Source organism: Pseudomonas sp. C321 (assembly GCF_055407105.1).
Map to the genome: position 1 here is coordinate 115344 of NZ_JBUZRB010000004.1, position 57182 is coordinate 172525.

Consider the following 57182-nt stretch of genomic DNA (forward strand, 5'->3'; position numbering starts at 1 on the left):
GGCGCTTCCATATCGTTCTCCATGGGCGAAGTCATCGGTATGCATGGGAGGTTTTGCGCGCTGGAGAGTTCGATCTGATTATTGCGCCCGGCCAGTTACGAGGTCAGCGCCCCTGAGTCGACAGCGTTTTTAAGTGCCTGGGCGGCATCCTTGGCGGCCGCTGCGGCAGAGTCTACGGTTTTGAACCAGCGATCCTTTTCCACCTGGTGAGCAGTGATCGTGGTCAGTGGTGCCTTTGCCCGCATGACAATCACGGCTTGAAATTCGCCGTCTACTTCCCTGGCTTCGCCATGGATGAAAAATTCGCCTATATCAAATTCCGTCACGTATAGCCTTCCCTTGGAGGTAATTGCGCTGATGAACCCATGCGGCATGGGGCAAACTTCATTGGACGGGCCAGTATGGCAGTTGTTGTTGGCTGGTGGCGCAGTAAAGTCATTGATGTGACGAAACGACAACCCTGGGCACTTCCAGGATGTGGAAAAAGTTTCTTCCTGCGGGCACTACCCGATACATGGCTGAATGCAGGCACCCGCCATCGGCGTACAGGCTGTAGAATGCACCGTCATCGATAAACGCTGAGCCCGCGTGCGAAAGGGCAGAGCGGTGTTGAAGCAGTTGCATGGTCAGCTCCTGTCGATCGGTGCTGTTGACCCGCTGGCAGTTCTTTCAGGTGGTTTTGACCCGTGTTGCTGTTTTAGTATTGCCGTCAGCATCCGACGCCTGGTTCCAGACCAAGGTATTTTCTTTCGTTTTGGCTGTCGGAAAACTACATTTTCAAATGGGTTATTCTCTGAAGTTGATCGTCCAGTATTCTCTGGAGGTTGAACTTATGATTTCCTGCAACGCCTGACGACTTTCGCTTAAGGTCCGTCGGGCACGTCTGACGGGTCTTACGGCGCCGTGGTGGGAGTTTTCTTCAGCTTTTTCTGTGTTACATATTTCATGACCGTGCCGTATTGGCCGCTTTTTCGTGCTGCCCGCTTGGGCAGGTAGCACCTTTTTTGATGTGGGGGCGTTTCCTTGGCAGTCAGTAATCTGGATATGCACGCATTGTTCGTGTTGGGTGATTTGCGCGCAAAGTTGGTCAAACAGTTTCAATCCCGTTTTGTCTACATCACTGAACAAACGCCTGAAGGCATTTACATCGCTGAAGTCGATACAGAGGCCGCGATGGTGGTAGACGACAAACAACGACTGGAACTCAAGGTGGGTGATCATTTTCGTGCAGCTGTATTGCCGAGCCGTGAAGGTGGCAAGTTCGAACTCAAGTTCCGCGATATCAAGTTGACTGTGTATGGGTTGGGCGACTATGCCTTTGTTTCCTCGGCTGAAGGCCAGGGCATTGTGTTCAAGGAAGGCCACAGCGTGATGCTGGTCTTCGCTGCCAACGAACAGCTGCAGGAAGGCTTGACCAAAACCCTGAAAGCCGTGACCGGCAAGGCCGCCAAATGGCGCAAGGGTGAGCTCGTGACCTTCAAGGCCAGCGAGTAATGAGCCTGGACCGGGCGCAATTTCACCAGCAGCACTTGTCGGACGCCCAGGCCAAGGCGGCCGAGTTGTTTGCCCGCAAGGGTGATTTGCAGGGAGCCTGGTTGAACTGGGTGGCCAGCCAGTTGTACGAACTACGTCCCGCCGAGTACGCCAGCATGGTGCGCCGAGAGTTGCAGCATTTGCATAATCTGCCGTAAAAGCAGGCGACCTGCCTTGTTCATTGAAACCTCTACTACAGTTGTGTTGACTTAAGTATTCAGAGGCTTCGCGGTGTTACAGCAAAGCCATCCGCTATTGCTGTGTAAAACACGAGGTGCAAAGGCATGAAAGCAATTCGAGCGCTGTTGGCGGCTTCCCTGACGACTCTTAGCCTGTCGGTGGCGTCGCTGCCGGTGTCGGCCGCCCAGGCGCCGATCCATTTTGCTGACCTGAACTGGGAAAGTGGCAGCTTGATCACTGAGGTGCTGCGATTTATCGTCGAAAAGGGCTATGACTTGCCCACCGATACTTTGCCTGGCACCACGATTACCCTGGAAACCGCCCTGGCGAAAAACGATATCCAGGTGATCGGTGAAGAGTGGGCAGGACGCAGCCCTGTGTGGGTCAAGGCCGAGGCTGAAGGCAAGGTGGCCGGCCTGGGCGACACCGTCAAAGGTGCCACCGAAGGCTGGTGGGTGCCGGAATACGTGATCAAGGGTGACCCGGCCAAGGGCATCAAACCCCTGGCGCCGCAGTTGCGCAGCGTAACGGACCTGGCGCGCTACAAGGACGTGTTCAAGGACCCGGAAGCACCGACCAAGGGCCGTTTTCTCAATAGCCCCATCGGCTGGACCTCGGAAGTGGTCAACAAACAGAAACTCAAGGCCTATGGGCTGGACGATAGTTATGTGAACTTTCGCAGTGGTTCGGGCGCGGCGCTGGATGCCGAGATTGCCTCGTCGATCCGTCGCGGCAAGCCGATCCTGTTTTACTACTGGTCACCCACGCCGCTGATTGGGCGCTTCAAGCTGGTCCAACTGGAAGAGCCACCGTTTGACGCCGAGGCCTGGAAGACCCTGACCGATGCCGATAACCCCAATCCGAAACCGACTCGCTCTCTGGCATCCAAGTTGAGCATTGGTGTGTCGACGCCGTTCCAACAGCAGTATCCGCAGATCTGCGAGTTTTTCGCCAAGGTCGACTTTCCGATTGAACCACTGAACAAGGCGCTGGCCGAGATGAGCGAGAGGCACACGCCGCCCCGTGAAGTGGCGCAGGCGTTCCTCAAGTCGCACCCAGAGGTCTGGAAAGCCTGGTTGACCGAGGATGTGGCGCAGAGGGTCGAGGCCAGTCTGAAGTGACATCTAATGATCGTCCCCACAGCGTGGGAACGATCTCTATTTTTTAAAATCGCGTTTGCACCGCCACCTCAAATGTCCTCGGTGACCCCAAGTAATACACCGGCGACACATGGGCAAACTGGGCATACACCTCATTGGTCAGGTTACGTACCCGGCCAGTCACAGAGGTGTGCTGGTCCACTTTGTAAGTCAAAAACGTCCCGAACAAGGTATACGCCGGCACCGTCATCGTATTGGCATTGTCGGCATACACCGACGCCACATACCGCGCATCCACCCCCCCTTGCCAATTCGGCGCAAAGTCATAGGTCAGCCACACATTGCCCACCCGCTTCGGCACGTTGGTTGGCGTATTGCCCTTGCGCGACACTACTGCGCCGCTGGCGATTTTTTCATTGAAGTCGTCGTACTCGGCATCGACCCAGGCGAAGTTGCCCTCGGCCAACAGCTTGGGAGTAATCCGCAAGGAACTGGCCAATTCGATACCCTTGGACGACTGCGCGCCGACCGGAATGCTGTTGGTCGAGTCCTGCGGATCAGTCACGGCGAAGTCCTTGCGCTCGATCTTGTAGGCGGCAACAGTGGCGGAGCCCCGGCCGTCGAGGTAGTCGAACTTGCTGCCCACTTCCCATTGCTTGCCGGTGGACACGTCGAACACCTGGGTGGTGGTCGACGGCTGTTCGGCGGCGGTGCTGTATTGCACGTAGACATTGGCCGATGGAATGAACTGGTAGGTCAGGCCGATGCGGCCGGTCACGGGTTCCCAGCTGCGCTTGAAGTGCCGCGGGTTGATCGTCGTCGCCACCCGGTGATTGGTGACATCCAGGTCAATGGCGTCGTAGCGCAGGCCAGTCAGCAGTGACAACTTGTCAGTCAGCCCCAGGCGGTTTTCCACGAACAGCGCCTTGGTGGTCACTTCGGTGGTCTTGTCCTTGATAAAGCCGGGCCGGGTGCCGGGAATGTCGTAGAAGTGCCCTGGATCGTAGTTGTTCGGGTCCACGCTGCTCTTGCCCGACACGTTCAGCGGGCTGTTGGTGGTGCTGTTGACCTTGTACTCGAAACCGCTGGACCAGGTGGTCGCCAGGCCGAAGAACGTATCTTCATGGCGCAGCTCGAACTGGTTGCCGTCCTGTTTGCCCTGATGGCGCACCTGATATGCCGTGGAGCGGTTTACCGCGCTGTTATCGGCGTTGTACTGGTACGTCTCCAGGTTGCGGTAATCGCGCTGGCTATCCAGGTGATAAAGGGTGTTACGCAGGCTGGTGCTGTCGTTGATCCGGTAGTCGATGATCGACCGCGCCCAGATTGTCCGTTGCTCGTAGCGACCGTCCGCCACGTTGTAGTTGTTGAAGCGGTTGTGTTTGTCGATCTTCAACTCGCCGGCCTTGGGATTGAGTACCGGCGTGCCCCAGTAGGGGCTGTCTTCGTGTTCGTCCTGGTATTCCAGGGCCAGGGTGTGGGACAGGTTGGGCGTCAGGTCGCTGAGCAGGGAAAACGCCACGCTCCAGGCGTCGCGCTGCTGGCGGTCGATGTAGGTGTGGCTGGTGTTGCGACTTACATCCAGGCGCGCGTAGTGCTGCACTTCGGCGCCGGGTTCGGTGAGGGCGTGATTGAGGCCCAGGGCCAGGCCAGTGGTGTCATAGCTGCCATAGCTGATCCGGCCCTCGGCGACCTGTTCTTCGCGGGTGGCCAGTTTGGTCACGTAGTTCAGCGACCCGCCCACGGAGCCGGCACCGTTGATCAGCGAGGAGGGGCCCCCCACCAGTTCCACCCGGTCGTAAATCCACACGTCCACCGGTCGCGCCAGGCCGCTGGCGACGTTGATGCCATTGAACATCTGGGTGATCTGGCTGCTGGTGAAGCCCCGATAGGAGATAAACCCGCCAAACCCCGGGGGTGCGCTGGCATTGACCCCTGGCAGGGAATTGGCGGCGTCCTGGAAGGTCTTGGCGCCTCGGCGCTCGATATCGTTGCGGTTGGCAATGCTGATGGAGGCCGGGGTTTCCCGCACGCTCAATCCCAGGCGCGAAGCCATGCCGCTGGATTGATCCAGGGCCAGGCCCGGTTCGGCGGCTTGTTCGCCATCAATGGTGGTGGACGCCAGTTCAATGGCCCAGGCGCTGACAGGCAGGCAGCCGAACAGGCTCGCCAACAGAGGTAAATGTTTCATCGGTAAATCCTGAAAAGCTTGGCTTGAAAGCAACGCACAAGGACACGCTCTCCGGTGGGAGGTCATGTTCTGTGCAGATCAAAAAGCGAAGAATCAGACGAAGGCGGGCGGGGCGCGCGGATTAGCCGCAGGCCAGGTAAAGCGGGAAGGGCTGTCTACGCTGGCAACAACCCCGGCCGGTGGGGCCTGAGGCTGCGGCATGACTGCGACATTGAGGCTTGAATTGAGCGCCGGGCCCATGCCGCCGCTGGAGCACACCGGGCAGCCAAAAGCCTTGGATAGGGTCGGCAGGGATTCATCGGTGGAGCTTGCAGGCGCAGGCGCCTGGGTGCGCGGGTCTACCGTACAGAACTGGCCGCCAATGCCATTTAGCTGCATGCCGACCATTTGCCCGTGGCCGATGCTGCAGGCGAACACATTGAACAGGACGCAGCAATAGAGCATCCAGGCAATGAGTGAACGGTCGGTACGGGCGAGTTTCATGGGGCGGCACTTTATCACCAGCTGCCGACGAAATACCCACAAAAAATCTCAGGAGGACTATCCTGTTTCGAACTTTTTAGGGGATATCCAGCCATGAGCTTTTTCGTTGCGCGGTGGGTTGTCGGGATTTTTACCTTTATCAGTATGGTGCATGTGTACTGGGCGGCCGGTGGCAAGCTGGGGAGTGCGGCGGTTATACCGCAGCTGCCCGCAGAGTTCTCCAGCGGACCGCGTCCGGCCTTCAAACTCACTGCACTGGGGGCGTTGTTGGTGGCCGCTGGTCTGGTGTTGATTGCGGTGTTGGTGTGTTTACGGGCGGGGCTGTATTTTGATCCGATCAGCCATAAGGCCTTGCAATGGGGGATCAGTGGCGTTGCCGTGATCATGTTTGCCCGGGCGATTGGCGATTCGGAGTTAGTAGGTTTTTTCAAGACGGTGGGCGGGTCGCGGTTTGCTCGCCTGGATACGTTTTTTTATTCGCCGCTGTGTTTGGTGTTGGGGGTGGGGCTGTTGGTTGTAGCTTGGAATTAGGGGGCTGACAGCCAGGAAGCCCGCGTTATCGTTAACGACCATCGCGAGCAAGCTAGCTCCTACAGTAGATCCGCTCTTGCTTTTCACCACTGAGGTCGGCTACCAGGCCGCCGTGCTTTTGATTTTGATCTAAGGCGCCCCGTTAACCACGATGGCCCTTCGCGGCGGCCCACGGAGCAATGCCGGAGAGAAGGCATGCCGAGCCTAAGCGAGGCACCAAGTGGTGGGGCAAGAGCGCTTTTCGAAAGTGACACGCCGTAAGGGCGTAACCCTAATCCGCCCTGACCAAAATAACGGATATATACCCAGTAAAACCAAAAAAAACGCCCATTACCCCCCATTCTCAGAACTGCGACTACTCACCTCGGCCGGCACATCATCGCCCGCCATCCGCTTGCGAAACAACGCTGTACGCGCCAGCAACAGCGTCGTCACCGGCACCGTGATCGATAGTAAAACCGGAATCAACCAGCCATGAAGCACCGGCTCGGACTTGAGCGCCGAAAAGTAAATGATCGAGGCCAGCGCCACACACCAGGCCCCCAGCGTTGAAGCCAGCGCCGGCGGGTGCATGCGCTGGAAAAAATCTTTCATTCGCACCAGCCCAATCGCACCAATTAGCGCAAACAGACTACTGAGTACCAATAAGATCGCCACCAGGACCTCGACCCACAGCGGCAGCGCGCCCACATTGATCATTCAATCACCTCGCCACGCAGCAGGAATTTCGCCAGGGCAAACGAACCCACAAAGCCAAACAGTGCAATCAGCAGCGCCGCCTCGAAGTAAGTGTCACTGGCATAGCGAATGCCCAGCACCAGCATCATCAGCATCGCCAGGATGTACAGATAATCCAGCGCCAACACTCGGTCCTGGGCCGAAGGGCCCTTGAACAGGCGCACCAGGGTCAGGACCATCGCCAGGGAAAACAGGAACAGGCTGAGCAGGATCGCATTGGAGAGCAGGGCACTCATTCGAAGATCTCCATCAAGGGCCGCTCGTAGGCGTGCTTGAAGTGCTCGATAAACTGCGCTTCGTCATCCAGATCAAACACGTGCAGCAGCAGAATGCTGCGGTCCAGGGCCAGTTCCGACCAGATGGTGCCGGGGACCACCGTGGTGATCATCGATAGCGCCGCCAGGCCGTTGGCGTCCCGCAGGTCGAGGGGGATTTTGATGAAGCTCGACCGGGGAGGGCGCGAACCGCAGGTCAATACGCCCCAGGCCACCAGCAGGTTGGACACCACGACATCGCGACCCACCAGGAAGAACAAGCGGATGATCACCCCAGGGCGGCGAATGCGGATCGGCAGCGGCCGCAACGGCGCCATCATCAGTGGTGCGCAAAAGCCCAGGATCGCCCCCAGCAGGAGGTTGCCGGGGCTGATGGACAGGTTCAGCACTAACCATAATAACCACAGCGACAAGGACAGCCACGGGGCAGGAAACAGACGCTTCATGGCTGCACCTCCAGCGCGGCGGCACGGGCTTCTGGGCTCGGAACCGGGCGGGTGGCCATGACGGCCATGACGTAATGCTCTGGGTTGTTCAGGCTGGCGGCAGTGTCCTGGGTATAACGCATCAGCGTTTCGGCCTTGAAGGTCAGCCCGATGGACAGGGCCAGCAGGACGAAGATTGGCACGCACTCGAAGCGCCGCAGCAGCGGTGACGGTCGTTCTTCCGGGGTCCAGAAGCGCTGGATGCCGAGCCGGGCGAAGGCGATCAGCGAGGCCAGCCCCGAGAAGATCAACAGCGTGACCAAGCCCCAGGCGGCCGGGCGGATCGGCTCTTCCAGGGCATTGCCCAGGCCCAGTGGGTTTATCAGTGCGCTAAGCAGGCTGAGTTTGCCGATGAACCCCGACAGCGGCGGCATGCCGATGATCAGCAGGGCGCAGGCAATAAAGCTCAGACCGAGGAAAGCCACAGTCCAGGGGATCACCTGGCCGACCACAGCTTTTTGTTCATCGTCCAGGTTGGTGCCTCGTGGCGGATGCAGGGACTCGACTGCCCGAGGCAACGCTTCGATCTCATCGTCCAGGGGCAGGTCGTTGGCGGAGCGAGAACGTTCGATCAGCTCCGCCAACAGGAATAGCGCGCTCAATGCCAGCGTCGAGCTGACCAGATAGAACAGTGCGCCCGCGGTCAGCGCCGGTTGGGCAAAACCTATCGCCGACAACAGGATGCCCGCCGAGACCAGGATGCTCAGGCTGGCCATGCGTTCCAGGCGTTGCGCGGCGATCATTGCCAGGGCTGCGCAGATGATGGTTGCCATGCCGCCGTAGATCAGCCAGTCGCCGCCAAAGTACGCCGAAGCGCCGGCCTGGCCCGAGAACAGCAGGGTCCACAGGCGCAGCACGGTGTACACGCCGACCTTGGTCATGATTGCAAACATTGCCGCCACCGGCGCGCTGGCCGCGGAGTAGGCCGGTGCCAGCCAGAAGTTCAGCGGCCACATTCCGGCCTTGGCCAGGAACGCCGTGGCCAGGATCGCCGCGCCGGCATGCAGCAGGCCGCGATCGGCTTCGGGCACCAGAGGGATTTTCAGCGCCAGGTCAGCCATGTTCAGGGTGCCGGTGACGCCATAGATCATCGCCGCACCGATGAGGAACAGCGACGACGCCAACAGGTTGATCGCGATGTAATGCAGCCCCGACGATACCCGCGCCCGGCCGGAGCCGTGGAGCATCAGGCCGTAGGACGCCGCCAGCAGTACCTCGAAGAACACGAACAGGTTGAACAGGTCGGCGGTGAGAAACGCACCGTACAGGCCCATCAACTGGATCTGGAACAACGCGTGAAAGCTGGTGCCTGCACGATCCCAGCGGGCCATGGCGAACAGCAGGGCGCTAACGCCGATGATCCCGGTGAGCACCAGCATCAGCGCCGACAGCCGATCCACCACCAGCGCGATGCCGAACGGCACCTGCCAGTTGCCCGGCAGGTACACACCGATAGAGCTAGTGCCGTCCTGCTGGGTCCAGTACAGCAACAGCACCGAGACGCCGAGGCCGATCATGCTGGAGAACAGATTGATTCGTGCCTTGAGGGGGCGGTGTTTCTCGCCGAGCATCAGCATCAGCGCTGCCGTCAGCAACGGCAGCAGGATCGGCGCGATGATCAATTGGTTCATCCAGCTCATTCCTTAGGCTCCCGACCGTCCACATGGTCAGTGCCAGTCAGGCCCCTGGATGCCAGCAAGACCACCAGGAACAGCGCGGTCATGGCGAAGCTGATCACAATCGCCGTCAGCACCAGTGCCTGGGGCAGGGGGTCGGTGTAGTTGAGCAGGTCTTGGGGTACGCCGTCCTTGATGGTCGGCTCCTTGCCGATAAACAGGCTGCCCATGCTGAAAATGAACAGGTTGACCCCGTAGGACAACAGGCAAAGGCCCATCACTACCTGGAAGGTCCGTGGCCGCAGGATCAGCCAGACGCCTGAGGCCGCCAAGACCCCAATGGCAATTGCGATGACTTCTTCCATCAGGCGGCTCCTCCTGGCGTCGCAGTGGCTTTCGCCTGGCTGCTGGGTTTATGGGCACGTACCGATTGGTGACCCAGGGCGGTGAGCATCAACAGCGTCGAGCCGACCACTACCGCGTACACGCCAACGTCGAAGAACAGCGCGCTGGCGATATGGATATCGCCCAGCACCGGCAGGCTCAAGTGCAGGGTGTGGGTGGTCAGGAACGGATAGCCGAACGCCAGCGCGCCAAGCCCGGTCAGGGTCGCCGACAGCAGGCCAACGCCCATCCAGCGCAACGGCCGCAGGCTCATCTGCGCCTCGACCCACTGGGTACCGGCCACCATGTATTGCAGGATAAATGCCACCGACATCACCAGGCCGGCGACAAACCCGCCGCCCGGCTGGTTGTGGCCACGCATGAACAGGTAGAACGACACCACCACCGCAATCGGCAGCAGCAGGCGCACCAGCACCGCCGGCACCATCATAAAGCCCAGGGCGGTGTCGCTGGCCTGGCGCGGGTTGACCAGATCGGTCGCCACGTCCGGAGCCAGCTGGCGCTGTTGCGCGGGCAATTGCATGCTTTCTTTCGGTGGGCGGAAGCGGCGCAGCAGGGCGTATACCGTCAGCGCCACGGCCGCCAGCACAGTGATTTCCCCGAGGGTGTCGAAGCTTCGGAAGTCCACCAGCATCACATTCACCACATTGGTGCCGCCGCCTTCTGGCAGGGCGCGACTGAGGTAGAACGAGGAAATATCGTTAGGGGTCTGGCGCGTCAGCATCGCGTAGGACAACAGAGCCATGCCACCGCCGACCACGGTGGACAGCAGCAAGTCCCGCAGGCGGCGGATGCGCGCCTTGCGTAGGGAACTGGGCAGCGGCGAGACCTCTTCGATCCGCCGGGGCAGCCAGCGCAGGCCCAGCAAAATCAGCACGGTGGTCACCACTTCCACTACCAGTTGGGTCAGTGCCAGGTCCGGTGCCGAGAACCAGACGAAGGTAACGCAGGTCATCAGGCCGCAGACGCTGACCATGGTCAGGGCTGCCAGCCGGTGGTACTTGGCTTGCCAGGCGGCGCCCAGAGCGCAGGCGATCGCCAGCAACCACAGGGTGACGAAGACGATGGAACCAGGGATCTTCGGCCGGTCGCCCCAACTGATGCCGCTGTTGAGCATTGGGATCAATCCGGCGATCACCGCGGCCAGCACCAGCAGGAACAATTGGGGCTGCAAACGCTTGGTGCTTAGGCGTTTTTCGATCTTGCGCGCGCCGCGCATCATCACCACCAGGCTGCGCTCGAACATGCGCTTGCCGTTGAAATAGCTGATGATCGGCGGGTACTTGAAGCGCCCTTGCTTGAGCTGTTTGCGCAGCAGCAGGTAGAGCACAATGCCGCCGGACATGGCCACCAGGCTCATGATCATTGGCGCGTTCCAGCCGTGCCAGATGGCCAGGCTGTATTCAGGCAGCACGCCGCCGACCACGGGAAGTGCTGCCGCTGCGAGGATCGAACCGACCACCTGGGCCGGGAAAATCCCCACCAGTAGGCAGGTGAATACCAGCAGTTCCACAGGTGCGCGCATCCAACGGGGCGGTTCGTGCGGGGTGTGGGGCAAGTTGGTGGCGGTTGGCCCGAAGAACACATCCACCGTGAAACGCAGGGCATAGGCAACGCTGAAGGTGCCGGCGATGGTGGCGATCACCGGCAGGGCGATCTCTACCCAGGCGGTGGAAGAGATGAACACGGTTTCGGCGAAGAACATTTCCTTGGACAGGAAACCATTGAGCAGCGGCACGCCGGCCATGGAGGCGCTGGCGACCATGGCCAGCGTGGCGGTAAACGGGATCAGGCGGATCAGGCCGCTGAGTTTGCGGATATCACGGGTGCCGCTTTCGTGGTCAATGATGCCCGCAGCCATGAACAGCGACGCCTTGAAGGTGGCGTGGTTGAGAATATGGAACACTGCTGCGACGGCTGCCAGCGGGCTGTTGAGACCCAGCAAGAGCGTGATCAGGCCAAGGTGGCTGATGGTGGAGTAGGCCAGCAGGCCTTTGAGGTCGTTCTGGAACATTGCGCAATAGGCGCCTAGCAAGAGGGTAATGGCGCCAGCGCCGCCGACGATCCAGAACCATTCTTCGCTGCCGGACAACGAAGGCCACAGGCGGGCCAGCAGGAACACACCGGCCTTCACCATCGTCGCCGAGTGCAGGTAGGCCGAGACCGGTGTCGGCGCGGCCATGGCGTGGGGCAGCCAGAAGTGGAAGGGGAATTGCGCGCTTTTACTCAGGGCGCCGATCAGGATCAGAGCCAGCAGGATCGGGTACAGGGCATGGGCTCGAATCTGGTCACCGGCAGCCAGCACCAGGTCCAGGTCGTAGCTGCCGACGACATGGCCGAGCAGCATTACCCCCGCCAGCAGGCACAAACCACCCGCACCGGTCACCATCAGCGCCATATAGGCACCACGGCGCGCATCAGAACGGTGATGCCAATAGCCGATCAACAGGAACGAGAACAGGCTGGTCAGTTCCCAGAAAAACACGATCTGAATCAGGTTGCCCGAAATCACCAGGCCCAACATGGCGCCCATAAACGCCAGGAAGAAGGCGAAGAAACGCGGCACCGGGTCGTCCGGCGACATGTAATAGCGGGCGTACAGCGAAACCAGGGCGCCGATGCCCAGCACCAGCATCGAGAATAACCAGGCAAAGCCGTCCATGCGCAGCACGAAGTTCAGTCCCAGGCTGGGCAGCCAGAAGAACTCTTCGCGAATCACGCCTCCGTCGGCGATCTGGGGGTAGAGCAGGGCGACTTGTACGGTTGCGGCCAGGGCAACAAGGCCGGCCAGCAGGGACTCAGTGTTACGTGCGTTGTGCGGCAGCAAGGCCGCTAGACAGCTGCCGATAAAAGGCAGAAGCAGTAGAACTATCAGGGACATAGGCTTCTAATCTGCGGGAGTTTGGGATGCATCATACGTGCCGGATTCGGGATCACCAAACGGCAACCTGTGGCAGGATCCTACAAGAGGGCAGAAGGCAGCTACAAGCCGCAAGCGTAGAGCCGTATGCGTATTTCTTGGAGCTTGCAGCTTGCAACTCAAGACATCAACCCTGGCGTTCCTGCTCCAACTCTTTTTCCGAAGCGGCGTTTTTCTGGCTGCCCCTCTTCATTTCACTGACAATCACCGCCGCCACAATCAACACCGCCCCCAGCATGGCAATCGGCGGGAACCGCTCGCCGGCAATCCGCCCCACCACGCCAGCCCACACCGGCTCACCGGCATAGATCAACGTCGCCCGGGTCGGCGAAACGCTTTTTTGCGCCCAGTTCATTGCCAGTTGAATCACTGCGCTGGTCAGCCCCAGGCCCACAGCGCTAAACAGCAACAACCAGGAAAACCCCGGCAGCGCTTCGCCCATGGGCACCACCATCAGGAACGACAACACCGACGCGGTGGCCAGTTGCACCACCGTGACCCGGCGCACATCCACCTGGCCTGCATAGGCGCTGATCAGGATGATCTCGGCAGCAATCGCAATGGCCCCGATCAAGGTGGCGATTTCACCAGGGCTGAAATTCAGCGACGCGCCCGCAGGGCCGGTCAACAGCATCAGCCCGGCGAACGCCAGCATAATGCCAATACTCGGCATCAACCCCGGACGGCGACCCAATACCAGCCATTGCAACAGTGGCACGAAAGGCACATACAGCGCGGTGATAAACGCCGACTGACTGCTCAGAATCGTCTGCAGGCCAATGGTCTGCAAACCATAGCCAAACATGATCGCCACACCGATAAAGGCCCCGGCCTTCAGTTCAAATAGGGTCAAGCCCCGCAGGCTGCGCAGCGAGAACAGGCCCACCGCCACAGTAGCCGCCGCAAAGCGCAGGCCGACAAAAAACATCGGGCCGCTCACCGTCATGGCATGTTGCACTAGGATAAAGGTGCCGCCCCAAAACATGGTGATCAGCACCAGCACGCATTCGGCTTTGCTGAAACGGGAAACGCGCGGGGAGGAGGTCGAGGAGGTCATGGCGGCTCTGGTCTTGCACAGGAAGGGCGCGGAACGCACAATGCGCCGCAGCTGGGCAGTATACTGCGCAACCCCACCGAGTGAGCAATATAGTGCACAAAGAAAATCCGCAACGAGCCTCGGTCCTGCAGCACGTCAGCCAGAACGTTCGTCGCCTGCGGCATGCCGCCGAGTTGAGTCAGACGGCGCTGTCCGAAAAGTCCGGCGTCAGTCGCCGGATGCTGGTGGCCATCGAGGCCGGCGAAAAGAACGTCAGTCTGTCCACTCTGGACCGCGTCGCCGAAGCCTTGGACGTGGCCTTCAGCGACCTGATCCAGGCCCCAGACGCCCGTGATCATAGCCGCATCAATGAACTGGCGTGGGCGGGGGAAATCGACGGCAGCAAAGCCGTGTTGCTGGCCAAGGCCACCGCCCGGCGTGAAGTCGAACTGTGGGAGTGGCGCCTGGAACCCGGTGATCTCTATTGCCCCGATCCCGACCTGGAAGGCTGGAGCGAGCAACTGTTTGTCTTCGAGGGGTGTCTGACCCTGATGTTGGGTGAGGAAGCACATCAGATCAGCGCCGGAGAGTTCTACATGTTCGCCAGCCACCAGCCCCACAGCTATCGCAATGACGGTGAAGTGGCGGCGCGGTTTGTGCGCAATGTGGTGATCTAACTGTTCATGAGGCAACAGTGGTTGGACACTTTGCTGGTTTGAGGCTACGTAAATTTCTATTTTTGTTATGTAGCATACTGATTTTATTGATAATTAAATTCAGGCACGACTCCTGCAATTGCTCTGGTATCTCCCTGGAGCCTGGAGCCTGGAGTCGGCCCAGCTTCCACACCCTGCTCAGATGAGTTTTTTGATCGCCGAGCAGAATATCAACGTCGCGCTGAACTATGCCTCTCAAGGCTACGTGCTCGATACCGGGCGGGTGGTTCTCAGCGGCAGCGCCAGTGAGCTGCTGGCGCGGGGCGATTTGCATGACATCTACCTGGGCAGACAGTAAGGGCGCATTTGATGACTGAAACCGAACTCGGACAGGCGACGAGCGCCATCCGCAACGCCGATGTGCTGGTGATTGGCGGTGGCCTGAGCGGCACCTTGCTGGCCGCGCAACTGCTGCGCCTGCCGGGCAGACGGCAGATACTGATCATCGAGCCGCGCAGTGAGCTGGGACGCGGCGAGGCCTACAGCGCCGTGGAGCTGGGGCATACCTTGAACGGCAACGCGGCGCGCATGAGCGTCGACCCGGACAACGCCGATGATTTGACCCAATGGCTGACCGAGTACATCGCGGCGGGCGGTTGGCCGGAGTCGGACCAGCAACATGTGCCCGTCAGCGAGCTGTTCCCGCCTCGGGGGATTTTTGGGTTGTATGCTCAGCAACGATTGGCTGAAGCCCAGGCGCTTTCGCAATCAACCGTGGAACATATTCGCGCCGAGGTAATTGACCTTCAGGTGGATGAAAATTCAACGCTGCTGACTTTGAGCGATGGCCAGCAACTGCGCGGCGCCTTTGCTGTTTTGGCCACCGGCATGTTCCCTGCTGCCCGTACGCCGCAGACCTCCTCCTGCGGCTTGAATGCGGCAGCCGTCGACCCGTGGGACGTGCAGGCCATGACCCAACTGGACCCACAATCGACGGTGCTTATTATCGGCTCCGGCCTGACGATGGTCGACGCCGTGGTGTCTTTGGAACAGGCCGGGCATCGAGGGCCGATCGAGGTGTTTTCTCGCCATGGTTTGCTGCCCCATGTGCGCCGGCAACCGCCGAGCTGGGTGGACTTCCTTGGCGAAGACCATCGCCTTCGCAGCCCTCGGCAACTCCTGCGTGAAGTGCGCCGCCAGTGCCAAGCGGCGCTGGAGCAAGGCATCGATTGGCAAGCGCCGCTGGATACCGTGCGTGCCCATATCGGCCGCCTGTGGAGCCAGGCCAGCGAGCGCCAGAAGCGCCAGTTCGTGCGTCATGTACGGCCCTGGTGGGAAAGCCATCACCACCGCTCGCCACCCTTGAGCGCCGAACTGGTGGCGCGCCTGCATGGGGAAGGGCGGTTGCGCATCCAGGCAGCCTCGTTCAAGGGGCTGGAACCGTCCCAGGCGGGTGAAGTGACCATCCGCCTGCGCCGTCGCGGTGAGCAGGAAACGATGCAGGTCAGCGGTGCTGCGCTGATCAACTCCAGCGGTATCGAATACGACTGGCGCCGCGTGGCTCGGCCGTTGCCTCGGCAACTGCTGGCGCGTGGGTTGATTCAACCGGGGCCATTGGCGCTGGGGATTACCGCGGATACGTCAGGCGCCGTGCTTGATGCCCTCGGTCAGGTTAGCCAACGCCTGTTTGCCATGGGGCCGCCGCTTAGGGGCATGTGGTGGGAGAGCACGGCGGTGACCGATGTGGCGAGCCAGGCCAAGGCGTTGGCGACCCGGCTGGCTCAAGGCGCTCCGGCTAACCTCGCGTAGGGGCGGCGGGGATGGGGGCGCCCACTTTTACAACCCCCGGTTTGAGCCAAACACTTCAATTCCCTTGGAAGTGGATTGTCCTGTGGTCACCGTCACCTTGATCTACTCGCTTCGCTAGCCGTAGAGATAGAGCGGTTTAACCTGTCGAAAATGGGAGCATGAGGCGCCGCCGGGTGTTGTGAAACACCTCGGATCACCCGCAAGACGGTGGCTGATAGGGCCTTTGGGTAATAGGGTGCAGTGTCACTACTTGCTTTCAATCAGCGGCCCCGGTATAAAAAATCAAATTTTGTTTTAAAACATCCCTTCCCATGTGGAACCCCTATGGTCGCGAAGAAACTCAGCGCTCCAAACGTTACCAAGACTCGATTGCTGGATGCGACAGAGGCTCTTTTCATCAAATACGGCTATGACGCCGTTTTGTTGCGGCAGATTACCGAGAAGGCCCAGGTCAATCTCGCTGCGGTGAATTACCACTTCGGGGACAAAGACTCCCTCATGAAGACGCTGCTGATGCAGCGCCTAGAACCGCTCAACGAACAACGTTTGCAATTGCTCGACAAGTGCGAAGCCGAATCTGATGGCCCGCTCGATTGCGACACCCTGCTCGGCGTGCTGTTCGCCCCGGCCATGGGCCTGGAGCGCAGCGATCCGGCCAGCGGTGAAGGGCGCTCCTTTATTCGTTTCCTGGGCCGGGTCTACAGCGACACTTCGCCGTTTATCCAGGAATACCTCAAGGTGCACTATCAGCCGGTGTTCCAGCGCTTCTTTGAAGCATTCGCCCTGGCACTGCCGGAACTGCCGCGTAACGAATTGGGGGTGCGCCTGCAATTTGCCCTCAAGGCGATCTCCGGGGTGATGGCCGGGACCGAACTGCGCTTGCTGATGAACTCCATGAGCCTGGGCCGTCCGGCCACCGATGCTGAAGTCATGGCCAAGCTGATCACTCTGGTCTCGGCGGCCATTCGCGTGCCGCAGCAAAGCCCCGAGGCCGAAATGGCCCTGGCGCGGGTGCTTGATACCCAGCGGGCGATCCGCGAGCAGGGGGCGGCTCCCGACGTCAGCAAAGCCGCTCGCTGATGGACCGCCGGCTCCGCCCGGAGCCGGCCAAGCGGTAACCAGTCGTGCACTTCATCAAACCCCGCTACCACTCCCCACTCTATCCAAGTAAAACCCAGGCAAAAAAAAGCCCGCTGGGGCGGCGGGCTTGATGTGAAGCATTTGTAACGGATGAGGCTTCACAGTACGGCCGTGGATGTGAATAAAGCGTGAAAATTATGTAAGAGAAAGCGTGAGTGTGTGGCGTTTATGTTGAAAGCAACTTTCTCTGGTTACGTCATCGTGGTCTACCATTCGTCGCGACTGTCAATTCTGACAGGTAGACGTGCCCATGGGGCGGGTGTTTGATTTCTCTTGGCGCGTGTTCTGTCTACACGCTGTTTAATTTGGAGAGCAATCATGCCGATAAAGCCCGCCGCTCTAAGACCGACTCCCACAACAAAGAAACCTGCCACGGTGAAGAAATCGGATACTCGTGCAGGCTTTACCATGATTGAAGATTTGGACTCCCCCTACACATCGCCCCAACAGGTCACACCTGTAGATGGCGCGGCATACGGCGTGGGCATTCGCCATCTCGAAGAAGGGCTGGATTACGTCTTCGAGCGTTGGGAAAGTATCAATGTTGAGGACACGTATCGGATATGGATGAACGGCATTGTCATGGCCGAGGATACGGTGAAGCCTGGAGACGTTGCCAACCAGCGATTTTTCTTGAATATCCCTCGAACCACGGTGCCGTTGGGCTTTATACCGGATGTATACGGTGAGGTTGAAAGGGTCGGCAGTACTCAACTCAGCACTTCGCCACTTCAAGTCGTGTTTATCAAGGATACGCGGCCAGGCGGTGCTGACGAACGGCCCCATGAAAATTGGCACTCCAACCTGGTTTTGACTCTATCGGATACCTTCATTGACGCTGTCGTCGCTGCAAGGGGTGTCAAGGCAACGATCAAGAAATGGGAGAACATGCGAGTTAACGACCTGGTGATGTTCTATTGGGGAGAACATCGTTATGACGTCCCGCCGATTACCCCCGACCAGGTGGACCTTGACCTGGAGTTCGTGATTGATCCCGATTTTATCGCACTGGCGGGCAGCGGCCATTTTGTCGTGCAGTTCTACCTGTATGACGAGGTGCGTAATCGCTCGGGTGAACTGCAGCCCTGGTGCAAGCCAGTACCTGTAGAAGTGGACCTGGATCTGGAGCTGCTTGAAGAGCCGTATGTCGTCGAGGCTGACGAGGACACAATGGTACTGGACGCCGATGCACTTGGCAGAGAGCCTGCGCATGCCGAGGTGAACGTTGCGCGCAACAGTCCTCACTTCAGGGTGGGGGACTTCATTTTGCTCACGGTGCACGGCACGACCGTTGATGGAGCGTTCGTCAGTGAATCCATGTTGCAGCGGGTCGATAGAATTCCTCAGTATTACGAATTCCCGATCAGGAACGAGCTGGTCAGGTCCCTCATTCAGAGCACCATGACGGTCTCTTATGTTCGGCAAAGGGTCGGCGAGGATGACCTGCCCTCAAGAAATACCACGATTACGATCGCCGGTATTCGTTATGCATTGCCTCGGCCCTCGGTCAGAGAGGCCCATGGTCCATTCATTGAGCCGGACCTTGTGCGCATTACTGCGCAGATGCCTGATTACCAGCCGCCAGGCAGTCCTGGCGATAACCTGGAGGTCACCATCCAGGGGTATCGCCAGGACAACTCCATAGAGCGGGTTTCGTCTTCGCGGCTCGCAGGTAAACATATACGAACCCGAGATTTTCCGAATGCCGATTACATGCGTTTCGAGGGCTTGCGTGACACCAATGTGCATTATGTCGTCACGGGTGCCATCGGTGCACGAGAGTCAGAACGATTGTGGGTGCAAATCGGCCGTCCACCTCGGGACTTGCCGGCGCCGATTATCCTTGATGCGATTAACGGCAATGTTGATCCCGCCACCATTGGCAGTGTGGGCACCCTTGAGTTGCGTACGGATTTCAAAGGGGGGGATCGGGTCATCGTCAAATACACAGGCTCGCTCAGTGGCGAGCAGCAGTTTGAATACATCTTGTCCCTGAACCAAAATCCGCTGGTTTTGGATATCCCGAGGCAACTGTTTCTTGACAACCTGGACGGCACGCTCACGGTCAGTTACCTGATTGATCGCTTCGGAGTTACTCAATACTCCGATGAGCTGCGTGTGACCGTCGGGACCGCATTGGGCGAGCTGTTTTTGCCTGAGGTACTGCAAGCCACCACCGAACCTGATGAGCTTGACCCCGCGCTCACTTGGCCGGGCGGTGCGACGGTGCGGGTCAAGTACGAACACATCAAGGCTGGCGACCAAGTCCAGGTTTGCTGGAAAGGACTTCCTGGTATAGGCACTCATTATGAGGTCAAGGAGAACCAGGTCGGCGGCCATATCGACTTCACGATCCCGACCGAGGCAATTGGCTTTAACATCCACCCCGATGGCCGTGATATCCATGTTTCCTTTCAGGTGATCCGCAACGGTTATCCGACCCCGTCGCCCGTGCTGACCCTACGCTTGCTGACATTGCACAACCTTCCTGGCCCATTGATCGACAGTATTGGCGACAACGCGGTGCTGGAAATTCCATTGCTCGAAGACTTCGATGAAACCCGCGTGTCGGCCTGGATGTACGCGCACCTGGGCCAGCGCATGTGGTTGCGTTATCAAGGTACTCGCAACACCGGGCTTGCATACGACAACTACGTGTATCGGGGCCGCGACGTTGACGATAGCGAGGTGATCAACGGTATCACCAGCGAGACTCCAGTGCTGGCGTTGCGCAACCTGGAGGAATGGTCTGAATTGACCATCAGTTTCTGGGTCACATTCGACCACAGCGGCGACCTCAATAATGCGGTGTTGTTTGACGTTCGGCATCACATGATTCAAATGGAGAAAAACACCTACCCGCATCCCCAAATCAAGGACTCCACGCCTGCCACCGGGCCGCAGGTGTCGATTAACCCGCTCGTGGTCGAGAACAAATGCCAGGTTCTGGTGAGTTACCCGAACATGAACGTGGGAGGAACCGACAGAATAACCTTGCACTGGATCTATGCCGACGGCTCCATGCCTGTCATCAGTACCCAGGACGGGCTTGATGGGGGGACTGTGACCTTTAATATTGGTAATGACATTCTTGGCACCAGCGTAAATAGCACTATCCGCCTGCAGTACACGGTGGAGTTGGGCAGAGGAGGAACTGCGCCTTCCGGAGAGCAGACGGTCATCGTGGGTACCATCGCGTCAGGCAGCTTGTCCATGGCGCTGATCAATAACACGTCCAATGGTGGTTTGCTCAACCCGCCTGCCCTGACCAGAGATGCCATTGTTTCCGCGCAAAAGTGGCGCTTGAGCGTAACAGGGCAACGTGTCTGGTTGAGAGTGACCAGCCCAGGCCTTGTGACCCAGGTTTTGCTGGAGGGGCACCCTATAACTGCCATTCAGCAAGCCAACGGTTTGGCGAACATCCCCTTGCTCCGCTCCTGGTTATTGGGTGTGTCTAACAATGGTAGCGTCACCGTCTCGCTGAAAGTGACATATGACGGGAGTGAGGACGAGTCCCGTGCGATCATTTTCCCCAGTACGGTCTACACCGTGCGGCTCACCAGCCCCTTGGTCTTTGACTCGAGTGCGGTGTCCCTCAATGGGCGTACTTATCTGATACCGGGGAACCAGGCTAACTTGCCAGCGTTTAACTCCGGCAACTCGATTCGACGTACGGCATCGGGCGGCACTCCGGGTTACAACTACTCCTCGAACAACTCCAGCGTGGCATTCGTGGACTCCACGGGGTATGTCACGGTAAGAGGCAACGGATCGGCGACGATTACCGTGCGTGACTCTTCTGTACCGGCGCAAACGAGGAGCTATGTCGTTTATGTCGGCGGCGTCGTGCTGTGTTATGGCTTGGGAGGGGGCACCAAGACCGACATCGACAACAGGGCCAGAAGCCAAGGCGTGCGGCTGGCCTCTCTTAATGAACTGCGTGAGATAAGCGCCGCTTATGGCAATCGTTGGCCAATGGGCAATGGGCTTTATTGGTCCAGCACGTGGTCCCATAATTTTCTGTTTTTCGATTACTGGTACGGGCGGAACATCAATACGGGGGCAGAAGGGACCTTCAAACAGTGGGTGGGTAACCGACTCCTGGGGGTAGGGCTCAGATAACAGCCTTTGCAGGCTATTCACGGGACACCCTATTTAACCGTAGGCTGTCCCGTTTTTTTACAGCGCCTGTGCCCTCAAATCTTCCACTGCCTAGAACTCTTCGCCAATAGCCCCCGCATCCCATCCACATTCGCAGCCAACTGCACCGTCAATAACCGATACCCATCCAGCGCACTGTGTATGGGTGTCTCCAATGCTGTGTCGGGATCGGGAACCGAACTGGCCCGCTCCAACCGCTCCGTCGCTCCGGATTGCAAGGCCCGCGCCATGCCGATCAATTGCACCCTAATCTGCCGATGCTCAGCCTTGAGGGCTATTTGCATCCGGGCCATGGCCTGTTCATCCCGAGGGTCCGGCCGGGTGTTGCCGAGGATCTCCAGGGTGCTGATGCACATCCGTAGATGGCGTTGAATAGCGTCCAGCTTCGTCATGGAGATCCGCACTTCCTTGGACACCGACGGCATCAGTGAGCGCAGTTTCACCATCGCCGCATTCAAGCGGTTAAGCAGCTTGAGATGATCATCGTCAGTAACCGACTGGCCGCTGATGATCCGGCTGTAGATCGCTGCGCAATCGCGCAAGGCACTGGCCAGGTTGTAGCGCCACGAATAAACGGCATACAGCGGCAGGGCGAAGGAAAACGCCAGGGCCAGGGAGATGCCGATCAGAATGTCGACCGTGCGCCATAGCCCATCAGCCAGCGGATTATCACCATGGCCGGCGACGATGAACACGGTGATCCCGGACAGCAGAGCGGTGTAGCCGCCCTTGCCGATGGCGTGATAAGAGAAGAAACCGCAGACCACTGACATCAGCAGATAGGTCAGCAGCGGCTGGCCCAGATACGCCTGTTGCGCTACCAGCAACAAACCGACGCTGGCGCCGATCAGCGTGCCATAGGCTCGCTCGACGGCTTTCTTGCCGATGTTGCCGTGGTGCTGCAAGCCGCCGATTACCACCAGCATGGTCACCGAGGCCCATTCGCCATGGGGCAGGTTGAGGCCGGTGGTTAACAGGATCGAAGCCAAAAGCCCCAGTGACACCCGTACCGAATGGATCAGCCTGGCGTGGCGGTAGCGGCGGTAGGGATCCAGCAGGGGACGCAGCAGGCGGCGGACGAAGTTGGGTAGACGGACGGAGGAAAAGAGCTTCATCGGTTTTGTGGGCGTCTCGAAATCACTGTAGGAGCAAGCTTGCTCGCGAGGATCTTCAACGATAACGCGTGTTGTCTGGATACGCGCGATGTCCTTGAGTCCTTCGCGAGCAAGCTCGCTCCTACAATAGTGGTGTGGTTTCAGAAAATATAATCAGTAGTCAAAAAGCTCGACGCGCGATTATGCAGGATGTCGCTGACCAATTCCTTGTTGCTGTCCTGGAACTTGGTCGCAACCAGGGTACGGATCGAAAACACCCGCAACGCATCATGCACCGATAGCGTGCCTTCGGCTGAGTTCTTGCGGCCGTTGAACGGGAAGGTGTCCGGCCCGCGCTGACACTGGGCGTTGATATTGATCCGGCCCACCTGGTTGGCGAAGGTGTCCACCAGTCGGCCCACCTCAGTCGGGTCGGTGCCGAAGATACTCAGTTGCTGACCGAAGTCCGATTCCAGCACGTAGTCGATCACCGTATCCAGATCACGGTAGGGCACGATGGGCACCACCGGGCCGAACTGTTCTTCGTGGTAGACACGCATCGCGGTGTTCACCGGGTACAGCACCGCCGGGTAGAAAAATGAACCGCGACTGGCGCCACCATTGGCATTGACCACATGGGCGCCTTTGGCCTGGGCATCGGCTACCAGCGCATGCAGGTAATCGACCTTGCCCGGCTCTGGTAATGGGGTCAGCGACACGCCGTCTTCCCAAGGCATGCCGGGCTTGAGGCTCAGCAGCTTCTGATTGAATTTCGCGATAAAACTCTCAACCACGTCCTCATGCACAAAGAGGATTTTCAGTGCCGTGCAGCGCTGGCCGTTGAAGGACAGCGAGCCGGTGAGCGTTTCGCTAACGGCGTTATCCAGGTCGACCTGGGGCAAGACGATGCCGGGATTCTTCGCATCCAGGCCCAGCGCCGCGCGCAGGCGGTGAGGGCGCGGGTGCAGCTTCTTCAAGTCGCTGGCGGCCTTGTTGGTACCGATAAAGGCGAAGATGTCGATCTTGCCGCTGGCCATCAGCGCGCTGACGGTTTCTCGGCCGCTGCCGTAGATCACGTTGATCACCCCGGCCGGGAAGCTGTCGCGAAACGCCTCCAGCAACGGCCGGATCAGTAGCACGCCGAGCTTGGCCGGCTTGAACACTACGGTGTTGCCCATGATCAGCGCCGGGATCAGCGTGGTGAAGGTTTCGTTCAACGGGTAGTTGTAAGGCCCCATGCACAGCGCCACGCCCATCGGCACCCGGCGAATCTGCCCGAGGGTGTCCTGCTCCAGCTCGAAACGGCTGGAGCGGCGATCGAGTTCCTTGAGGGCGTTGATGGTGTCGGTGATGTAGTCGCAGGTGCGGTCGAACTCTTTCTGCGAGTCCTTGAGGTTTTTGCCGATTTCCCACATCAGTAATTTCACCACCGCATCGCGCTGTTCACGCATACGGTGCAAAAAGGCTTCGACGTGCTGGATGCGTTCTACCACGCGCATGGTCGGCCAACTGCCCTGGCCGCGATCATAGGCGCGCACGGCGGCGTCGAGTGCGGTCAGCGCCGTTTCGGCGTCCAGCATCGGGGTGCTGCCGATGATCACCGGCGTGTCGCCATCGGGTCCATGCAACTGCACCGGGCTGCGTACCTGGGCCAGGGGGCCGTCCCATACCCGCAACTGGCCGTCCACCAGGTAATCACGCTGTTCAATGGGTGCCTGAAGCCTGAATTGCTCGGGAATGTCGGCGGCGGTGGGAAACAGATTGGCGAGCAGGTTATCGGTGGACATATCGCTACCCCAGGAGTGGTTGCACAGCGTGGTTAGAGATTCACCCATCAAAGGGCTGAGTTGCAAGGTTTTGAGGCTTTGTCCTGCGCATAGTTGCGCCGCGAGGGGTAAACTGCGCGGCTTTCTTGAAGGAGTTCATATGAGTCACTACCAGCCGGGCATTCTTGCCGCACCGGTGCCTTTGCAGGCACGCCATCTGTTTTTTGCCGTGGAGTCCATTGACGCCGTGCCCGCTGCGCTCGATGCGCTGGTGCAATTGGCTGACGCGACGGTAGTGGTGGGTTTCGGTGAGCCGCTGGTAAAAGCCCTCGGTGCCCAGGTTGAAGGGCTACGAGCGTTCCCTCATGTCAGCGGCCCAGGCGCTGAAAACCCGTCGACCCAACAGGCCCTGTGGTGCTGGCTGCATGGCGTTGATCGCGGCGAATTGCTGATGCGCAGTCGGGCCTTTGAAAAAGCCCTGGCGCCGGCGTTTCGCCTGGTGCAGATGACTGAAGGCTTTCGCTACAAGACCGGTTTTGACCTGACCGATTACGAAGACGGCACCGAGAACCCCCATGATGACGCCGCCGTCGAAGCGGCTGTGGCCAATGGCGGCGGCAGCTTTGCTGCGATTCAGCAATGGCAGCACGACCTGGATGGCTTCGCCGCGTTGCCGGCCCAGGAGCGCGATCACATCATTGGCCGGCGCCATGGCGACAACGAAGAATTGGAAGACGCGCCCGAGACTGCCCACGTCAAACGCACCGCGCAGGAAAGCTTTACCCCCGAAGCCTTTGTGGTACGCCGCTCCATGCCTTGGGCAGAGAACGGCCAGGCCGGCTTGATGTTTTTGGCATTCGGTCATTCCTTCGATGCCTTTGAAGCGCAGTTACGCCGCATGAGCGGCCTGGAAGACGGCATCGTCGATGGCTTGTACCGCATCAGCAAACCGTTGACCGGCGGTTACTACTGGTGCCCGCCGCTCAAGGATGGGCATTTGGACCTGAACGCAGTATTCCCGTAGAGGCTCTGTGCATGGTCAAGCTTTAGCGAGGCTGCGTTGGGGCGACTTGGTGCTGGGGGTTGATCCGAGGGCGGCGGTGATGCGGTGTCCTGCTGGCGCTCACAGGCTGGTTCAAATCTGATGGTCTGAATGCAAACCTTAAGCGCTTTTTACCGCTGCCAGCCACGCCGGGTCCAGGCGTGTTTGCTCGGTCTCGATCCCCAGCGCCTGCATCTTCGCCTTGTGCGCGTCCATTTCCCCCACCAACTGCGCCTGGGCGCTGGAGTTGGCGTCCAGTGCATGCATCTGTGTCAGCCCCAAATGGTAGAAGCGCAGTAGCTTGATCGCCGCCGGGTCATTGGCCTGCACCTGTTCGGTGACCTTGTGCATGACGTTGGTCACGCGCATCAGGCTGCGCTTGAGCTGCCAGCCATATAATGCCGGCGCCAGCCAGGCCTGTGACCAGAACGGGCCGCGCACCAGCGCCACTGTCAGCAACACCCCGGCCACGACCCCGCCGATATTGAAGCGAAAGTTGTCGCCACCGGGTTCGCCAAACAGCATCACGGCCAGGGTCGACAGCAGCATCGCCAGGAAGACGAACATCACGGCGACGATCAGCGTGCTGCGGCGGGTCTGCTGGCGATAGGTTTGCGGATCGCAGGGTTTGATCTCAAACATCCGGGGTGCAGTCTCCATAAGGGAAGTAGGGGTATGCCACAGCGCGGCATCTTCTCACGCTTCAACGGGCAGGAGGGAAATCAGGTTGAACGATGGCGTGCAGCGGTTTCTCTAAAGTCTGTGTGCAACGGACTTCAAGCGAGGTGGACCATGACCCGGTATCAGCAGCAACCCGGTACGCAAAATCCCGACGAGCCGATTCTTCCTGGAGAAGTGGAGCGTGATAACGACGCCTACCGGCCCAATGACCCGGCCAGGCGTGAGAAGGATGAGGAACGGGTCGACGAGGACCTGGATAACCTGCATGACAAGGCGCGCCCGCTGTAACCCGGCGCGTGGAGGAGGTGATTATGACCCGTAATTCGAAAACCCCCGATGGCCCGCACTCATCGGAACATTCCAGCGGCGCTGACGAGTTGGGTTTCGACCCCGATTCGCCGGATCTGGCCGACCCTCAGGTTGACCCGGTGGGCCCAGCGATTGCGCCGTTGGACGAAAAAGAAAAGCCCGCCAAGACGCCGGGCTACGACCCTCTTGGCGATCTGAAAACCTGAACACGGCCCCGCCACAGAGCGGGGCTTTACCTAGCGGGTGTTGATACCGATCACAATTGGCAAGCGGCCCGGTTCAGGGTATTAGTGATGCCTTCGCCTCGCGCTCAAGGATTGCGCCATGTCCCAGGATTCGCCTCGCCTGACTCACAGTCGTCTGTACCTGCAACGCCTGGGTTATGACACGCCGCCGGCACCGACCCTGCAAACCCTGGCGCAGTTGCAGTTGCGCCATGTCAGCACCTTCGCCTTTGAAACCCTGTCGACCCTGTTGCGTGTGCCAGTGCCCATTGATTTAGCCCGCGTCGAGCAGAAAGTCCTGTTGGATGGGCGCGGTGGCTATTGCTACGAACTGAACCAAATGTTTCTGACGTTGTTGCAGGAGCTGGGGTTTGACGCCCGTGGCATTACCGGGAGGGTGGTGATAGGTGGCCCACCCGATGCGCTCACCGCCCGGACTCACCGCTTGAGCCTGGTGACTGTGGACGGCGTGCGTTATATCAGTGACGTCGGTTTTGGTGGCATGGTGCCTACCAGCCCGTTGCAATTGGACAGCGAAGCGCCCCAGGCCACCGCACATGAACCCTACCGCCTGACCTTGGAACAGGACAGCTACACCCTGTGGGCCCAGGTCGCCGGGGAGTGGCGCGGGCTCTATGTATTCGACCTGCAGCAGCAGTCGCACATCGACTATGAGGTCGGCAACTGGTACGTCTGCACCCACCCCGACTCACCGTTTATAGGCCAGTTGAAAGTGGCGTTGATTGCTCCGGGTCTGCGCCGTACGTTGAACAATGGCACCTACGCGATTCATTACCTGGACCGCGACAGCGAAAAACGCTCGATCCAGGACGCGGACGAACTGCTGACGCTGCTCCAGGACAGCTTCGGCATTCGCCTGCCCGAGCACCCGCAACTTCACACAACCCTTACGCGGTTGCTGACGGCAACTTGAGCTGCTGGGCACCAGCCAAGCCTGGCCGCTAAAGTCCCCCTTTATGTCCCCCAATACCCTCAACGCGGTGCTGCCCCTGCCTTAGTGTGGATCTGACTTTCCACACCATAAGAGAGAGGGCGGACATGCGGGTAATAAACCCCTGTCGTATCAGTCTACTGCTGGCCTTTATCGGCCTGCTGACGGCCTGCGGCGACGAATCGAAACATCCTCCTGAACGCGCCACGGCGGCCAGTGCCATGCCGACCGAATCAGCCCTGGCCCGGGTCTACGACACCAGTTGCAAGCTGTGCCACGCCAACCCGGCATCCGGCGCACCGCTGACCGGCGACGACCTTGCCTGGCGCCCGCGCATCGCCCAGGGGGCCGACACGCTGCTGGACCACACGATCAACGGCTACAACGGTATGCCGCCCATGGGCCTGTGCATGCAGTGTTCCGAGGAGCAGTTCCTGGCGCTGATCAGTTTCATGTCCGGCCAACAACAATAACAACAACGAGGTAAGCGGCATGGTGATGGACCTATCACGGCGTCAACTGTTGCAGCGCGCGGCGCTGACGGGCGCTTTCATGGCGTTGAGCAGCAACCCGGCGCTAGCGCAACTGGCCCGTGCACCGCGGCTGATTCCCTGGCGTAACTGGTCTGGCGCGCAAAGTTGCCTGCCGCTGGCGCGCCTGGCGCCCAAGGACCTGGACGAGTTGGTGCAGGTGATTCGCCAAGCGCCGGGCAAGGTGCGGCCGGTGGGCTCGGGCCACTCGTTCAGCGCCCTGGTGCCCACCGACGGCACGCTGCTGTCCCTGAGCTTTTTCAACGGTTTGCTTGATCACGATGCCGGCAGCCTGCAAGCCATCTTCGGCGCCGGCACGCCGATGTCGCGCATGGGCCCGGCGCTGAAAGAAATCGGCCAGGCCTTGCCGAACATGGCGGATATCGACTACCAGACGCTGGCTGGCGCCATCGCCACCTCGACCCACGGTACAGGCATCGGTTTTACCTCCTATAGCGGCCATATCACCGGCCTGCAACTGGTGACCGCCCAAGGCGAGGTGCTGGACTGCGATGCCAATCGACATGCCGAGGTGTTCAATGCCGCCAGGGTGTCCCTTGGCGCTCTCGGCGTGGCAACCAAAGTGCGCCTGCAAAACCGCGCACCGTATCGTCTGCGAGAGCGGCAATGGATCGCCAAAACCTGCGATCTGCTGGAGGATGTGGAGAAAAACACCCGGGAAAACCAGCATTGGGAAATGCTGGTGGTGACCCACTCCGATTACGCCTTGTCCATCGCCCTCAACGAAACCACCGACCCCGAAACCCCGCCGATTGATCCGGCCGAGGCGGGCGGCAACGCGTTTGTGTCAATCATCGAAAAGCTCGACAAATACGGCAGCGACTTCCCCGACGCCCGACGCACCCTGCTCAACAGCCTGCGCTATTTCGCCAGTTTCCAGGACCGGGTGGCCGAGTCGTATGAGGTCTATGCCAACGTGCGCAATGTGCGTTTCAACGAGATGGAATATTCGGTGCCTGCTGAACATGGCCCTGCCTGCCTGCGGGAAATCCTCAAACTGATCAGCGACAAGGACCTGCGCACCTGGTTTCCCATCGAGTACCGCTACGTCAAGGCCGACGATATTCCCTTGAGCATGTTTGAAGGGCGCGACAGTTGTTCGATCTCCGTGCACCAGCACTACACCATGGACCATCACAACTTTTTTGCGGCGGTGGAACCGATCTTCTGGAAGTACGCCGGCAGGCCTCACTGGGGCAAGTTGCACACCCTTAACGCTCGCAACCTGCAGGCTCTGTACCCACGCTGGGAGGAGTTCACCCGTGTACGACAGGCACTGGACCCTGGCGGAAAATTCCTCAATGCGCACCTGTCATCTATTCTGGGAGTGGCCTGATGAACCGTAGAAACTTCATGCTCGGTAGCGTCGGCGCAGGCGCCTTGCTGGTGGGTGGTGCAGCGTTGTTGCGCCCGACTGATCGCGGCGGCCCGTACAGCGAGTATTTCCGCACGCTGAACCAGGAACTCAAGGCCCATGGGCCGATGCGCCCGGTGATGCTGATTGACCTGGACAGCCTGGATCACAATATCGATGTGGTCATGCAGTCGGTTCAGCGGGGTGGCAAACACTTGCGCCTGGTGGAGAAATCCCTGCCGTCGCCGGGTTTGCTGGCCTACATTGCCAAGCGTGTCGGCACCCAGCGGTTGATGTCGTTTCATCAGCCGTTTCTCAATCACGATGCCCTGGTATTTCCTGATGCCGATATCCTGATGGGCAAGCCGTTGCCGGTGCGCTCGGCGCAGTTATTTTATCAAACTCACAAAGGCCCGTTCGAGCCGTCCCGGCAATTGCAGTGGTTGCTGGACACCCCTGAGCGGTTGCAGCAATACCTGGCGCTGGCCCAGGGGTTGGGTACGAGGCTGCGGGTCAATATCGAACTGGATGTTGGCCTGCATCGTGGCGGGATCAGTGATGATGCCGTGCTGGGGCAGATGTTGGGACTGATCAGCGCCCATCCGCAGCAGTTGGAGTTTGCCGGTTTCATGGGCTACGACCCATTTGTCGGCATGGGTGTGCCGGGGATTCTCGGCTCGCCCCAGGCGCTGTTCGACAAGGTCATGCAACGTTACAACGGCTATGTCGACTACACCCGCCAGCACTTTGCGCCCTTGTGGCGTGACTGCCTGACCCTTAATACCGCCGGCAGCCCGAGTTATCGCATCCACGAACAGGAACGCCTGAGCAGCGAAGTCTCGGTGGGCACCGCGTTGCTCAAGCCGACTCATTACGACTTGTCGTCCTTGAGCGAGCACGTCCCTGCGGCCTACATCGCCACGCCCGTGCTGAAAAGTACCGGCGCGGTGAACATCCCGGCGCTGGATGACAAGTCGAGGCTGTTCTCCTGGTGGGACAGCAACCAGCGCGGCACGTTCTTTATCTATGGCGGCAACTGGATGGCCGAGTTCGAGTCTCCCTCGGGGCTGCAAAGTAACGAGCTGTATGGCCGCAGCTCCAATCAGGAAATGGTCAACGGCTCGCCAGCGGTGGGGTTGGCGGTGGAGGACCACGTGTTTCTGCGGCCGACCCAGACTGAGTGTGTGTTGCTGCAGTTTGGCGATTTGCTGGCGGTGAGGGGCGGAAAGATCATCGAAAGCTGGCCGGTCTACACCTGAGCGCCTCGGTCAACGGTGGGGTTGGCTTGTCGGATCACCGTACTGCTGCAATGGCATCACCTTGGTGTAACTGACAGGCCGAGTTGCCTGCATCGCAGGCAAGCCCACATTGACCGTACCCAGTCAAAGCGCAAATGGAATCGTCAGCTTGGCCCACAACATGTCACCTTCCGGCCGGTTCTCCACATCAAACTCCTTGGCCCAGCGCACCTCGGCACTGGCGTACTTGAGAAAGGTGAAATACACCGCTGGGCCAATGGCAAACACCTGGCCCCGAACGCCGTCATCGACGTCCTCGCCAAAGATATTGGTCACCGTGCGCCCGTACTGCTTATCGTCGGTGGTCTGCTTCAGGTAGTAGCCGTTGATGCCCAGGCTCAGGTTGTCGGTCACTTTATAGCTGGCCGAATAATCAAAGTGGAAAATCTGCCCCGAGCGGTAATCGGTGTCGTGGTTTTCCTTGTTGAAGCTGTAGGTGGTCTTGATCGACAGTTCGGTGCGCTCGTTGGGCAGCCAGGTCGCGGAAAACAGCGGTTTGTAGGTGTAGAAGTTGTTGCTGGTGTTGGCCAGGCGCGTGGCGTCGTATTCGCCGGTGGGTAGGGTGATCTCCACGGCGGCGGCGAGGGTCAGGTTTTTGCCCATGTCCCACAGAATGATCGGCGCCAGTGTGGTGTCACCCATGCTTTCGCGCTGGTCGGACATGCCGAACAGCGCCACTTGTTGCTTTAGGTAAGGCTGCGCGATGTAGACACCGAGCCGGCCGCCGAATACCCGCAGCGGGCTGAGGTAGTCCAGGCGCGGGATGATTGCGTCGGACTTGATCTTGACGTCAGGCACCTTGCCGCCGAGGGAGCTGATATTGAGTTTTTTGGCTTCGTAGTGGTTGTAGTAGAGGTTGAAGGCGAACATGTGGTCTGGCAGGTTGTTGACGTCCAGCGGCAGGATGTAAAAGCCATCGGTGCCGGTACCGATGTTGTCCACGCCGCCTTCCGTGGCCAGGGCCGGGAAGCTGATAAGTGCCATCAGGGCAAGGTGCAGAGGGTGAAACGCACGGGTCGGGTTCATGTCTGGGCTCGTTATTATTGTTGGGGGAGCAGACCTTCATGGGCCTTGCCCATAGAAATAAGCCCTTGGCGCCCGGCGGGGCAGGGTATTGGCGGCCAGATAGGGGGACTTTGGCGGACAGCTTTCACGCAGAGTGCGGCGATCCTGGCAAGCGCCTATGATTGTCAGGATGTTTCTAAAACAAGAACCGAGTACTCAGTCGGGAATCGAAGATTCATGCAAAGGAAAGCTGTTGATCCGCACTATGAACTGGCCCTGGTCTCGCCGTTCCTCCTGCAAACCCTGGGGCACGTCGTCGCGCAAAAGGGTGCCAGTGCCGAGCACCTGTGCCGTGGCCTGGGCTTTACCCTGGGCGACCTGGATGACCCGGCCCAGCGCATTTCCTATCGCCAGGCGGCGGCGATGATCCAGCGGGCGTTGAAGGCGTTGCCGGATCAGGGCCTGGGGCTGTGTGTCGGCAATCAGAATGTGTTGGGCACCCTGGGCCTGTTGGGGCATGTGATTTCCCTGTGCAAGACCCTGCGCGATGCCTTTGCCGTCGGCGAGCGGCACCAGCACACCTCCGGCGGCATCGCCACCTCGCGCATCGATGAAGGGGTGAATGAGGTGTTTATCGACGTTGAATGCCTGTTGCCCTACGCCGAGGTACAGGTGTTTGCCGCTGAAGAGTTCTTTGCCAGCATCATGGTCTATGGCAGGGCGCTGGTGGGGGCTGAGTTTATGCCGCTACGGGTGGAGTTCATGCACGCGGTGCCACTGTATGCCGCCGAGTACCCGCGGCTGTTTGGTGCGGATGTACGCTTTGGCCGTCTGCACAACCGTATGGTCCTGGCCAGCCATTGGCTGGACGTGCGCCTGCCCAATCATCATGCTCTGGCGTTACGCCAGGCCCTGGAGCTGCTGGAGCTGGAAAGCGCCCAGCTGCATCAAAAGATGGATTTGATCCAGGCGGTGGAACGGGCGATTTCTCGTGACCTGCAGGGCAGCCAGCTGGAAAAGGTCGCCAGTGACTTGAACATGAGTGGCCGCACCCTGCGTCGGCGCTTGACCGAACATGGGCTGACCTTTGAGGCGTTGCTGGAGCAGGTGCGTCGCGCGCGCACCATGGGCCTGCTGGGCAATCCGGGGTTGTCCATCGAGCGTATTACCGAAGAGGTGGGCTACAGCGACGTACGCAGTTTTCGACGAGCGTTCAAGCGGTGGACGGGGCTGAGTCCCAGCGCGTTTCGGGGGGAGGGAGGAGGGTTGGCGTAGTGCCGGCCCTGTTTGGGCAAGCATAGGATAAAAGTGGTCAGTACGAACGACAGTACCAGGCAGGTGCGGCTCAAAACGTCGGTGGCGTGATCACCCAGATCACTACTGCATCTACCTTGCCAGGGTTACCGTAGCGATGGGGTTCGCTGCTTGGAAAGCTGAAACTGTCGCCCTCGTCGAGCTGAAAATGGCGCTCGCCTACCCACAACTCAAACCTCCCGTTCAATACGTAACCTGCCTCTTCACCTTCATGGCTGTAGCTTTGCTGGCTGTAGGTACCGGGCGGGAAGCGCGAGTGCAGCATCTCCAACTGGCGGTTGGGCTGGGGCGTCAGCAGTTGGTCAACAATGCCGTCTTCATAGTGAATGCTCTGCCGCGTGCCTTTACGCACCACGTAGCCCTGGTCTTGCGGGGCTGTGGCGGTTTCGCTGGCGAAGAACCACTGGATGGTTACCCCCAGGCTGCGAGCGATGTTGAACAGCGCCGGGATCGAGGGGTAGGCGAGGTTGCGTTCCAGTTGGCTGATGTAGCCGGCGGTCAGTTTGCTCATCTGCGCCAATACCGTGAGGGTCAGGCCGCGAGCCTTTCGCAGTCCACGGATACGCGTGCCCAGGAACAGTTGCTGAGGTTCGTCCTTACGCATTCAAATTTCCCACGCCACCTTCAACCCTTCAAAAATGGCCTCTTCGGCGGTACGCGGCGCAAGGCAGTCGCCAATGCGCTTGAAGTCCACCAGGCCTTCCAATTGTGCGCCAAGAGTGTCCACTGGCTGATGCCCCTGGCACAACACCAGCGAGTCGATGTTTTCCAGCAACATCGGCTCGGCGCTGGCGGTGTGTTGCAGGTACACGGTGGTGTCATCGCAGCCGTACAGACGGGCGTAGGGGATGATCGGGATGCCCAGCCGATGCAGCTCGCCGGCCAACTGATCGCGCACGTACAGCGGCAGGTTTTCCCCGCAATGGGTACCGTTGACCGCCAGTTGCACCTGATGACCGGCGCGCACCAGGCGCTCGGCAATGCCAGGGCCGATCCAGTCGCAACGCCAGTCGACCACCACCACCGAACGACCGAGCTGGACTTCATCACGCAACACTTGCCAGGCATCCACCACCTGCAACTCACCGCCGCGTTCGAAGGCCGGCCAGTAAGGTTCGGCGCCAGTGGCGATGATCACGATGTCTGGCTGCTCGCGCTCCACCAGCGCCCGATCGACCCGAGTGTTGCGCACCACGCGCACCCCGGCCAATGCCATCTCCCGCTGAAGATTGGTGCTGGCGCCGCCGAACTCGCTGCGCCGTGGCAGCAATTGCGCCAGCAGTACTTGCCCGCCCAGTTGCCCACTGGCTTCATACAACGTGACCTCATGACCGCGCTGCGCCGCCACGGCGGCCGCCTTCATCCCCGCCGGGCCGCCACCGGCCACGAGGATGCGTCTGCGCGCCGTGGCCGCCCGAATCTGGCCAAACTGCAATTCACGCCCACTCTCCGGATGCTGGATGCAGGAAATGGGCAACCCCTTGTGAAAGCGCCCGATACACGCCTGATTACAGGCGATGCAGGCCCGTACATCCTCGGCACGGCCCGCGTCGGTCTTGTTGGGCATTTGCGGGTCGCAGATCAATGCGCGAGTCATGCCACACACATCGGCTTGCCCCCGCGCCAATATCAGCTCGGCTTCCTGGGGCTGATTGATCCGCCCGGTGACAAACAGCGGAATCGACAGGCTGGCCTTGAACGTCGCCGCTTCCTTGGCCAGATACGCCGCGGCAATCGCCATGGGCGGTACGATATGGATGGCACCGCCGAGAGAGGCCGAGGTGCCGGCGACGATGTGTACGTAATCCAACTGTGATTGCAGTAACTGCACGGCTGCCAGGGATTCGTCTTCCCTCAGGCCTTCGGGGTCACGTTCGTCGGCTGAAATACGCAGGCCTATGATGAACTGCTCGTCAGTCGCCGCGCGAACAGCCGCGATGATTTCCCGCAAGAAACGCAGGCGCTGGTCGAGGTCGCCATTGTAGCCATCGGAGCGCCGGTTGACCCGTGGGTTGATAAATTGCGCCGGCAAATAACCATGGCTGGCAACCACCTCGACCCCGTCTATTCCAGCCTGGTGCAGACGTCTGGCCGCAGCGCCATAACCGGCGACAATGTCGTCAATCATCCGTTGATCAAGGGCCCTGGGCATCACTCGAAAGCGTTCATTGGGCACACTGGACGCCGAGTACGCCACCGCCAGCAACCCATCGGCCGACTCCATGATTTCCCTACCCGGATGGAAAATCTGCGACAGCACCACAGTACCCTCGGCATGGCAGGTCTCGGCCAATTGCCGGTAGCCGTCGATGCAGCTGTCGTCAGTGGCCATCAGCACATGAGCGGTGTAGCGGGCGCTGTCATGCACGCCAGCGACCTGCAATACAATCAGCCCGACACCGCCCTCGGCCCGCGCCCGGTGATAAGCGATCAACTGTTCGTTAACCCGATTATCGGTGGGCATCGAGGTGTCATGTCCGCTGGACATGATGCGGTTTTTAAGCCGTTTACCCCGAAGTGCAAGGGGTTCAAACAGGTGGGGAAAAGCATGGGGCGACATGGTGCGGATACTCCAGGCGCTGTTGTTGTTATTTTTCTATAGGAGGTGAGCGCCAGTAAAAAATCAACTTGTTTTTTTACTGGTGGCTGGATTAGCTTCGGCCACGCCACCCACCCGCATGGAGAACAAAAATGACCAACCGTGCCTGCCACCCGACCGAACAACAACTGCGCGAAGAACTCGCCGCCTGTTATCGGCTGATCGCCCATTTCCGAATGAGCGACCTGATCTTCACCCATATTTCAGTGCGCATTCCTGGCCCCGAACATCACTTCCTGATCAATCCCTACGGGCTGATGTTCGAGGAGATCACCGCGTCCAGTCTGGTGAAAATCGGCCTTGATGGCCGGGCGGTGGAGCCGTCGCCGTATGCCGTCAACCCGGCAGGTTTCGTGATCCACAGCGCCATTCATGGCGCCCGCGAAGACGCCCAATGCGTGTTACACACCCACACGCGGGCCGGTTGTGCGGTGGCAGCGCTGGAATGCGGACTGCTGCCGGTCAACCAGATCTCCATGGAGTTCTACGGCAAGGTCGCCTACCACGATTACGAAGGCGTGGCCCTGGACCTTGATGAGCAGCAGCGACTGGTTCGCGACCTGGGGGACAAGCCGGTGCTGATGCTGCGCAACCACGGTTTGCTGACGGTGGGGGAAACCGTCAGCCAGGCCTTCCTGCGTATGTATTACCTGGAAAAGGCTTGTGATATCCAGATCGCCGCCCAGGCCTGCGGCAAGCTGGTGTTGCCGTCGGCCGAGGTGTGCGCGTACACCGAACGGCAGTTTAACGATCCAGGTCGGCCGTTGGAGGGGGGTGAACTGAGCGATCCGGATGCCATGCAATTGGCCTGGGCCGCGTTATTGCGCCTGCTGGATCGGGTATCGCCGGGTTTGCGTGCCTGAGGCGGTTTAATCCCCGTGGGTGGTTGCTGTACAGTCGTTCAGCCGCAGAACGTGCCACCCACTGATTTAACCGAAGGGAACCGCTACATGACCCAGGAATCCCGTTTCTCTCGTATGGAACCGGAGTTGCGTAAGGCCAATCTGGTCCAGGCGACGCTGGTCTGCCTCAAGCGCCACGGTTTCCAGGGCGCATCGATCCGCAAGATCAGCGCCGAGGCTGGGGTATCGGTAGGGCTGATCAGCCATCACTACTCTGGCAAGGACGAACTGGTGGCCGAGGCCTATCGCTCCATCACCGGTCAGGTCATGAACCTGTTGCGCGATGCCATGGCCAAGGCAGCGCCCAGCCCGCGGGAGCGGTTGTCGGCGTTTTTTCGCGGCTCCTTTTCCCCGCAATTGCTCGATCCGCAACTGCTGGATGCCTGGCTGGCGTTCTGGGGGGCGGTCAAGACCGCACCGGCCATCAATCTGGCCCACGAACATTCTTACGGCGAGTACCGCACCATCATGCGCTCGGCCTTGGCGGACATGGCCCAAGAGCATGGCTGGGAGCGCTTCGATGCGGACCTGGCAGCCATTGCCCTCAGCGCGTTACTCGACGGATTGTGGCTGGAGTCGGGACTCAATCCCGGCACATTTACCCCTGAGCAGGGCATCCAGATTTGCGAAGCCTGGGTCGACGGCCTGCAGGCTGGCGGTCGTCAGCGGTTTCAACTCAAAGCCTAAGAACTCCTTCGCCGCCTGGACGCAATGTTCAGGCCGGTAGCCTCCTCAAAAAAATTCAACGACAGAGCATTTTGCCGATTGCCTCCTTGCTGAACACTCGTTTAGTATCGCCCCATGTCGCACCCCTCAAGCCAATTAAAATAATTCGAGGAACCCATGACTATCGACTCGTCAGTGCTCATCCAGGTCGAAGCAGGCGTCGCCTGGCTTACCCTCAATCGCGGCGCCCAGCGCAATGCCCTGGATATCCCGACCCTCAAGCACCTGCATGTTTTGCTCGATGGTTTCAACAGCGACCCTACCGTGCGCGTGGTGGTACTGACCGGCAGCGGTCGCAGCTTCTGCGCCGGTGCCGACCTCGCTGAGTGGGCCGAAGCCCAAGCTCGTGGTGCCCTCGAAAGCTACGGCTGGACCGAAACCGCCCACGCCCTGATGACCCGTCTGCACACCCTCGACAAACCCACCATCGCAGCCATCAACGGCACCGCCGTCGGCGCCGGCATGGACCTGACCCTGTGTTGCGACCTGCGGGTTGCCGCGCAGTCGGCACGGTTCAAGGCCGGCTATACCAGCATGGCTTACTCCCCCGACGCCGGCGCCAGCTGGCACTTGCCACGACTGATCGGCAGCGAACAGGCCAAGCGCCTGTTGTTCCTCGACGAGCTGTGGAGTGCCGATCGTGCGCTGGCTGCCGGATTGGTGGGGGAAGTCTGCGCCGATGAGCAATTGCACACTCACGTCACTGAGCTGGCTGCATGCCTGGCCAACGGCCCGACCTTCGCATTTGCCCAGACCAAGACCCTGATCCGCGAAGGTGCCGCACGCAACCTGCCCGAGCAACTGGAGGCTGAACTGGCCGCCGGATTGTTGTGTGGACGCAGCGCGGACGGCGCCGAAGCCTTGCGCGCGGCGACGCAAAAGCGCCCGCCGCGATTCAACGGTAACTGAGTTTCAACGCTTCAAGCTTCAAGCTTGGGGCTTGTAGCTGTCCTCTCTCTATCGACAGGTAGCGCCATGAATTTCCAACTAAGCCAAGAACAAGACATGTTGGTGGACGCGGTACGCAGTTTTGTTGCCAAGGAGTTGTTGCCCTTTGAGGAAGCGGTGGACCGCGCCGACGAGGTCTCGCCGCAGTTGGCCGCGCAGATCCGCGACAAGGCCATCGCGGCGGGCTTCTACGCCTTCAACATGCCCGAAGAAGTGGGTGGCGGCGGCCTGGATTACCTGTCCCAGGCGCTGATCGAACGGGAATTGTCCAAGGTCTCCTGGGCACTGCATGTGTTTGTCGCCCGGCCGTCGAAGATCCTTATGGCTTGTACTGGCAAGCAAATTGACGACTATTTGCTGCCCTGTATTCAAGGCAAGAAGATCGACTGTTTCGCCCTCACCGAGCCGGGCGCCGGGTCCGACGCCAATGCGATCAAGACCCGCGCCGTGCAAAGGGGCGATGACTTTGTGATCAACGGCAGCAAGCATTTCATCAGCCACGCCGGGCACGCCGATTTCGCCATTGTCTTTGCCGTCACCGACACCTACGAACACAACGGCCGACAGCGCAACGCAGTCACTTCATTTTTGGTGGACCGCGACACCCCCGGCATGACCATCCGCCGAGGCCCCAAGTGTGTGAGCAACCGTGGCTATCACACCTACGAAATGTTCTTCGATGACTGCCGCGTGCCGGCCTCCAAAGTGCTGGGCGAGGTGGGCAAGGGCTGGGACGTGGCCAATGCCTGGCTGACCGCAGGCAGAGTGATGGTGGCCGCCAACTGCGTCGGCCAGGCCCAGCGCGCGCTGGACCTCTCGCTGCAGTGGGCGGCGGACCGCAAGCAGTTCGGCCAGCCCATCGGGACTTATCAGGGCGTGTCGTTCAAGCTTGCCGACATGGCCACGCAGATCCGCGCAGCTGAACTGTTGACCCTGCATACCGCCTGGAAAATGGACCAGGGCAGTATGACCGACGGCGAAGCCGGCATGGCCAAGCTGTTTGCCAGCGAAACGCTGGGCAAGGTTGCCGACGAAGCCGTGCAGATTTTTGGTGGCATGGGCCTGATGGATGAAGGCCCGGTGGAGCGCATCTGGCGCAACGCACGGATTGAACGGATCTGGGAAGGTACCTCGGAAATCCAGCGTCATATCATCGCCCGCGAACTGTTGCGGCCCCTGTTGCGCTGATCGGGTCGGAGAACGCTCATGTCCCAGACAATTCGCGACAACCTCAAGCGTCTGCTGGCGCCTCGTCACCTGGCCTTCGTCGGCGGGCGCAGCATGGCCCGAGCCCTCAAGCGCTGCGCTGAAGGCGGCTTTGCAGGGCAGATGTGGCTGGTCAATCCCCAGCATGACAGCCTCGACGGTATTCCCTGTGTGCGCCGCGTCGCCGACTTGCCGTGCGGCCCGGACGCGGTGTTTATCGCCACCAACCGCGAACTCACCCTGACCTGCGTCGGCGAGTTGGCCGCCATGGGCACCGGCGGCGCCATCTGCTACGCCTCAGGCTTTGCCGAAGCTGGCGCCGATGGCCAGGCCTTGCAGCAACAACTGCTCAAGGCGGCCGGCGACATGGCTCTGCTCGGCCCCAACTGCTACGGATTGCTCGATTACCTGCACAGCTCGGCGCTGTGGCCGGTGGCCCATGGCGGCAAGCCGGTAGAGCGTGGCGTGGCGGTGCTGACCCAGAGCGGCAACTTCGCCTACAACCTGTCCATGAGCGACCGCTCGCTGCCAGTGGCCTATATGGCCTCGGTGGGTAATCAGGCGCAATTGGGCGTTGCCGAACTGATGGACGTGCTGCTGGATGAGCCGCGCGTCACTGCCATCGGCTTGCATTTGGAAGGCTTGAAAAATGTGCCGGGATTCGCCCGTGCCGCTCATAAGGCCTTGGAAAAAGGCATCCCGATCATCGCCCTGAAAACCGGCGTGTCGCAGATCGGTGCCGAACTGGCCTTGAGTCACACCAGCTCGTTGTCTGGCTCCGATGTGCTGTACGACAGCCTGTTTGCCCGTCTTGGGGTGATTCGGGTCAGCGGGCCGGTGAGTTTTGTCGAGACCCTGAAAGCGGCGGCCTGTGGCAACCTGCCGGCGGGCAATAGCCTGATCGCGCTGGCCTGTTCCGGTGGTGACGCGGGGTTGATTGCCGACTACGCCGAACGCAATCACCTCGCACTGCCCAAGCTCGATGAGGGCCAGCGTGTCGATTTGGCGCAGGTGCTGCCCAGCTATGCCAACCTGGTCAATCCGCTGGATTTCACCACGGCGATCTGGGGCAACAGCGACGCGCTCAACGCGATGCTCGACACCGCGCTGCGCACCGAGGCCGATGCAGCGATGCTGGTGCTCGATTACCCGGCGCCATTTACCGGCGAGCGCAAGGAATGCGACCTGCTGCTGGAGTTGTTTTGTGCGGCCCTGGTTCGCCATGGCAAGACCGGTTTTGTCACTTCGGCCTTCCCCGAGTTATTGCCCGCCCATGCCCGTGAGCGCTTGCATGCTCAAGGTGTTGCCGCGCTGCAAGGCGTGGAGGACGCGCTCGCCGCCTGGGGCCGGATCGCCCATTACCAGAGCAATCGCCAAGTCCTGCTGGCGCGGGGCGAATCGACCCTGGAGCTGTTGTGCCCCCAAGCCTTGAACCATCAGGGGCAAGTGCTGAATGAATGGGATTCCAAGCAAGCCTTGCGGGCTTTTGGGCTACCCACGCCGGCCAGTGTCTTGAGCACTCCCGAACGCGCCATCGCCGACGCCAAGGTGCTCGGCTACCCGCTGGTACTCAAGGCGGTCAGTGCGCAGTTGCCCCATAAAACCGAGGCCGGCGCCGTGGTGTTGAACCTGCAGGATGGCCTGGCCTTGACTGCTGCCCTGGCGCATATGCGTGTGCAAATCGGCGCCTACGCGCCGCATGTGGCGTTCGATCAACTGCTGCTGGAAACCATGGTCCTACCACCGTTGGCCGAGCTGATTGTCGGCATCAAGCGCGAAAACGACTTCGGCCTGGCGCTGGTGATCGGTGCCGGTGGGATTCTGGTGGAATTGCTCAAGGACAGCCGCAGCCTGTTGTTGCCGACCACTGACGATGCGATCCGCAACGCGCTGTTGAGCCTGCGCAGCGCTACGTTGCTGCAAGGTTTTCGCGGTCGTGAGGTGGCGGACATGGACGCCCTGGTGGCAGCGATCCGCGCCGTCGCCGATTACGCCTGCGCCAACGCCGGGCAGTTGCTGGAGCTGGATGTGAACCCATTGCTGGTCAATGCCCAGGGCGCCACGGCGGTCGACGCACTGATCCGCCTCGGCCAGGCTTGAAGGAGATAATGATGCAAGGCACAACCTTGACGGGCGGCCAGGCCCTGGTGCGATTGTTGGCCAACTACGGCGTCGACACCGTGTTCGGCATTCCCGGCGTGCACACCCTGGAGCTGTATCGCGGCTTACCTGGCAGCGGCATTCGCCATGTCCTGACCCGCCACGAACAGGGCGCGGGTTTTATGGCGGACGGTTATGCGCGGGTCAGCGGCAAGCCGGGGGTGTGCTTCATCATCACCGGGCCCGGCGTAACCAACGCCGCCACCGCCATCGGCCAGGCCTATGCCGACTCGATCCCGATGCTGGTGATTTCCAGCGTCAACCACACCGCCAGCCTGGGCAAGGGCTGGGGCTGCCTGCATGAAACCCAGGACCAGCGCGCCATGACCGCGCCTATCACCGCGTTCTCGGCGGTGGCCTTGAACACCGAGGACCTGCCTGAACTGATCGCCCGTGCCTACGCGGTGTTCGACAGTGAACGGCCACGTCCGGTGCATATTTCGGTGCCGCTGGATGTGTTGTCGGCGCCCATCAAGCGTGATTGGAGCAATGAGGTGGTACGCCGTCCGGGACGTTGTGTGCCGTCGGCTGAAATCCTTGATCAAGCCGCAGCGAAGCTGTCGGCGGCCAAGCGGCCGATTATCATCGCCGGTGGCGGTGCATTGTTGGCTGGCGACGCCTTGCAACGCTTGAGCACACAACTGGCGGCGCCGTTTTTCACGAGCGTCGCCGGCAAGGGATTGTTGCCTGTGGGCGATCCGTTGAACGCCGGTTCGACCCTGTGTGTCGAACCCGGTTGGCAACTGATCAGCGAGGCTGATGTGGTGCTCGCCATCGGCACCGAAATGGCTGACACCGACTACTGGCGCGAGCGTTTGCCGCTCAACGCCGAGCTGCTGCGGGTGGACATCGATTCGCGCAAATTCAACGACTTTTATCCCTGCGCCGTGGCCCTGCACGGCGATGCTCGGCACACGGCATTGGCGCTGCTGGAGCGCTTGCCGTGCGCACCGCGCAACGCCGATACAGCGATCAAGGCTGTCGTGGCGCTACGCCTGGCGGTTATATCCGGGCATGGCCCCTTGCAGTCGATCCACCAGGCCATTCTCGACCGTGTTGCAGCCGAGCTGCCGACCAATGCTTTTATCAGCAGCGACATGACCCAACTGGCCTACACCGGCAATTACACCTTTCCCAGCAACGCGCCGCGCAGTTGGCTGCATCCCACCGGCTACGGCACCCTGGGCTACGGCTTGCCGGCGGGAATCGGCGCCAAGTTTGGCGCGCCGCAAAGGCCCGGGCTGGTACTGGTGGGCGACGGCGGCTTCCTCTATACCGCTCAGGAACTGGCGACGGCGGTGGAGGAATTGGACAGCCCGCTGGTGGTGTTGCTGTGGAACAACGACGCCCTGGGGCAGATTCGCGACGACATGCTGGGCCTGGATATCGAACCCATTGGCGTCCTGCCGCGCAACCCGGATTTTTCCGCCCTGGCGCGAGCGTTTGGCTGCACGGTGAATCAACCCCAGAACCTGGATGAGCTGCAGACGGATTTGCGTAACGGCTTCAAGCGTAACGGCGTGACATTGATCGAGTTAAAGCATGCCTGCGCCTGTTGAACTCTATTAGAGGAGCAAGACCATGAGCGATAACAACAACAAAATGACTCAAGCGATGCATCGACGCGACTTCCTCAAACACAGCGCCGTAGCCGGTGCCGTGGCGGCAGCGTTTTCCATGGGCTTGCCGCTGCACGCTTTCGCCGAGGAATCCACTCCCAAGCCCGGTGGCGTGCTGCGCCTGGGGCTGGCCGGCGGCAGCACCACCGATTCGCGTGACCCTGGTTCCTGGAGCGATACCTTCACCTTCGTCGGCTTCTCGGCGGTGTACAACACCCTCACTGAAATTGCCGTCGACGGCACCGCCATTCCCGAACTGGCGGAGCAGTTTGAGTCCACGCCCGATGCGCGTATCTGGACCTTCAAGCTGCGCCAGGGCGTGACCTTCCACGACGGCAAGCCCCTGACTGCCGAGGACGTGGTGGCCTCGATCAACCATCACCTGGGGGACAAGTCCACATCGGCGGCCAAGACCGTGCTGGGCGATGTCGCCAGTGTTAGCGCCAAGGGCCTGGACGCCGTGGTGTTCGAGTTGCATTCGGGCAATGCCGACTTCGCCTATGTGGTCGCCGATTACCACTTGGTGATCATGCCCGCCAAGGAGGGTACCGCCGACTGGCAGGCCGGGATTGGCACCGGCGGCTATCGCCTGAAGACCTTCGACCCCGGCGTGCGCATGGACCTGGAACGCAGCCCCGACTATTGGAAACCGGGCAGGGCGCACTTCGCCAGTGCCGAGCTGATCGCCATTGCCGACGGTGCGGCTCGGGTCAACGCGTTGGTCACCGGGCAAGTGGATGTGATCAACAAGGTCGACCTGAAAACCGTGGCCCTGCTCAAGCGCAATCCCAAGCTGATCATCGAAGAAACCAAGGGCGCCCAGCACTACACCTTCCCGATGCTGTGCGACAGCAATGAGTTCAAGAACAACGACATTCGCATGGCCATGAAGTATGCGATCAACCGCGAAACCCTGCTGGCCTCGGTGTTGCACGGCTATGGCCTGGTGGGCAACGACCATCCGATCCAGCCCGGCAGCCGCTTTATCAACAGTGCTTTGGAGCAGCGCAGCTACGATCCGGACAAATCTCGCTTCTACCTGCGCAAGGCCGGCGTCGAGACCCTCAAGGTACGCCTGCAAGCGTCCGACGCCGCCTACACCGGTGCGGTGGACGCCTCGGTGCTGTTCAAGGAGCAGGCGCGCCAGGCCGGCATTGATATCGACGTGGTACGCGAACCCACGGACGGTTTTTTCTCCAACGTCTGGATGAAGCAGCCGTTCACCACCTCGTTCTGGTACAGCAGCCTGACCGCCGACCGCATGTTCAGCATCGGCTACGCCAAGGGCGCGGCGTGGAACGAAACCCATTGGGATAACGCCCGTTTCAACCAGTTGCTCAACGCTGCGCGCGGTGAGATGAACGCGCCGCTACGCCAGGAGATGTACAACGAAATGCAGGCCCTGTGCCGGGACGACGGCGGGGCGATTGTGCCGCTGTTTGCCAGCTCCGTGGCGGCCCGTTCGAACCGGGTCAGCCATGGCCCGTTGACCGCGCCTTATGGGGAGTTGGATGGCTTGCGGGTGATTGAGCGGTGGTGGCAAGCCTGATTTTTTGTAGGGGGCAAGCCCTCTCGCCACAGAAGCTCTATCCCTTTCAAGGCACCCTGCGATGAATAGTCTGCTAAAACTTGTGTTCCAACGCCTGGCCCTCGGCCTGCTGTCGCTGTTCGCCGTGTCGGTGATCATCTTCCTCGCCGTCGGCCTGCTCCCCGGCGACATCGCCCAGGCCATGCTCGGCCAGTCCGCCACCCCGGAAACCGTCGCTGCGTTCCGTACGCAATTGGGCCTGGACTTGCCGCCGCTGAGCCGCTTCGTGCAATGGCTGCTGCGCCTGCTGCAAGGAGATCTCGGCGCGTCCCTGGCCAACCAAAGGCCCATCGCCGAACTGATCGGCGCCCGCTTGGGCAACACCTTGCGCCTGGCGGTACTGGCCGCGCTGGTGTCGGTGCCCTTGGCGCTGGTGCTGGGCATGCTTGCCGCGTTGTACCGCAACAGCTGGTTCGACCGTTTGCTCAACACTTCGGCCCTGAGTGCCGTGTCGTTTCCGGAGTTCTTCGTCGCCTACCTGCTGATCCTGGTGTTCTCGGTCAAACTCGGCTGGTTCCCCAGCCTGTCCAACCTGGCGCCGGATGCGTCCTTCGGCACCATCCTCGAACGCTCAGTGCTGCCGGTCGCAACCCTGAGCCTGGTGGTGATCGCGCAGATGATGCGCATGACCCGCGCCTCCTTGATCAACCTGCTGGCCAGCCCCTACATCGAAATGGCCCGGCTCAAGGGCATCAGTCGGTCGCGGATTATCTGGCGCCACGCCTTGCCCAATGCCCTGGCGCCTATCGTCAACGTGGTGGCGCTGAACCTCGCTTACCTGGTGGTAGGCGTGGTGGTGGTCGAAGTGGTGTTCGTCTATCCGGGCCTGGGCCAGTTGTTGGTGGACTCGGTGGCCAAGCGCGACATCCCGGTGGTGCAGGCCTGCAGCCTGATTTTTGCCGCCACCTACATCTTGCTCAACACCAGCGCCGACGTGCTGTCCATCGCCAGTAACCCACGCCTGATGCATCCGAAGGGGTAGACCATGAGCCTGATCAAACAACTGGCCAAGGCACCGTTGAGCGCGAAGTTCGGCCTGCTGGTCATCCTGCTCTACGTGCTGGTGGCGCTGTTTGCGCCGATGCTTGCGCCCTATGGCGAAACCCAGGTGGTGGGCGAGGGTTTTGCGCCCTGGAGCGGTCAGTTCTGGCTGGGCACCGATAACCTGGGTCGCGACATGTTCAGTCGCCTGGTGTACGGCGCGCGCAACACCTTGGGGATCGCCTTTCTGACCACCGTTCTGGCGTTTCTGCTGGGCGGCCTGAGCGGCTTGATCGCGGCGATCAGGGGCGGTTGGATCGACCAGGGTTTATCGCGGGTGGTGGATATCCTGATGGCAATCCCGCAACTGATTTTTGCCTTGCTGATCCTTAGCGTGGTTGGCACCAATGCCACTTCGCTGGTGCTGGTGATCGCGCTGCTGGATTCGACGCGGGTGTTTCGTCTTTCTCGCGCCGTGGCGATGACCGTAGTGGTCCAGGATTTCGTCGAAGCTGCCCGGCTGCGCGGGGAAGGGCTGTGGTGGCTGGTGACTCGCGAGGTGCTGCCCAACGCTGCCGCGCCTTTGATTGCCGAGTTTGGCCTGCGTTTCTGCTTCGTGTTTTTGTTTATCAGCGCGCTGTCCTTCCTCGGCCTGGGCATTCAACCGCCCACCGCCGATTGGGGCAGCATGGTCCGTGACAACGCTGTGCTGATCACCTTCGGCGATATCAGCCCGTTGCTGCCGGCCCTGGCGGTAGCGTTGATCACCGTCAGCGTGAACTTCGTCGTTGACTGGATGCTGCATAAATCCAGCGGCCTCAAGGAGTGTTGAGCATGAGCGTCAACGAAAAGCCACTGCTGGAAATCCGCGACCTGCACATCGAAGGCCACTACGAAGATGCCTGGCACCCGCTGATCAAGGGTATCGACCTGACCTTGCAGCGCGGTGAGGTACTGGGGCTGATCGGCGAGTCCGGTGCCGGCAAGTCCACCCTCGGCCTGGCCGCCATGGGTTATGCCCGCGATGGCTGCCGCATCACTGGCGGCTCAGTGTGTTTCGATGGCATTGCGTTGTTGCAGGCCAAGCCCGAAGCCCTGCGCAAGCTGCGAGGGTTGCGCATCGCCTATGTCGCGCAAAGCGCTGCAGCCTCGTTCAATCCTGCGCATCGCTTGATTGACCAGCATGTGGAAACTGCTGTGATCAATGGCGGCATAAGCTGCGCCCAGGCCGAGCGCGAGGCGGTGGAGTTGTATCGCGTGCTGCGCCTGCCTAACCCGGAACAGATCGGCCAACGCTACCCGCACCAGGTCTCCGGCGGGCAACTGCAACGGGTGATGACAGCGATGGCCATGGCCTGCCACCCGGACCTGATAATCTTCGACGAACCCACCACTGCGCTTGATGTCACCACCCAGATCGAAGTGCTGTCGGCCATTCGTGACGCGGTGAAAACCTTTGGCAGCGCTGCCATTTATATCAGCCACGACCTGGCGGTAGTCGCGCAGATGGCCGACCGCATCATGGTGCTGCGCCATGGCAAGCTGGTGGAGGAGGCGACGACCCGCACCATGCTCAGTGATCCCCAGCAGGACTACACCAAATCCCTGTGGGCGGTGCGCAGTTTTCGCACCGAACCCAAGCCGTGCCCGGTGCAGCAGACGCCGCTGCTGGAAGTGCGCCAGGCCTGTGCCAGCTACGGCCATCAACCGGTGTTGCACGATGTGTCGATGCGCCTGTATCGCGGCCAGACCCTGGCGGTAATCGGTGAGTCCGGCAGCGGCAAAAGCTCTACGGCGCGGCTGATTACTGGCCTGTTGCCGCCCACGTCCGGGCACGTGCTGTATGACGGCCAAGCGCTGCCGGCGGACTTGCGTCGGCGCAGCAAGGAGCAGTTGCGACGGATTCAGATGATCTACCAGATTCCCGACACTGCACTGAATCCGCGCCAACGCATCGTCGACATTATCGGTCGGCCGCTGACCTTCTACCTCGGCCTCAAGGGCCGCGCCATGCGGGCCCGTGTGGCCGAGTTGCTGGAGATGATCGAGTTGGACCCTGCGATTTTCATGGAGCGCCAGCCCCGTGAACTGTCTGGCGGCCAGAAGCAGCGAGTCTGCATCGCCCGCGCCTTGGCGGCCGACCCGCAACTGATCATCTGCGACGAGGTGACCTCGGCCCTGGACCAACTGGTGGCTGAAGGTGTGCTGAAACTGCTCAACCGCATCCAGCAGCAGTTGGGCGTGGCCTACCTGTTTATCACCCACGATGTGGCCACCGTGCGGGCCATTGCCGATGAAGTGGTGGTGATGCAGCGCGGGCGAGTGGTGGACCAGGGCAGTCGCAGCGCGATTTTCACTGCGCCGTATCAGGACTACACCGGCCTGTTGTTTTCATCGGAACCGGAAATGGACCCTGACTGGCTTGATCACTTGCTGGCCAAACGAGCCGCGATTACTTCTTGAGGAGCTTGTATGAATGTGTTGATTGTTCACGCCCATCCCGAGCCGCAATCCTTTACCGCCGCCTTGCGCGACCAGGCTATAAATACGCTGCAAGCCCAGGGGCATGAGGTAAAGGTCAGCGATTTGTACGCCATGAACTGGAACCCGGTAGCCAGTGCCGAGGACTTCACTTTCCGGGAAAATCCCGATTACCTGGTGTATGCCCTGGAGCAACGGCAGGGGGTCAAGAACCAGTCCATTGCGGCGGATATCCGCCAGGAACTGGACAAATTGTTGTGGGCGGATCTGCTGATACTTAACTTCCCAATCTTCTGGTTTTCCGCACCGGCGATGCTCAAGGGCTGGATCGACCGGGTGCTGGTGTCGGGCGTGTGTTACGGCGGCAAGCGTTTCTATGATCAGGGCGGGCTCAGCGGCAAGAAAGCCCTGGTGACCGTGACCCTGGGCGGGCGCGAACACATGTTTGGCGAGGGGGCGATTCATGGGCCGCTGGAGGATATGCTGCGGCCGATTTTGCGCGGCACGCTGGCGTATGTCGGGTTTGAGGTGTTGGAGCCATTTGTGGCCTGGCATGTGCCGTATATCAGTGCTGAGGCGCGAGGGGAGTTTTTGAGCGCTTATCAGCAGCGGCTTGAAGGGTTGGCAAATGACCAGCCGTTGGTGTTTGCGAGATTGGCGCAGTTTGACGAAGCACTTTATCCGCTATGACAGCGATTAAGGCGGGCAGGCTTGCGCGCTCCCGCAGTGTAGGGGGGCAAGGCAGGACGATGTAGTCGTTCTCATACGGGGCTTGCCCCGGGAACTCCTTTGAACCCTTTTGCCGATGCAGTGCCACACTGTTACATCGCGAACTCATTTGGAGGTTTTCATGCGCACCATTGATCTGGCTGGCACTCCTGTCCCTGTTATCGGCCAAGGGACGTGGCGTATGGGTGAAGATCCCGCACAGCGGGGCGCAGAAGTGGCTGCGCTGCAGTTGGGTATTGACGAGGGCATGACCCTGATCGATACCGCCGAGATGTACGGCGAGGGCGGCGCTGAAGAAGTGGTCGGTGAGGCGATTCGCGGGCGGCGAGACCAGGTGTTCCTGGTCAGCAAGGTCTACCCCCACAATGCCAGCCGCAAAGGCATTCCTCGTGCCTGCGATGCCAGCCTTCAGCGCCTGGGCACCGACCATATCGATCTATATCTGCTGCATTGGCGTGGGCAATACCCCCTTGAAGAAACGGTAGACGCATTCGAGCGCCTGCGTGAAACCGGCAAGATTGGCCGTTGGGGCGTGTCCAATTTCGACTTGGCTGATCTTCAGGAACTGGCATCCCCGGCCTGCGCCGCCAATCAGGTGCTGTACAACATCGAAGAACGTGGCATTGAGTTCGACCTGTTGCCTTGGTGGCAGCAACACAACCTGCCGTTGATGGCGTACTGCCCCATCGCCCAGGGAGGCGAGTTGCTGTCCAGCCCGACCCTCAAGCAGATCGCCCATCGTCACGAGGCAACGCCTGCCCAGGTTTCCCTGGCGTGGGTGTTGCGCCAGCAAGGCGTAATCGCCATCCCCAAGGCCGTGCAGCCTGAGCACGTGCGGCTCAATGCCGCTGCGGCGAAACTGATTCTCGACGAGCATGACCTGGAGGCTATTGACCGTGTGTTCGGTGCACCAAAGCGCAAGCATCCGCTGGCGATGGTGTGAAACTGGGGTATGAAATGGCATCGCGCGTGGCGATGCCGTCTCATCTTTACCAGGGCTTAGCCTGCTGCCGGGCTGCGCCAGTCATCTGAACCTGAAGTTCCGGAGACTTCGTGGGTCCAGACGATTTTACGGTAGGTGAAGTGCACATCTTCCAAGTGAGTGAAGTGGGCATTGTTCGGGTCCTGGCAGTTCGGCATCCGCGACTGGATGTCGACGATAATCGCGTCTTCCAACTCAATGGTGAAGTAGTGTTCCTGGGTACCCGCGGCAGAGGTGCGGTACCACTCAAGGCGGCATTTGACCATCTCCCCCGAGGTCAGTGCGCTGAACAGCAGGGGGGAGGATTTATCGAACACCTTGCTGATCATCAGCGGCTTGTGCACCCGCTGCCCTGTAGGCTGGCCGGACTGCGGATCACGGGGAATGATCACTTGATGCTGGAAGGCTTCGACCAGGATTTGGTCTTCATGGCCTTCCTGGTAGATGTTGCCTACTGAGTCCTGGGTGAAAGTGCCTGCCGTAATCAAACCTTGCTTGGTGCCGGTAATGGACAGATATGCGGGTGTTGGCATGATTGGTTTCCTTGCCTGATAGAGAGGTCGCGCCAAATAGCGACTTTGCCGGTTGGGCAGTGTTCAATAACAAGGATCGTGCCGGAAAGTTCTGGAGCCAATAGAATAAGGCGCGCGCGGTGCTTTGTTCGGGTGAGAGGGTTTTCGTTAGAGTGTTTTTTTGTTTTAAGTTGGATTTGGTTGCGCAGTAGTGCGCAGTTAGTTGCTCAGCTTGTATGGGCTTATATGTCGGCGTGGCAGGGGGTGGGTGGAGTGTTTGCTTGAATTTATCTGCGCAAATATTTGCGCATATATTTCCAGTCGGGTTGGTGGATGGGTCGGTGGGCCAATATCAATAGGCCTTCATGGCGAGACAAATGTGATGATTAAGTAATCAAAAGCGATCACCTATTCGGTTGTTTTACTTTTATGGAGGGTTTTCTTTAGTTTTGTAGGAATCTCCTTAACTGTACTTCTGCTGCTTGCTCAATGTTTTTGCTCTGGATAAGGTGCGCACTCTTCGTTGCGTGAAAGCGCAATTTAAAGGGTGTTCAAGTCGGCAGTTAAAATGCCACTAACGCTTTATTGTGCATTGATCAGCAAAGTACAGTCCATAATGGTTTATTCAAACAAACTGTCCGCTTGTTATCTGGAACTTGCTCAGTCGCCAAACTCGAAAGCGAGTTTCGCAGGCGAAGATGTGCGTTTTTCGAGCGCGTACGAGGCGCTGGAGAGCGAGGTGGGCAAGGCACACTCGATCCACGGCAACAGCCAGCCTGACTGGCAGCAGGTCATGGAAAAAAGCGAAGACTTGTTGCGTCATGAGTCCAAGGATTTGCGGGTCGCTGTCTGGCTGACCTGGGCATTGCATCAGCGCGAATCCTTTCCCGGCCTGCTCGCCGGACTCGGGGTGTTGCGCTACCTCTGTGAATATCATTGGGCCGATGTGTATCCACGCAAGGCGCGTACCCGCAGTGCCGCGTTTGCCTGGCTGGTTTCGCGTCTTGAACAGGTGTTTGTACAAACCCTGTCGCTCAAGGATCAGCGGCCATTGTTCCTGTGCATGGTCGAACATCTGGCGCGCCTTGATGAGCTATGGGCCGAGCACCTTGGAGATGATGCTCCCCTGTTACTGCCAATCTGCAGGCAACTGTCAGACATGCTGCAACAGGCCACCGAGAGCAATCCCCTGCCGAGTGGCGTGAGTGGTGTGATCGCCCAGGTCAAACAGGCGGCAACTCAACTGCTGGTGCCCGACTCAGTTGTGGACAATGAAAAAGACGCCCACAAACTCCTGCGCACGGTGCAGGAAGAGGCGCGCCCCTTGTGCGCCTGGTGGCTGCGGCAGAGCGCCACTGACCTGCGCGCCTTGCGCCTGAACCGAACATTGGCCTGGCTGACGGTCAACAGCCTCCCGGGCTGCGACAACGAGCAGAAAACCCCCTTGCGAGGGCCGGCGGCGGACAAGCTCAAGCGTTACCAGGAGCGTCTTGCCCAAGGCCATTATGCTGACCTGCTGCTGGAACTTGAGGCCAGCCTGGCCTGCGCACCTTTCTGGTTTGACGGGTTGCGCATGGCCTGGGAGTGCCTCCAGGCATTGCAGGCCGACATGGCCATGATCGAGACGGAAATGCACTTCGCCCTGCTGTTACAACGTCTGCCAGGGCTCATACAGCTGCGTTTTTACGATGGAGCTCCGTTCGCCGATGCTGCCACACGCAGCTGGATCAACACTCAGGTCGTCCGCCACCTGCAAGCACTGATGCCACCCAAGGCTGTAGTCGGTGCCCACCCTGCGCCTTGGGATGAAGCATTACAGGACGTCATGCCCATTCTGCGCAAGGACGGGCTCAAAGCGGCGGTCCAGGTATTCAAGCAAGGCATACAGGCTGCGCAGGGCGAGCGTGCCAGGTTTTATTGGCGACTGGGCCTGGCCAGGTTGTGTGTCCAGGCGGGCAAGCATGACCTGGCAAAAATCCAGCTCGAACACCTTGAGCAGGAGTTGCAGCACTCAGGCTTGCAGCACTGGGAACCCGACCTGACCCTTGAGGTACTGCAACTGCTGTACGCCTGTTGCGACCTGTTGCCACAAGGCCATGCCCTGCGAGAGCGCAAGGAAGACATCCATCGCAAGCTGTGCCACTTCGATCTTGAAGCGGTACTTCAATAGGCTTTCGAGCCACCAGAAACGGAGAAGCATCATGGCCAAAGAAGGTTCGGTAGCCCCCAAGGAACGAATCAATATCACCTTCAAACCCGCCGTGGGTGGCGCCCAGGAGGAGATCGAGCTGCCGTTGAAGCTGCTGGTACTGGGCGATTTCACCCAGCGAGAGGACCTGCGCAAGGTGGAAGACCGCAAGCCTATCGGTATCGACAAGAACACGCTGGATGAGGTGTTGGCCAAGCAAGCCCTGAGCCTGCTCATGAGTGTCCCCAATCGACTCCAGGAGTCTGGAGAAATCGAAGAGCTGGCGATCCAGGTCAGGATCAACTCGATGAAGGACTTCAATCCGGCCAACCTGGTTGAGCAGATTCCCGAACTGAAAAAACTGATGGAGTTGCGTGATGCATTGGTGGCGCTCAAGGGGCCTCTGGGCAACACGCCGAGCTTTCGAAAGGCGATTGAAAACGCCTTGGCCGATGACCAGTCCCGCGCCCGAGTGCTGGCTGAATTAGGGCTGACAAGCCCTGCCATATGACCTCCTCAGTAAAAGGACACTGATACCATGACCACCCGCCATATCCCGCAACACACGCCCCCAAGCGACGAATACAGCATTCTCGACGGCATCATTGCCCAGACCCGTCTGAGCACCGACGATGAGGCCTACGGTATTGCCAGGCGTGGCGTCTCGGCATTTATCGAGGAACTGATCAAGCCGCAGAACAGCGGCGAGCCGGTCAAAAAACAGATGGTCGACCAGATGATTGCCGAGATTGACGCAAAGCTCAGCCGGCAAATGGATGAAATCCTCCATCATCCCGCGTTTCAGGCCATGGAGGCTGCCTGGCGTGGCTTGAAGCTGTTGGTTGACCGCACCAATTTCCGTGAAAACATCAAGATTGAACTGCTGAACGTCTCCAGCCAGGACCTGCTGGACGATTTCGAGGACTCGCCGGAGGTCACCCAATCCGGACTCTATAAACATACCTACAGTGCCGAATACGGTCAGTTTGGCGGCCAGCCGGTGGGCGCGATCATCGCCAACTACTTCCTGTCCCCCAGTGCTCCCGACGTCAAGCTGATGCAGTACGTTTCCAGTGTCGCCTGCATGGCCCATGCGCCGTTCATTGCTGCGGCGGGGCCTGGTTTTTTCGGCCTTGAGAGCTTTGCCGGCCTGCCTGACCTGAAGGACCTGAAAGATCATTTCGAGGGCCCACAGTTTTCCAAATGGCAAAGTTTACGACAGAGCGAAGATGCCCGTTATATCGGCTTGACCGTACCGCGTTTCCTGTTGCGCACGCCTTACGACCCTACGGATTGTCCGGTCAAAACCTTTGCTTACACGGAGAACGTGGTCAACAGCCACGAGCACTATCTGTGGGGCAATACGGCCTATGCCTTTGCGACTCGCTTGACCGACAGCTTCGCCCGGTTCCGCTGGTGCCCGAACATTATCGGCCCGCAAAGTGGCGGTGCAGTGGAGGACTTGCCGTTGCATCATTTTCACAGCATGGGAGAAATCGAAACCAAGATTCCCACAGAGGTGCTGATTTGCGATCGTCGTGAATACGAGCTGGCAGAGGAGGGGTTCATTGCCCTGACCATGCGCAAGGGCAGCGACAATGCCGCTTTCTTTTCTGCCAGTTCGGTGCAGAAACCCAAGTCCTTCGGGATCAGTGCCGAGGGCAAGGTCGCCGAGTTGAACTACAGGCTTGGCACCCAACTGCCGTACATGATGATTGTCAACCGCCTGGCTCATTACCTGAAGGTCCTGCAGCGCGAGCAGCTTGGCTCCTGGAAGGAGCGCACCGACCTGGAACTGGAGCTCAACAAGTGGATTCGCCAGTACGTTGCCGATCAGGAAAACCCCAATGCCGAAGTTCGTGGACGACGCCCGCTGCGTGCGGCGCGCATTGTCGTCAGTGATGTCGAGGGTGAGCCTGGCTGGTATCGCGTCAATCTGAGTGTGCGTCCTCATTTCAAGTACATGGGGGCGGACTTCACCCTGTCCCTGGTTGGCAAGCTCGATAAAGAATGAGCCGGAGCCAGCAGATGAGCCACGGCTACAGCCTTTTCGAGCGCCTGGAAGGTGATGCGCTTCCATTGGATGGCCACAATCGCCAGGCCTGTATCGTGGCGTCCGTATCGGCCCACTTGGGAAAAATGCTCAGCATCCGTGCGGGCAGTGTCCAGACGCTGCCCGATTATGGCCTGCCGGATCTCAATGACATGCGCCTGAGCCTTCACGAATCATTGAGCCAGGCACGTTTTCTCATCGAACGCTTCATCGAGGCCTATGAACCGCGTCTGAGCAATGTGCGTGTCACGGCATTGCCCCGTGACCGGGACCCCCTTGCCCTGGCTTTTGATATCGAAGGTGCGCTGAATATCGACGGTGTCGCGCAGGCGGTGGTCTTTTGCGCAAGCCTGAACGGTAGCGGACGGGTCGAGGTCATGCCTGGTGTCCTTTAACCATTACTACCAGAGCGAGCTCAGTGCCTTGCGGCAGTTAGGGCTGCGTTTCTCCGAGCGCAACCCGGCACTCGCACCGTTTCTTGGGGATGCTGGCCAGGATCCGGATGTGGAGCGACTGCTTGAAGGTTTTGCGTTTCTGACCGGACGCTTACGCCAGAGGCTCGACGACGAGTTGCCTGAGGTGAGTCACTCGCTGATGCACTTGCTCTGGCCCAACTACATGCGGCCATTACCTGCCTTCAGCATGCTGCAATTTGAACCGCTCAAACGTACTGGTCCGGCTATCAGGGTTGCGCGAGACACGCCTGTAGAAAGTGTTGTGGTCAACGGCGAGCGTTGCCGTTTTCGCACGTGTTATGCGACCGATGTCCTCCCGCTGCAATTGTACGCGCTGGAGTATTCGGTCCAGGGTGAGGGGGCATTGCTGAGCCTGCATCTGGAGATGAGTGCAGAGGGTAATTTCAGTGAACTGGACGTTGATCAGTTGCGGCTGCACTTCGCGGGGGAACGGTACCTCAGCCAGATGTTGTACCTGAATATGTTGCGCCATCTGGAGGGCATCGAGTTGCTGCTTCTTGATGGTGATCGCCAGCCGCTGATCGGTAGCGGTGGGCAGGCGCTGTCATTGCACCTGCCTGGTACTCAGGTCAGGCCTGTGGGCTTTTCAGAAGAGGAGGCGCTGATCCCTTATCCGCTGAATGCCTTTTCTGGTTATCGCCACTTGCAGGAGTATTTCGCTTTTCCCGACAAGTATCTGTTTGTCGATGTCGGTGGGCTAGACGTCCTGGGCACGTTGCCAGAGGAAGTGCTCAAGCAGGTACGTGGCCTGGAGTTGCGCTTCAACATTCGCCAAGGTCGCGCCGAGCAATTGCGGCCCACCCTGGACAACGTGAAGTTGTACTGCACACCCATAGTCAACCTGTTCAAACACGATGGGGTACCGATTCGACTGGACGGCAAGCAGGACGAGTACTTGCTGCTGGGAGCAGAGTACGAACCAGGCAACTGTGGGGTTTTCTCTGTAGACAAGGTGACAGGGTGGCGTCCTGGAGGCCTGGGATACCATGAATATGTACCGTTCGAGTCCTTCGATCACGACTTGGGCGCCCAGGCCTCGGCGGGCCTTGGGAGCTACAGCATTCGCCAGCGTCCGTCACTGCAGCATGCAGGTCTCGACACCTACCTTGGCTTCAGTATTCACCGTCCCCAGGACCAGGAAACCCTGTCTATCGAGCTGACCTGCACCAACCACAACCTGCCACGGCAATTACAGGTGGGGGATATCAACCAGGCGTGCGAGCGGACGCCCGAATTTCTGTCCTTTCGCAATATCACCCAGGCAACCCCCAGTTTCGCGCCTCCCCTGGACAGCGGATTTCTCTGGAAGTTGATCAGCAACATGTCGCTCAACTACCTGTCGCTGACCGATATCAATGCGTTGAAAGTGATCCTGGAAACCTACGATTTACCGCGTTATCACGATCGTCAGGCCGAGAAAATCAGCAAAAGCAAACTGACCGGGCTGCGCGCAATAGGCCATCAACCGGTAGACAGATTGCGCCGAGGCTTGCCATTTCGCGGATTGCGAATCGACTTGACCATTGCCCCTGAAAATTACCTGGGGGAAGGCGACGTATTTGTCTTCGCCTCGGTGCTCAACGAGTTTTTCGCCCTCTATGCCAGCCTCAATTCGTATCACGAGTTGCGAGTCCTCAGCACACAAGGAGACGTGTATCTATGGCCACCCCGGATGGGCCAGATGGTCCTGCTTTAACTGAACTGTCCAGAACTATCCGTGAGTACTCGCTGTTCCAGGCGGTGTTGCGGGTAATCGAACGTTTGCGTGATGCCCATCCATCGCTGAGCGAGGAGGCGCTTTACGACCTCCTGGAGTTCCAGGCCAATCCAGGCCTGGGTTTTCCTGGCAGCGATATTGATCGTGTGGAGTTCTTCCTTGAGGGAGGCCAGTTGCGGGCGCGTTTACGCCTCAATGTCCTCGGGCTATTTGGCGCGAATTCACCCTTGCCGGCGTTCTATGGCGAGCAGGCATCGGGCGAGCAGGCTGGCGGCAATCCCACCCGCGACTTTCTCGACGTGTTTCACCATCGCCTGCATCGGCTGATGCTGCCGATCTGGCGCAAATACCGCTATCGGGCACGCTTTCGTCCCGGCGCCAGCGATTCGTTTTCCGGCCAGATGTTCGCATTGATCGGGTTGGGCGGGATCGCGATGCGTGACGCTGCTCAATTGGATTGCAAGCG

Annotated in this window: 52 protein-coding genes and 1 pseudogene (2 of these 53 cut by a window edge); 35 read left to right on the plus strand and 18 right to left on the minus strand. The window is 59.9% G+C overall.

Going from position 1 to position 57182, the window contains the following annotated elements:
* Nucleotides 1-11, minus strand: the beginning of a protein-coding gene (locus ACZRJ6_RS13315) for a DUF2789 domain-containing protein (RefSeq protein WP_149412700.1). Its footprint begins 223 nt before the window's first position; the window shows 11 of its 234 coding nt (coding positions 1-11); its start codon is at nt 9-11; its stop codon lies off the left edge, out of view.
* An 84-nt stretch (nt 12-95) separates the two neighbouring features.
* On the minus strand, nt 96-326 hold the full coding sequence (locus ACZRJ6_RS13320) for a hypothetical protein (protein ID WP_463968889.1): 231 nt from the start codon (nt 324-326) through the stop codon (nt 96-98).
* 718 nt (nt 327-1044) lie between these two features.
* On the opposite strand from ACZRJ6_RS13320, the gene ACZRJ6_RS13325 reads away from it, so the two are divergent.
* From ACZRJ6_RS13325 to ACZRJ6_RS13335, 3 genes are all read left to right on the plus strand, one after another.
* Nucleotides 1045-1494, plus strand: a complete 450-nt coding sequence (locus ACZRJ6_RS13325) for a hypothetical protein (protein ID WP_463968888.1) — start codon at nt 1045-1047, stop codon at nt 1492-1494.
* Nucleotides 1494-1691, plus strand: a complete 198-nt coding sequence (locus ACZRJ6_RS13330; protein ID WP_463968803.1) for a hypothetical protein — start codon at nt 1494-1496, stop codon at nt 1689-1691. The genes ACZRJ6_RS13325 and ACZRJ6_RS13330 overlap by 1 nt, the downstream gene beginning before the upstream one ends.
* Before the next feature lie 126 nt (nt 1692-1817).
* Nucleotides 1818-2834 carry an ABC transporter substrate-binding protein gene (locus ACZRJ6_RS13335; protein ID WP_463968802.1) on the plus strand — a complete coding sequence of 339 codons (1017 nt, stop codon included), beginning with the start codon at nt 1818-1820 and terminating at the stop codon, nt 2832-2834.
* 43 nt (nt 2835-2877) lie between these two features.
* On the opposite strand, the gene ACZRJ6_RS13340 is transcribed toward ACZRJ6_RS13335, so the two are convergent.
* Together ACZRJ6_RS13340 and ACZRJ6_RS13345 are read right to left on the minus strand one after the other, a co-directional pair.
* Nucleotides 2878-5004, minus strand: coding sequence for a TonB-dependent receptor (locus ACZRJ6_RS13340; RefSeq protein ID WP_463968801.1), 2127 nt, complete (start codon nt 5002-5004; stop codon nt 2878-2880).
* A gap of 93 nt (nt 5005-5097) precedes the next feature.
* The gene (locus ACZRJ6_RS13345; RefSeq protein WP_463968800.1) at nt 5098-5487 is read right to left on the minus strand and encodes a DUF2946 domain-containing protein; all 390 of its coding nucleotides are present in this window, start codon (nt 5485-5487) and stop codon (nt 5098-5100) included.
* A gap of 93 nt (nt 5488-5580) precedes the next feature.
* Here ACZRJ6_RS13345 and ACZRJ6_RS13350 point away from each other — a divergent pair, with 93 nt between their 5' ends.
* A complete protein-coding gene (locus ACZRJ6_RS13350; RefSeq protein ID WP_133101144.1) occupies nt 5581-6018 on the plus strand; it encodes a DUF3995 domain-containing protein in 438 nt (145 codons plus the stop codon).
* A gap of 330 nt (nt 6019-6348) precedes the next feature.
* Here ACZRJ6_RS13350 and ACZRJ6_RS13355 read toward each other — a convergent pair whose 3' ends face one another.
* The 7 genes from ACZRJ6_RS13355 to ACZRJ6_RS13385 all read right to left on the minus strand — a co-directional run bounded on the left by ACZRJ6_RS13355 (nt 6349) and on the right by ACZRJ6_RS13385 (nt 13514).
* On the minus strand, nt 6349-6717 hold the full coding sequence (locus tag ACZRJ6_RS13355) for a Na+/H+ antiporter subunit G (protein WP_463968799.1): 369 nt from the start codon (nt 6715-6717) through the stop codon (nt 6349-6351).
* Nucleotides 6714-6992, minus strand: a complete 279-nt coding sequence (locus ACZRJ6_RS13360) for a K+/H+ antiporter subunit F (protein WP_038846025.1) — start codon at nt 6990-6992, stop codon at nt 6714-6716. Before ACZRJ6_RS13360 ends, ACZRJ6_RS13355 begins: the two co-directional genes overlap by 4 nt.
* Nucleotides 6989-7477: a Na+/H+ antiporter subunit E gene (locus ACZRJ6_RS13365; RefSeq protein ID WP_463968798.1), complete on the minus strand. Its 489-nt coding sequence runs from the start codon at nt 7475-7477 to the stop codon at nt 6989-6991. The genes ACZRJ6_RS13360 and ACZRJ6_RS13365 overlap by 4 nt, the downstream gene beginning before the upstream one ends.
* Nucleotides 7474-9156, minus strand: coding sequence for a monovalent cation/H+ antiporter subunit D (locus tag ACZRJ6_RS13370; RefSeq protein ID WP_463968797.1), 1683 nt, complete (start codon nt 9154-9156; stop codon nt 7474-7476). The genes ACZRJ6_RS13365 and ACZRJ6_RS13370 overlap by 4 nt, the downstream gene beginning before the upstream one ends.
* Nucleotides 9153-9497: a Na+/H+ antiporter subunit C gene (locus tag ACZRJ6_RS13375; protein ID WP_463968796.1), complete on the minus strand. Its 345-nt coding sequence runs from the start codon at nt 9495-9497 to the stop codon at nt 9153-9155. The genes ACZRJ6_RS13370 and ACZRJ6_RS13375 overlap by 4 nt, the downstream gene beginning before the upstream one ends.
* On the minus strand, nt 9497-12418 hold the full coding sequence (locus ACZRJ6_RS13380; RefSeq protein WP_463968795.1) for a monovalent cation/H+ antiporter subunit A: 2922 nt from the start codon (nt 12416-12418) through the stop codon (nt 9497-9499). The genes ACZRJ6_RS13375 and ACZRJ6_RS13380 overlap by 1 nt, the downstream gene beginning before the upstream one ends.
* A 166-nt stretch (nt 12419-12584) precedes the next feature.
* Nucleotides 12585-13514, minus strand: coding sequence for a DMT family transporter (locus tag ACZRJ6_RS13385; RefSeq protein WP_463968794.1), 930 nt, complete (start codon nt 13512-13514; stop codon nt 12585-12587).
* Between the two features lie 92 nt (nt 13515-13606).
* Here ACZRJ6_RS13385 and ACZRJ6_RS13390 point away from each other — a divergent pair, with 92 nt between their 5' ends.
* The 5 genes and pseudogenes from ACZRJ6_RS13390 (at nt 13607) to ACZRJ6_RS13410 (ending at nt 21220) form a co-directional block, all read left to right on the plus strand.
* Nucleotides 13607-14170, plus strand: a complete 564-nt coding sequence (locus tag ACZRJ6_RS13390) for a helix-turn-helix domain-containing protein (protein ID WP_463968793.1) — start codon at nt 13607-13609, stop codon at nt 14168-14170.
* Between the two features lie 178 nt (nt 14171-14348).
* Nucleotides 14349-14507, plus strand: a pseudogene (locus tag ACZRJ6_RS13395) (ABC transporter ATP-binding protein); the annotation flags it as partial.
* A gap of 11 nt (nt 14508-14518) precedes the next feature.
* On the plus strand, nt 14519-15958 hold the full coding sequence (locus tag ACZRJ6_RS13400) for an FAD/NAD(P)-binding protein (RefSeq protein WP_463968792.1): 1440 nt from the start codon (nt 14519-14521) through the stop codon (nt 15956-15958).
* A 324-nt stretch (nt 15959-16282) separates the two neighbouring features.
* Nucleotides 16283-17038, plus strand: coding sequence for a TetR/AcrR family transcriptional regulator (locus ACZRJ6_RS13405; RefSeq protein WP_463968791.1), 756 nt, complete (start codon nt 16283-16285; stop codon nt 17036-17038).
* A 378-nt stretch (nt 17039-17416) separates the two neighbouring features.
* Nucleotides 17417-21220: an Ig-like domain-containing protein gene (locus ACZRJ6_RS13410; RefSeq protein WP_463993539.1), complete on the plus strand. Its 3804-nt coding sequence runs from the start codon at nt 17417-17419 to the stop codon at nt 21218-21220.
* 74 nt (nt 21221-21294) lie between these two features.
* Here the strand turns inward: ACZRJ6_RS13410 and ACZRJ6_RS13415 are convergent, their stop codons facing one another.
* Together ACZRJ6_RS13415 and ACZRJ6_RS13420 are read right to left on the minus strand one after the other, a co-directional pair.
* Nucleotides 21295-22374, minus strand: a complete 1080-nt coding sequence (locus ACZRJ6_RS13415) for an FUSC family protein (RefSeq protein ID WP_463968789.1) — start codon at nt 22372-22374, stop codon at nt 21295-21297.
* 140 nt (nt 22375-22514) lie between these two features.
* Nucleotides 22515-24140 carry an NADP-dependent glyceraldehyde-3-phosphate dehydrogenase gene (locus ACZRJ6_RS13420; protein ID WP_463968788.1) on the minus strand — a complete coding sequence of 542 codons (1626 nt, stop codon included), beginning with the start codon at nt 24138-24140 and terminating at the stop codon, nt 22515-22517.
* Nucleotides 24141-24279: 139 nt separating this feature from the next.
* Here ACZRJ6_RS13420 and ACZRJ6_RS13425 point away from each other — a divergent pair, with 139 nt between their 5' ends.
* A complete protein-coding gene (locus ACZRJ6_RS13425; RefSeq protein WP_463968787.1) occupies nt 24280-25143 on the plus strand; it encodes a Dyp-type peroxidase in 864 nt (287 codons plus the stop codon).
* Between the two features lie 138 nt (nt 25144-25281).
* On the opposite strand, the gene ACZRJ6_RS13430 is transcribed toward ACZRJ6_RS13425, so the two are convergent.
* Nucleotides 25282-25803: a DUF3087 family protein gene (locus ACZRJ6_RS13430; protein ID WP_463968786.1), complete on the minus strand. Its 522-nt coding sequence runs from the start codon at nt 25801-25803 to the stop codon at nt 25282-25284.
* Nucleotides 25804-25953: 150 nt separating this feature from the next.
* Here ACZRJ6_RS13430 and ACZRJ6_RS13435 point away from each other — a divergent pair, with 150 nt between their 5' ends.
* From ACZRJ6_RS13435 to ACZRJ6_RS13460, 6 genes are all read left to right on the plus strand, one after another.
* Nucleotides 25954-26130 carry a hypothetical protein gene (locus ACZRJ6_RS13435; protein WP_178114413.1) on the plus strand — a complete coding sequence of 59 codons (177 nt, stop codon included), beginning with the start codon at nt 25954-25956 and terminating at the stop codon, nt 26128-26130.
* 23 nt (nt 26131-26153) lie between these two features.
* On the plus strand, nt 26154-26357 hold the full coding sequence (locus tag ACZRJ6_RS13440; protein WP_463968785.1) for a DUF6021 family protein: 204 nt from the start codon (nt 26154-26156) through the stop codon (nt 26355-26357).
* Between the two features lie 118 nt (nt 26358-26475).
* Nucleotides 26476-27309 (plus strand): arylamine N-acetyltransferase family protein, encoded by an 834-nt coding sequence (locus ACZRJ6_RS13445; protein WP_463968784.1) that lies wholly within the window; start codon nt 26476-26478, stop codon nt 27307-27309.
* A 125-nt stretch (nt 27310-27434) separates the two neighbouring features.
* Nucleotides 27435-27800, plus strand: a complete 366-nt coding sequence (locus tag ACZRJ6_RS13450) for a c-type cytochrome (protein ID WP_463968783.1) — start codon at nt 27435-27437, stop codon at nt 27798-27800.
* A gap of 85 nt (nt 27801-27885) precedes the next feature.
* Entirely contained in the window at nt 27886-29214 is a 1329-nt protein-coding gene (locus tag ACZRJ6_RS13455; protein WP_463968887.1) for a D-arabinono-1,4-lactone oxidase, read from the plus strand.
* Between the two features lie 68 nt (nt 29215-29282).
* The gene (locus ACZRJ6_RS13460; RefSeq protein WP_463968886.1) at nt 29283-30491 is read left to right on the plus strand and encodes a DSD1 family PLP-dependent enzyme; all 1209 of its coding nucleotides are present in this window, start codon (nt 29283-29285) and stop codon (nt 30489-30491) included.
* Between the two features lie 123 nt (nt 30492-30614).
* On the opposite strand, the gene ACZRJ6_RS13465 is transcribed toward ACZRJ6_RS13460, so the two are convergent.
* Nucleotides 30615-31556: a SphA family protein gene (locus ACZRJ6_RS13465; protein WP_463968782.1), complete on the minus strand. Its 942-nt coding sequence runs from the start codon at nt 31554-31556 to the stop codon at nt 30615-30617.
* A gap of 216 nt (nt 31557-31772) precedes the next feature.
* Here ACZRJ6_RS13465 and ACZRJ6_RS13470 point away from each other — a divergent pair, with 216 nt between their 5' ends.
* On the plus strand, nt 31773-32810 hold the full coding sequence (locus ACZRJ6_RS13470; RefSeq protein WP_463968781.1) for an AraC family transcriptional regulator: 1038 nt from the start codon (nt 31773-31775) through the stop codon (nt 32808-32810).
* A 70-nt stretch (nt 32811-32880) separates the two neighbouring features.
* Here the strand turns inward: ACZRJ6_RS13470 and ACZRJ6_RS13475 are convergent, their stop codons facing one another.
* Together ACZRJ6_RS13475 and ACZRJ6_RS13480 are read right to left on the minus strand one after the other, a co-directional pair.
* A complete protein-coding gene (locus ACZRJ6_RS13475) occupies nt 32881-33453 on the minus strand; it encodes a cupin domain-containing protein (protein WP_463968780.1) in 573 nt (190 codons plus the stop codon).
* Nucleotides 33454-35409: an oxidoreductase gene (locus ACZRJ6_RS13480; RefSeq protein WP_463968779.1), complete on the minus strand. Its 1956-nt coding sequence runs from the start codon at nt 35407-35409 to the stop codon at nt 33454-33456.
* A gap of 131 nt (nt 35410-35540) precedes the next feature.
* Here ACZRJ6_RS13480 and ACZRJ6_RS13485 point away from each other — a divergent pair, with 131 nt between their 5' ends.
* The 12 genes from ACZRJ6_RS13485 to ACZRJ6_RS13540 all read left to right on the plus strand — a co-directional run bounded on the left by ACZRJ6_RS13485 (nt 35541) and on the right by ACZRJ6_RS13540 (nt 49731).
* Complete coding sequence (locus ACZRJ6_RS13485; RefSeq protein ID WP_463968778.1) at nt 35541-36311, plus strand: class II aldolase/adducin family protein; 771 nt, start codon at nt 35541-35543, stop codon at nt 36309-36311.
* Nucleotides 36312-36398: 87 nt separating this feature from the next.
* Nucleotides 36399-37037 (plus strand): TetR family transcriptional regulator C-terminal domain-containing protein, encoded by a 639-nt coding sequence (locus ACZRJ6_RS13490; RefSeq protein ID WP_149412657.1) that lies wholly within the window; start codon nt 36399-36401, stop codon nt 37035-37037.
* A 156-nt stretch (nt 37038-37193) separates the two neighbouring features.
* Nucleotides 37194-37985 (plus strand): enoyl-CoA hydratase/isomerase family protein, encoded by a 792-nt coding sequence (locus tag ACZRJ6_RS13495; RefSeq protein ID WP_463968777.1) that lies wholly within the window; start codon nt 37194-37196, stop codon nt 37983-37985.
* A gap of 66 nt (nt 37986-38051) precedes the next feature.
* Complete coding sequence (locus ACZRJ6_RS13500) at nt 38052-39212, plus strand: acyl-CoA dehydrogenase family protein (RefSeq protein WP_463968776.1); 1161 nt, start codon at nt 38052-38054, stop codon at nt 39210-39212.
* Between the two features lie 18 nt (nt 39213-39230).
* Nucleotides 39231-41330: an acetate--CoA ligase family protein gene (locus ACZRJ6_RS13505; protein ID WP_463968775.1), complete on the plus strand. Its 2100-nt coding sequence runs from the start codon at nt 39231-39233 to the stop codon at nt 41328-41330.
* An 8-nt stretch (nt 41331-41338) separates the two neighbouring features.
* The gene (locus tag ACZRJ6_RS13510) at nt 41339-42949 is read left to right on the plus strand and encodes a 5-guanidino-2-oxopentanoate decarboxylase (protein WP_463968774.1); all 1611 of its coding nucleotides are present in this window, start codon (nt 41339-41341) and stop codon (nt 42947-42949) included.
* 22 nt (nt 42950-42971) lie between these two features.
* Complete coding sequence (locus ACZRJ6_RS13515) at nt 42972-44558, plus strand: ABC transporter substrate-binding protein (RefSeq protein ID WP_463968773.1); 1587 nt, start codon at nt 42972-42974, stop codon at nt 44556-44558.
* Between the two features lie 61 nt (nt 44559-44619).
* Nucleotides 44620-45579, plus strand: coding sequence for an ABC transporter permease (locus tag ACZRJ6_RS13520; RefSeq protein ID WP_463968772.1), 960 nt, complete (start codon nt 44620-44622; stop codon nt 45577-45579).
* A gap of 3 nt (nt 45580-45582) precedes the next feature.
* The gene (locus ACZRJ6_RS13525; RefSeq protein ID WP_463968771.1) at nt 45583-46410 is read left to right on the plus strand and encodes an ABC transporter permease; all 828 of its coding nucleotides are present in this window, start codon (nt 45583-45585) and stop codon (nt 46408-46410) included.
* Nucleotides 46411-46412: 2 nt separating this feature from the next.
* Complete coding sequence (locus tag ACZRJ6_RS13530) at nt 46413-48041, plus strand: ABC transporter ATP-binding protein (protein WP_463968770.1); 1629 nt, start codon at nt 46413-46415, stop codon at nt 48039-48041.
* Between the two features lie 9 nt (nt 48042-48050).
* Nucleotides 48051-48749, plus strand: a complete 699-nt coding sequence (locus tag ACZRJ6_RS13535) for an NAD(P)H-dependent oxidoreductase (protein ID WP_463968769.1) — start codon at nt 48051-48053, stop codon at nt 48747-48749.
* Nucleotides 48750-48909: 160 nt separating this feature from the next.
* Entirely contained in the window at nt 48910-49731 is an 822-nt protein-coding gene (locus ACZRJ6_RS13540; protein ID WP_463968768.1) for an aldo/keto reductase, read from the plus strand.
* 56 nt (nt 49732-49787) lie between these two features.
* Here the strand turns inward: ACZRJ6_RS13540 and ACZRJ6_RS13545 are convergent, their stop codons facing one another.
* Nucleotides 49788-50303 (minus strand): Hcp family type VI secretion system effector, encoded by a 516-nt coding sequence (locus ACZRJ6_RS13545; RefSeq protein ID WP_463968767.1) that lies wholly within the window; start codon nt 50301-50303, stop codon nt 49788-49790.
* A 595-nt stretch (nt 50304-50898) separates the two neighbouring features.
* Between ACZRJ6_RS13545 and tssA the strand changes: the two genes are divergently transcribed.
* The 6 genes in view from tssA to tssG are tightly spaced (at most 31 nt apart) and all read left to right on the plus strand, a layout consistent with a single transcriptional unit that may run on beyond the window.
* On the plus strand, nt 50899-52452 hold the full coding sequence (tssA, locus tag ACZRJ6_RS13550; RefSeq protein ID WP_463968766.1) for a type VI secretion system protein TssA: 1554 nt from the start codon (nt 50899-50901) through the stop codon (nt 52450-52452).
* 31 nt (nt 52453-52483) lie between these two features.
* Nucleotides 52484-52981: a type VI secretion system contractile sheath small subunit gene (tssB, locus tag ACZRJ6_RS13555; protein ID WP_463968765.1), complete on the plus strand. Its 498-nt coding sequence runs from the start codon at nt 52484-52486 to the stop codon at nt 52979-52981.
* Between the two features lie 27 nt (nt 52982-53008).
* A complete protein-coding gene (tssC, locus tag ACZRJ6_RS13560; RefSeq protein ID WP_463968764.1) occupies nt 53009-54484 on the plus strand; it encodes a type VI secretion system contractile sheath large subunit in 1476 nt (491 codons plus the stop codon).
* Between the two features lie 14 nt (nt 54485-54498).
* The gene (tssE, locus tag ACZRJ6_RS13565) at nt 54499-54918 is read left to right on the plus strand and encodes a type VI secretion system baseplate subunit TssE (protein WP_463968763.1); all 420 of its coding nucleotides are present in this window, start codon (nt 54499-54501) and stop codon (nt 54916-54918) included.
* Nucleotides 54908-56695 carry a type VI secretion system baseplate subunit TssF gene (gene tssF, locus ACZRJ6_RS13570; RefSeq protein ID WP_463968762.1) on the plus strand — a complete coding sequence of 596 codons (1788 nt, stop codon included), beginning with the start codon at nt 54908-54910 and terminating at the stop codon, nt 56693-56695. Before tssE ends, tssF begins: the two co-directional genes overlap by 11 nt.
* Nucleotides 56659-57182, plus strand: the 5' portion of a protein-coding gene (tssG, locus tag ACZRJ6_RS13575) for a type VI secretion system baseplate subunit TssG (RefSeq protein WP_463968761.1). 484 nt of this gene lie beyond the right edge of the window; 524 of the gene's 1008 nt are visible here — the first part of the coding sequence; it begins with the start codon at nt 56659-56661; its stop codon lies off the right edge, out of view. Before tssF ends, tssG begins: the two co-directional genes overlap by 37 nt.

Coding starts and splice junctions, on each gene's coding strand:
- ACZRJ6_RS13470 (WP_463968781.1), top strand. CDS start 31,773: ATGCAAAGGAAAGCTGTTGATCCGCACTATGAACTGGCCCTGGTCTCG.
- ACZRJ6_RS13525 (WP_463968771.1), top strand. CDS start 45,583: ATGAGCCTGATCAAACAACTGGCCAAGGCACCGTTGAGCGCGAAGTTC.
- ACZRJ6_RS13325 (WP_463968888.1), top strand. CDS start 1,045: ATGCACGCATTGTTCGTGTTGGGTGATTTGCGCGCAAAGTTGGTCAAA.
- ACZRJ6_RS13380 (WP_463968795.1), bottom strand. CDS start 12,418: ATGTCCCTGATAGTTCTACTGCTTCTGCCTTTTATCGGCAGCTGTCTA.
- ACZRJ6_RS13415 (WP_463968789.1), bottom strand. CDS start 22,374: ATGAAGCTCTTTTCCTCCGTCCGTCTACCCAACTTCGTCCGCCGCCTG.
- ACZRJ6_RS13540 (WP_463968768.1), top strand. CDS start 48,910: ATGCGCACCATTGATCTGGCTGGCACTCCTGTCCCTGTTATCGGCCAA.
- ACZRJ6_RS13485 (WP_463968778.1), top strand. CDS start 35,541: ATGACCAACCGTGCCTGCCACCCGACCGAACAACAACTGCGCGAAGAA.
- ACZRJ6_RS13375 (WP_463968796.1), bottom strand. CDS start 9,497: ATGGAAGAAGTCATCGCAATTGCCATTGGGGTCTTGGCGGCCTCAGGC.
- ACZRJ6_RS13345 (WP_463968800.1), bottom strand. CDS start 5,487: ATGAAACTCGCCCGTACCGACCGTTCACTCATTGCCTGGATGCTCTAT.
- ACZRJ6_RS13330 (WP_463968803.1), top strand. CDS start 1,494: ATGAGCCTGGACCGGGCGCAATTTCACCAGCAGCACTTGTCGGACGCC.
- ACZRJ6_RS13355 (WP_463968799.1), bottom strand. CDS start 6,717: ATGATCAATGTGGGCGCGCTGCCGCTGTGGGTCGAGGTCCTGGTGGCG.
- ACZRJ6_RS13465 (WP_463968782.1), bottom strand. CDS start 31,556: ATGAACCCGACCCGTGCGTTTCACCCTCTGCACCTTGCCCTGATGGCA.
- ACZRJ6_RS13490 (WP_149412657.1), top strand. CDS start 36,399: ATGACCCAGGAATCCCGTTTCTCTCGTATGGAACCGGAGTTGCGTAAG.
- ACZRJ6_RS13520 (WP_463968772.1), top strand. CDS start 44,620: ATGAATAGTCTGCTAAAACTTGTGTTCCAACGCCTGGCCCTCGGCCTG.
- ACZRJ6_RS13510 (WP_463968774.1), top strand. CDS start 41,339: ATGATGCAAGGCACAACCTTGACGGGCGGCCAGGCCCTGGTGCGATTG.
- ACZRJ6_RS13405 (WP_463968791.1), top strand. CDS start 16,283: ATGGTCGCGAAGAAACTCAGCGCTCCAAACGTTACCAAGACTCGATTG.
- ACZRJ6_RS13545 (WP_463968767.1), bottom strand. CDS start 50,303: ATGCCAACACCCGCATATCTGTCCATTACCGGCACCAAGCAAGGTTTG.
- ACZRJ6_RS13385 (WP_463968794.1), bottom strand. CDS start 13,514: ATGACCTCCTCGACCTCCTCCCCGCGCGTTTCCCGTTTCAGCAAAGCC.
- ACZRJ6_RS13475 (WP_463968780.1), bottom strand. CDS start 33,453: ATGCGTAAGGACGAACCTCAGCAACTGTTCCTGGGCACGCGTATCCGT.
- ACZRJ6_RS13410 (WP_463993539.1), top strand. CDS start 17,417: ATGCCGATAAAGCCCGCCGCTCTAAGACCGACTCCCACAACAAAGAAA.
- tssB (WP_463968765.1), top strand. CDS start 52,484: ATGGCCAAAGAAGGTTCGGTAGCCCCCAAGGAACGAATCAATATCACC.
- ACZRJ6_RS13400 (WP_463968792.1), top strand. CDS start 14,519: ATGACTGAAACCGAACTCGGACAGGCGACGAGCGCCATCCGCAACGCC.
- tssE (WP_463968763.1), top strand. CDS start 54,499: ATGAGCCACGGCTACAGCCTTTTCGAGCGCCTGGAAGGTGATGCGCTT.
- ACZRJ6_RS13480 (WP_463968779.1), bottom strand. CDS start 35,409: ATGTCGCCCCATGCTTTTCCCCACCTGTTTGAACCCCTTGCACTTCGG.
- ACZRJ6_RS13365 (WP_463968798.1), bottom strand. CDS start 7,477: ATGAAGCGTCTGTTTCCTGCCCCGTGGCTGTCCTTGTCGCTGTGGTTA.
- ACZRJ6_RS13420 (WP_463968788.1), bottom strand. CDS start 24,140: ATGTCCACCGATAACCTGCTCGCCAATCTGTTTCCCACCGCCGCCGAC.
- ACZRJ6_RS13535 (WP_463968769.1), top strand. CDS start 48,051: ATGAATGTGTTGATTGTTCACGCCCATCCCGAGCCGCAATCCTTTACC.
- tssA (WP_463968766.1), top strand. CDS start 50,899: ATGGTTTATTCAAACAAACTGTCCGCTTGTTATCTGGAACTTGCTCAG.
- ACZRJ6_RS13370 (WP_463968797.1), bottom strand. CDS start 9,156: ATGAGCTGGATGAACCAATTGATCATCGCGCCGATCCTGCTGCCGTTG.
- ACZRJ6_RS13450 (WP_463968783.1), top strand. CDS start 27,435: ATGCGGGTAATAAACCCCTGTCGTATCAGTCTACTGCTGGCCTTTATC.
- ACZRJ6_RS13350 (WP_133101144.1), top strand. CDS start 5,581: ATGAGCTTTTTCGTTGCGCGGTGGGTTGTCGGGATTTTTACCTTTATC.
- ACZRJ6_RS13530 (WP_463968770.1), top strand. CDS start 46,413: ATGAGCGTCAACGAAAAGCCACTGCTGGAAATCCGCGACCTGCACATC.
- ACZRJ6_RS13335 (WP_463968802.1), top strand. CDS start 1,818: ATGAAAGCAATTCGAGCGCTGTTGGCGGCTTCCCTGACGACTCTTAGC.
- ACZRJ6_RS13505 (WP_463968775.1), top strand. CDS start 39,231: ATGTCCCAGACAATTCGCGACAACCTCAAGCGTCTGCTGGCGCCTCGT.
- ACZRJ6_RS13340 (WP_463968801.1), bottom strand. CDS start 5,004: ATGAAACATTTACCTCTGTTGGCGAGCCTGTTCGGCTGCCTGCCTGTC.
- ACZRJ6_RS13500 (WP_463968776.1), top strand. CDS start 38,052: ATGAATTTCCAACTAAGCCAAGAACAAGACATGTTGGTGGACGCGGTA.
- ACZRJ6_RS13425 (WP_463968787.1), top strand. CDS start 24,280: ATGAGTCACTACCAGCCGGGCATTCTTGCCGCACCGGTGCCTTTGCAG.
- ACZRJ6_RS13495 (WP_463968777.1), top strand. CDS start 37,194: ATGACTATCGACTCGTCAGTGCTCATCCAGGTCGAAGCAGGCGTCGCC.
- ACZRJ6_RS13360 (WP_038846025.1), bottom strand. CDS start 6,992: ATGAGTGCCCTGCTCTCCAATGCGATCCTGCTCAGCCTGTTCCTGTTT.
- tssC (WP_463968764.1), top strand. CDS start 53,009: ATGACCACCCGCCATATCCCGCAACACACGCCCCCAAGCGACGAATAC.
- ACZRJ6_RS13440 (WP_463968785.1), top strand. CDS start 26,154: ATGACCCGTAATTCGAAAACCCCCGATGGCCCGCACTCATCGGAACAT.
- ACZRJ6_RS13435 (WP_178114413.1), top strand. CDS start 25,954: ATGACCCGGTATCAGCAGCAACCCGGTACGCAAAATCCCGACGAGCCG.
- ACZRJ6_RS13445 (WP_463968784.1), top strand. CDS start 26,476: ATGTCCCAGGATTCGCCTCGCCTGACTCACAGTCGTCTGTACCTGCAA.
- ACZRJ6_RS13430 (WP_463968786.1), bottom strand. CDS start 25,803: ATGTTTGAGATCAAACCCTGCGATCCGCAAACCTATCGCCAGCAGACC.
- ACZRJ6_RS13515 (WP_463968773.1), top strand. CDS start 42,972: ATGAGCGATAACAACAACAAAATGACTCAAGCGATGCATCGACGCGAC.